Origin of the sequence: Nocardia harenae NBRC 108248 (assembly GCF_001612885.1) — a bacterium.
GTDB lineage: Bacteria > Actinomycetota > Actinomycetes > Mycobacteriales > Mycobacteriaceae > Nocardia > Nocardia harenae.
Genome location: NZ_BDBH01000013.1, coordinates 1 through 57,671, shown reverse-complemented (window position 1 = coordinate 57,671; position 57,671 = coordinate 1). Strand labels below are relative to the sequence as shown.

The 57,671-nt window shown below is 74.3% G+C and carries 47 protein-coding genes and 1 riboswitch (1 of these 48 running past the window's edge); of the genes, 27 read left to right on the top strand and 20 right to left on the bottom strand.

The annotated features are described in order from the left end of the window. From NH2_RS24620 to NH2_RS24600, 5 genes are all read left to right on the top strand, one after another. Nucleotides 1-414, top strand: the 3' portion of a protein-coding gene (locus NH2_RS24620; protein WP_067659097.1) for a helix-turn-helix transcriptional regulator. The gene continues 567 nt to the left of window position 1, outside the view; 414 of the gene's 981 nt are visible here — the last part of the coding sequence; its start codon lies off the left edge, out of view; its stop codon occupies nt 412-414. Nucleotides 415-507: 93 nt separating this feature from the next. Next, nucleotides 508-777, top strand: coding sequence for a Sec-independent protein translocase subunit TatA (gene tatA, locus NH2_RS24615; protein ID WP_067659094.1), 270 nt, complete (start codon nt 508-510; stop codon nt 775-777). A gap of 212 nt (nt 778-989) precedes the next feature. Next, on the top strand, nt 990-1,943 hold the full coding sequence (tatC, locus tag NH2_RS24610) for a twin-arginine translocase subunit TatC (RefSeq protein WP_067659090.1): 954 nt from the start codon (nt 990-992) through the stop codon (nt 1,941-1,943). A 3-nt stretch (nt 1,944-1,946) separates the two neighbouring features. Continuing rightward, the gene (locus NH2_RS24605; RefSeq protein ID WP_067659088.1) at nt 1,947-4,652 is read left to right on the top strand and encodes a DEAD/DEAH box helicase; all 2,706 of its coding nucleotides are present in this window, start codon (nt 1,947-1,949) and stop codon (nt 4,650-4,652) included. A 117-nt stretch (nt 4,653-4,769) separates the two neighbouring features. Further along, nucleotides 4,770-5,444 carry a DUF4333 domain-containing protein gene (locus NH2_RS24600; RefSeq protein WP_067659086.1) on the top strand — a complete coding sequence of 225 codons (675 nt, stop codon included), beginning with the start codon at nt 4,770-4,772 and terminating at the stop codon, nt 5,442-5,444. A gap of 87 nt (nt 5,445-5,531) precedes the next feature. Here the strand turns inward: NH2_RS24600 and NH2_RS24595 are convergent, their stop codons facing one another. Then, a complete protein-coding gene (locus NH2_RS24595; RefSeq protein ID WP_067659083.1) occupies nt 5,532-6,491 on the bottom strand; it encodes a 5'-3' exonuclease in 960 nt (319 codons plus the stop codon). A 107-nt stretch (nt 6,492-6,598) separates the two neighbouring features. On the opposite strand from NH2_RS24595, the gene NH2_RS24590 reads away from it, so the two are divergent. Beyond that, entirely contained in the window at nt 6,599-7,720 is a 1,122-nt protein-coding gene (locus NH2_RS24590; protein WP_067659080.1) for a M24 family metallopeptidase, read from the top strand. 99 nt (nt 7,721-7,819) lie between these two features. On the opposite strand, the gene NH2_RS24585 is transcribed toward NH2_RS24590, so the two are convergent. Further along, nucleotides 7,820-8,221 carry a PPOX class F420-dependent oxidoreductase gene (locus NH2_RS24585; protein ID WP_067659073.1) on the bottom strand — a complete coding sequence of 134 codons (402 nt, stop codon included), beginning with the start codon at nt 8,219-8,221 and terminating at the stop codon, nt 7,820-7,822. Nucleotides 8,222-8,281: 60 nt separating this feature from the next. On the opposite strand from NH2_RS24585, the gene dprE2 reads away from it, so the two are divergent. From dprE2 to NH2_RS24565, 4 genes are all read left to right on the top strand, one after another. Continuing rightward, nucleotides 8,282-9,022, top strand: coding sequence for a decaprenylphospho-beta-D-erythro-pentofuranosid-2-ulose 2-reductase (gene dprE2, locus NH2_RS24580; protein WP_067659070.1), 741 nt, complete (start codon nt 8,282-8,284; stop codon nt 9,020-9,022). 207 nt (nt 9,023-9,229) lie between these two features. After that, entirely contained in the window at nt 9,230-10,480 is a 1,251-nt protein-coding gene (gene cbiE, locus NH2_RS24575; RefSeq protein ID WP_174552872.1) for a precorrin-6y C5,15-methyltransferase (decarboxylating) subunit CbiE, read from the top strand. Nucleotides 10,481-10,557: 77 nt separating this feature from the next. Beyond that, entirely contained in the window at nt 10,558-11,163 is a 606-nt protein-coding gene (locus NH2_RS24570) for a DUF8020 domain-containing protein (protein WP_067659067.1), read from the top strand. Next, complete coding sequence (locus tag NH2_RS24565; RefSeq protein ID WP_067659270.1) at nt 11,160-11,891, top strand: cobalt-precorrin-6A reductase; 732 nt, start codon at nt 11,160-11,162, stop codon at nt 11,889-11,891. Before NH2_RS24570 ends, NH2_RS24565 begins: the two co-directional genes overlap by 4 nt. Before the next feature lie 28 nt (nt 11,892-11,919). Here NH2_RS24565 and NH2_RS24560 read toward each other — a convergent pair whose 3' ends face one another. The 4 genes from NH2_RS24560 to cobG are packed head-to-tail and all read right to left on the bottom strand — an operon-like array spanning nt 11,920 to nt 15,970. Beyond that, nucleotides 11,920-12,456 carry a PadR family transcriptional regulator gene (locus NH2_RS24560; protein ID WP_067659065.1) on the bottom strand — a complete coding sequence of 179 codons (537 nt, stop codon included), beginning with the start codon at nt 12,454-12,456 and terminating at the stop codon, nt 11,920-11,922. A gap of 25 nt (nt 12,457-12,481) precedes the next feature. Continuing rightward, entirely contained in the window at nt 12,482-14,128 is a 1,647-nt protein-coding gene (locus tag NH2_RS24555; protein WP_067659062.1) for a precorrin-2 C(20)-methyltransferase, read from the bottom strand. Further along, complete coding sequence (locus tag NH2_RS24550; RefSeq protein ID WP_067659060.1) at nt 14,125-14,760, bottom strand: precorrin-8X methylmutase; 636 nt, start codon at nt 14,758-14,760, stop codon at nt 14,125-14,127. Before NH2_RS24550 ends, NH2_RS24555 begins: the two co-directional genes overlap by 4 nt. A gap of 25 nt (nt 14,761-14,785) precedes the next feature. Beyond that, nucleotides 14,786-15,970, bottom strand: coding sequence for a precorrin-3B synthase (gene cobG, locus NH2_RS24545; RefSeq protein WP_067659058.1), 1,185 nt, complete (start codon nt 15,968-15,970; stop codon nt 14,786-14,788). Between the two features lie 85 nt (nt 15,971-16,055). Beyond that, nucleotides 16,056-16,157: riboswitch (cobalamin riboswitch) on the top strand. Nucleotides 16,158-16,187: 30 nt separating this feature from the next. Between cobG and cobN the strand changes: the two genes are divergently transcribed. After that, nucleotides 16,188-19,790, top strand: a complete 3,603-nt coding sequence (gene cobN / locus NH2_RS24540) for a cobaltochelatase subunit CobN (RefSeq protein ID WP_067659056.1) — start codon at nt 16,188-16,190, stop codon at nt 19,788-19,790. A gap of 23 nt (nt 19,791-19,813) precedes the next feature. On the opposite strand, the gene NH2_RS24535 is transcribed toward cobN, so the two are convergent. Beyond that, nucleotides 19,814-20,077, bottom strand: coding sequence for a helix-turn-helix domain-containing protein (locus tag NH2_RS24535; protein ID WP_067659052.1), 264 nt, complete (start codon nt 20,075-20,077; stop codon nt 19,814-19,816). Nucleotides 20,078-20,175: 98 nt separating this feature from the next. Here NH2_RS24535 and map point away from each other — a divergent pair, with 98 nt between their 5' ends. Beyond that, nucleotides 20,176-20,940 (top strand): type I methionyl aminopeptidase, encoded by a 765-nt coding sequence (map, locus tag NH2_RS24530; protein ID WP_067659049.1) that lies wholly within the window; start codon nt 20,176-20,178, stop codon nt 20,938-20,940. A gap of 3 nt (nt 20,941-20,943) precedes the next feature. On the opposite strand, the gene NH2_RS24525 is transcribed toward map, so the two are convergent. Together NH2_RS24525 and NH2_RS24520 are read right to left on the bottom strand one after the other, a co-directional pair. After that, nucleotides 20,944-21,588: a dihydrofolate reductase family protein gene (locus NH2_RS24525; protein WP_067659047.1), complete on the bottom strand. Its 645-nt coding sequence runs from the start codon at nt 21,586-21,588 to the stop codon at nt 20,944-20,946. A 177-nt stretch (nt 21,589-21,765) separates the two neighbouring features. Continuing rightward, nucleotides 21,766-22,479 carry a DUF8817 family protein gene (locus tag NH2_RS24520; protein ID WP_174552871.1) on the bottom strand — a complete coding sequence of 238 codons (714 nt, stop codon included), beginning with the start codon at nt 22,477-22,479 and terminating at the stop codon, nt 21,766-21,768. Nucleotides 22,480-22,554: 75 nt separating this feature from the next. Here NH2_RS24520 and NH2_RS24515 point away from each other — a divergent pair, with 75 nt between their 5' ends. Further along, a complete protein-coding gene (locus tag NH2_RS24515) occupies nt 22,555-23,109 on the top strand; it encodes a PadR family transcriptional regulator (protein ID WP_067659044.1) in 555 nt (184 codons plus the stop codon). Nucleotides 23,110-23,132: 23 nt separating this feature from the next. Then, nucleotides 23,133-23,528: a PPOX class F420-dependent oxidoreductase gene (locus tag NH2_RS24510; protein ID WP_067659041.1), complete on the top strand. Its 396-nt coding sequence runs from the start codon at nt 23,133-23,135 to the stop codon at nt 23,526-23,528. 72 nt (nt 23,529-23,600) lie between these two features. On the opposite strand, the gene NH2_RS24505 is transcribed toward NH2_RS24510, so the two are convergent. Together NH2_RS24505 and NH2_RS24500 are read right to left on the bottom strand one after the other, a co-directional pair. Then, on the bottom strand, nt 23,601-25,004 hold the full coding sequence (locus tag NH2_RS24505) for a metallopeptidase TldD-related protein (RefSeq protein ID WP_067659038.1): 1,404 nt from the start codon (nt 25,002-25,004) through the stop codon (nt 23,601-23,603). Continuing rightward, a complete protein-coding gene (locus NH2_RS24500) occupies nt 25,001-26,542 on the bottom strand; it encodes a TldD/PmbA family protein (RefSeq protein ID WP_067659036.1) in 1,542 nt (513 codons plus the stop codon). Before NH2_RS24500 ends, NH2_RS24505 begins: the two co-directional genes overlap by 4 nt. Nucleotides 26,543-26,650: 108 nt before the next feature. Between NH2_RS24500 and NH2_RS24495 the strand changes: the two genes are divergently transcribed. Further along, a complete protein-coding gene (locus NH2_RS24495; protein WP_169811531.1) occupies nt 26,651-27,277 on the top strand; it encodes a TetR/AcrR family transcriptional regulator in 627 nt (208 codons plus the stop codon). A gap of 1 nt (nt 27,278) precedes the next feature. On the opposite strand, the gene NH2_RS24490 is transcribed toward NH2_RS24495, so the two are convergent. Beyond that, a complete protein-coding gene (locus NH2_RS24490; RefSeq protein ID WP_067659033.1) occupies nt 27,279-28,046 on the bottom strand; it encodes a TSUP family transporter in 768 nt (255 codons plus the stop codon). Nucleotides 28,047-28,089: 43 nt separating this feature from the next. On the opposite strand from NH2_RS24490, the gene NH2_RS24485 reads away from it, so the two are divergent. The 8 genes from NH2_RS24485 (at nt 28,090) to NH2_RS24450 (ending at nt 49,593) form a co-directional block, all read left to right on the top strand. Further along, nucleotides 28,090-29,250 carry a sensor histidine kinase gene (locus NH2_RS24485; RefSeq protein ID WP_067659261.1) on the top strand — a complete coding sequence of 387 codons (1,161 nt, stop codon included), beginning with the start codon at nt 28,090-28,092 and terminating at the stop codon, nt 29,248-29,250. Between the two features lie 21 nt (nt 29,251-29,271). Further along, nucleotides 29,272-29,931 (top strand): response regulator, encoded by a 660-nt coding sequence (locus tag NH2_RS24480; protein WP_067659030.1) that lies wholly within the window; start codon nt 29,272-29,274, stop codon nt 29,929-29,931. Nucleotides 29,932-29,993: 62 nt separating this feature from the next. Continuing rightward, on the top strand, nt 29,994-30,482 hold the full coding sequence (locus tag NH2_RS24475) for an FxsA family protein (protein ID WP_067659028.1): 489 nt from the start codon (nt 29,994-29,996) through the stop codon (nt 30,480-30,482). Between the two features lie 39 nt (nt 30,483-30,521). Continuing rightward, on the top strand, nt 30,522-32,120 hold the full coding sequence (locus tag NH2_RS24470) for an amidohydrolase (RefSeq protein WP_067659024.1): 1,599 nt from the start codon (nt 30,522-30,524) through the stop codon (nt 32,118-32,120). Further along, nucleotides 32,110-33,774, top strand: coding sequence for an apolipoprotein N-acyltransferase (gene lnt / locus NH2_RS24465; RefSeq protein WP_084505853.1), 1,665 nt, complete (start codon nt 32,110-32,112; stop codon nt 33,772-33,774). The genes NH2_RS24470 and lnt overlap by 11 nt, the downstream gene beginning before the upstream one ends. A gap of 371 nt (nt 33,775-34,145) precedes the next feature. Continuing rightward, nucleotides 34,146-47,726: a non-ribosomal peptide synthetase gene (locus NH2_RS24460; RefSeq protein ID WP_084505852.1), complete on the top strand. Its 13,581-nt coding sequence runs from the start codon at nt 34,146-34,148 to the stop codon at nt 47,724-47,726. Then, nucleotides 47,723-48,718, top strand: a complete 996-nt coding sequence (locus NH2_RS24455; protein WP_067659018.1) for an ATP-binding cassette domain-containing protein — start codon at nt 47,723-47,725, stop codon at nt 48,716-48,718. Before NH2_RS24460 ends, NH2_RS24455 begins: the two co-directional genes overlap by 4 nt. A gap of 92 nt (nt 48,719-48,810) precedes the next feature. Continuing rightward, nucleotides 48,811-49,593, top strand: coding sequence for an ABC transporter permease (locus NH2_RS24450; protein WP_067659251.1), 783 nt, complete (start codon nt 48,811-48,813; stop codon nt 49,591-49,593). Here the strand turns inward: NH2_RS24450 and NH2_RS24445 are convergent. Both NH2_RS24445 and NH2_RS24440 read right to left on the bottom strand, forming a co-directional pair. After that, entirely contained in the window at nt 49,590-50,015 is a 426-nt protein-coding gene (locus NH2_RS24445; RefSeq protein ID WP_067659015.1) for a DMP19 family protein, read from the bottom strand. The two genes, NH2_RS24450 and NH2_RS24445, sit on opposite strands and share 4 nt — an antisense overlap. 66 nt (nt 50,016-50,081) lie before the next feature. Then, nucleotides 50,082-50,417 carry an RNA polymerase-binding protein RbpA gene (locus NH2_RS24440; protein WP_067659014.1) on the bottom strand — a complete coding sequence of 112 codons (336 nt, stop codon included), beginning with the start codon at nt 50,415-50,417 and terminating at the stop codon, nt 50,082-50,084. 208 nt (nt 50,418-50,625) lie between these two features. On the opposite strand from NH2_RS24440, the gene NH2_RS24435 reads away from it, so the two are divergent. Next, nucleotides 50,626-50,946 carry a hypothetical protein gene (locus tag NH2_RS24435; protein WP_067659248.1) on the top strand — a complete coding sequence of 107 codons (321 nt, stop codon included), beginning with the start codon at nt 50,626-50,628 and terminating at the stop codon, nt 50,944-50,946. A gap of 138 nt (nt 50,947-51,084) precedes the next feature. Here the strand turns inward: NH2_RS24435 and NH2_RS24430 are convergent, their stop codons facing one another. Further along, nucleotides 51,085-51,723: a M23 family metallopeptidase gene (locus NH2_RS24430; RefSeq protein ID WP_067659013.1), complete on the bottom strand. Its 639-nt coding sequence runs from the start codon at nt 51,721-51,723 to the stop codon at nt 51,085-51,087. 208 nt (nt 51,724-51,931) lie between these two features. Between NH2_RS24430 and NH2_RS24425 the strand changes: the two genes are divergently transcribed. Further along, the gene (locus tag NH2_RS24425; protein WP_067659245.1) at nt 51,932-52,228 is read left to right on the top strand and encodes an ArsR/SmtB family transcription factor; all 297 of its coding nucleotides are present in this window, start codon (nt 51,932-51,934) and stop codon (nt 52,226-52,228) included. 3 nt (nt 52,229-52,231) lie between these two features. Here the strand turns inward: NH2_RS24425 and NH2_RS24420 are convergent, their stop codons facing one another. After that, nucleotides 52,232-53,218, bottom strand: a complete 987-nt coding sequence (locus NH2_RS24420) for a glycosyltransferase family 9 protein (RefSeq protein WP_067659012.1) — start codon at nt 53,216-53,218, stop codon at nt 52,232-52,234. 199 nt (nt 53,219-53,417) lie between these two features. Between NH2_RS24420 and NH2_RS24415 the strand changes: the two genes are divergently transcribed. Together NH2_RS24415 and NH2_RS24410 are read left to right on the top strand one after the other, a co-directional pair. Then, nucleotides 53,418-54,008 (top strand): HdeD family acid-resistance protein, encoded by a 591-nt coding sequence (locus tag NH2_RS24415; protein ID WP_067659010.1) that lies wholly within the window; start codon nt 53,418-53,420, stop codon nt 54,006-54,008. Between the two features lie 34 nt (nt 54,009-54,042). Beyond that, nucleotides 54,043-54,393, top strand: coding sequence for a hypothetical protein (locus tag NH2_RS24410; protein WP_067659008.1), 351 nt, complete (start codon nt 54,043-54,045; stop codon nt 54,391-54,393). 43 nt (nt 54,394-54,436) lie between these two features. Here the strand turns inward: NH2_RS24410 and NH2_RS24405 are convergent, their stop codons facing one another. The 4 genes from NH2_RS24405 to NH2_RS24390 are packed head-to-tail and all read right to left on the bottom strand — an operon-like array spanning nt 54,437 to nt 57,542. Next, nucleotides 54,437-55,612, bottom strand: coding sequence for a Dyp-type peroxidase (locus tag NH2_RS24405; RefSeq protein WP_067659005.1), 1,176 nt, complete (start codon nt 55,610-55,612; stop codon nt 54,437-54,439). Next, nucleotides 55,605-56,111: a copper chaperone PCu(A)C gene (locus tag NH2_RS24400; protein WP_067659002.1), complete on the bottom strand. Its 507-nt coding sequence runs from the start codon at nt 56,109-56,111 to the stop codon at nt 55,605-55,607. The genes NH2_RS24405 and NH2_RS24400 overlap by 8 nt, the downstream gene beginning before the upstream one ends. A gap of 46 nt (nt 56,112-56,157) precedes the next feature. Further along, entirely contained in the window at nt 56,158-56,712 is a 555-nt protein-coding gene (locus NH2_RS24395; protein ID WP_067658999.1) for a hypothetical protein, read from the bottom strand. A gap of 29 nt (nt 56,713-56,741) precedes the next feature. Then, nucleotides 56,742-57,542 carry an SGNH/GDSL hydrolase family protein gene (locus NH2_RS24390; RefSeq protein ID WP_067658996.1) on the bottom strand — a complete coding sequence of 267 codons (801 nt, stop codon included), beginning with the start codon at nt 57,540-57,542 and terminating at the stop codon, nt 56,742-56,744. Between the last annotated feature and the right edge of the window lie 129 nt (nt 57,543-57,671).

Below are 57,671 nucleotides of genomic sequence, written 5' to 3'. Positions count from 1 at the left end.
CAGGCCTGGTGCAGGCAGGCCGAGGGGGTGCGGCTGTTCCGGTTCGACCGGATCGAGGGCGCCACCGAGCTGGACGAGCCCGCCGCGCCGCCACGGGACGCCACCGACCGGGCCGCCGGGCTCGACCTCTTCCAGGACGACCCCTCGGTCCCGCTGGCCCGGCTGCTGGTCCGCGCCGACCACGCCTGGGTGCTCGACCAGTACCCGATGCACCGGGTGCGCTCGAACGCCGACGGCGGGCTGGAGGCCACCATGCGCTTCGCCACCCTGGACTGGATGGCGCGGCTGCTGCTCGGCTTCGGCGCCGGGGTCACCGCGCTCGGGCCGCCGGAGCTGGTCGCCGCCGTGCGCGAGCGCTCGGCCACCGCGCTGGCCGCGTACGCGGAGGCCGGGCCGGCCGACTCCGGCATCTGATGGCGGTCGCCTTCATTTGCCGACCGCAACTCGCGGTCGGCGTAGTCCGGGTCCGGTAGCATCGGACCTACCACAGCTTCGGGAGGTAGAACAATGGGCAGTCTGAGCATTTGGCACTGGCTGATCATCGCCGCGCTCTTCGTGATGTTCTTCGGTGCGAAGCGCTTGCCGGATGCCGCCCGCGGGCTCGGCCGCTCGCTGCGCATCTTCAAGAGCGAGGTGAGCCAGATGCAGAACGAGAGCGGGAGCCAGCAGGCCGCGCCGCAGCAGCAGGCCGCCGAGCCGGCCCAGCAGCTGCCCGCGGCAGCGCCGCAGCCCGCGCCGGGCAGCACCGAGCCGAAGACGCAGTCCAAGTCGCTCTGAGCTGAGGCGGCCCTGCCGCTGCGCCGGGCGCGCTCGGGGCCGCGGCTGCTGATCGCGCGCCGCGGCGCCGGGCCGGGCAGTACGCAGCCGTCGCATCGCGGGCGACCGGGCGCGCTGCCCGAGCGGTCCGCACCGTCAGTTCGCACCACTCCGCATCCACGACGCAGCCGGCAGGTGCCGCGCCGCACGGTCAGCCAGGGGCCTCACCGATCATGCGAATCCCGTTCGATCCGCGGCGCAGCCGACGCCGGACGAACCCCGACGGCACCATGTCGTTGGTCGAGCACCTCCACGAACTGCGCAGCCGCATGCTCAAGGCCATCGCGGCCATCGCGCTCGGCACCGTCATCGGCTTCCTGTGGTACTCGCACTCCGTGTTCGGGCTGGAGAGCCTGGGCGAGCTGCTGCGCGGCCCCTACTGCTCGCTGCCGCCGGAGGCGCGCGCCGCGCTGACCACGGACGGCGCCTGCCGGTTGCTCGCCACCGGGCCGTTCGAGCAGTTCATGCTGCGGCTCAAGGTCGGCATGACCGCGGGCATCGTGCTCTCCGCGCCGTTCTGGCTCTACCAGATCTGGGCGTTCATCACCCCGGGGCTGTACGCCAAGGAGCGGCGCTACGCGGTCGGCTTCGTCGCGACCGGCACCGTGCTCTTCGCGGCGGGCGCGGTGCTGGCCTACGTGATCGTCGCGCACGCCCTCGGCTTCCTGCTCACCATCGGCGACAATGTGCAGATCACCGCGCTGAGCGGTACGCAGTACTTCGGCTTCATCATCCAGCTGCTGGTGATCTTCGGCGTGAGCTTCGAGTTCCCGCTGCTGATCATCGGGCTGAACCTGGTCGGCGTGCTCAGCTACGTCAAGCTCAAGGCCTGGCGCCGCGGCATCGTCTTCGCGCTCTTCGTCTTCGCCGCCATCGTCACCCCGCAGGACCCGTTCTCCATGCTGGCGCTCGCGCTCGCGCTGACGGTGCTCTTCGAGGTCGCGGTGCAGCTCTCCCGCTTCAACGACGGCCGCAGGGCCAGGCGCGAGTCCGAGGAGGGGCTGGCCGGGCTGGACGACGAGGAGGCCTCGGCCATCGACGGCCCCTCCGGCGTGGACGCTTCGGCCCCGGTCGCACAGCCCGCGAAAACTCCGCGCTCGGTGTCGGACTACTCCGATACGCTCTGAGGAGTGACACACGACCGGTCGCTGACGGGCGAATTGGCACGCTTCGCCGCTCACCTCTCCTTCGCGCTCGACCCCTTCCAGCGGGATGCCTGCGCCGCCCTCGAGGCGGGGCACGGCGTGCTGGTCTGCGCGCCCACCGGCGCGGGTAAGACGGTGGTCGGCGAGTTCGCCGTGCACCTCGCGCTCGCCTCCGGCGGCAAGTGCTTCTACACCACGCCGATCAAGGCGCTCTCCAACCAGAAGTTCGCCGACCTGGTCGAGCGGCACGGGCGGGAGAGCGTCGGGCTGCTCACCGGCGACCAGTCGGTGAACCCGGGCGCCCCGGTGGTGGTGATGACCACCGAGGTGCTGCGCAATATGCTCTACGCCTCGTCCGACACACTCCGCGCGCTGTCCTACGTCGTCATGGACGAGGTGCACTATTTGGCCGACCGGTTCCGCGGCGCGGTGTGGGAGGAGGTCATCCTGCACCTGCCCGCCGAGGTCAGGCTGGTCAGCCTCTCGGCGACGGTGAGCAATGCCGAGGAGTTCGGCGCCTGGATGGAGACGGTGCGCGGCGACACCGCCGTTGTCGTCGACGAGAACCGGCCGGTGCCGCTCTGGCAGCACGTGATGGTCGGGCGCAAGCTGTTCGACCTGTTCGACACCTCGTCCAGCGACCAGAAGATCATCGTGGACGAGGATCTGGTGCGCTACATCCGGCAGCGGGAGAGCGCCGACCGGATGAACAACTGGGGCGCACCGCGCGGCCGCGGCGGCGGGCCGCGCCGCGACTTCCGCCCGCTGCCCCGCCCCGAGGTGCTGGCCCAGCTCGACGCGGAGGGGCTGCTCCCGGCGATCACCTTCATCTTCAGCCGGGCCGGCTGCGACGGCGCGCTGGCGCAGTGCGTGCGCTCCCGCCTCGACCTCGGCCGCCCCGACGAGCTCGAGGAGGTCGACCGGATCATCGAGAAGCACACCGGCGACCTGCCGCGCGGCGACCTCGAGGTGCTCGGCTACTGGGAGTGGCGCGAGGCGCTGCACCGCGGGCTCGCCGCGCACCACGCGGGCATGCTGCCCGCCTTCCGGCACACCGTGGAGGAGCTGTTCGTGCGCGGCCTCGTGCGCGCGGTCTTCGCCACCGAGACGCTGGCGCTCGGCATCAACATGCCCGCCCGCACCGTGGTGCTGGAGCGGCTGGTCAAGTTCAACGGCGAGGCGCACGCCGAGCTCACCCCCGGTGAGTACACCCAGCTCACCGGCCGGGCCGGGCGGCGCGGCATCGACGTCGAAGGGCACGCGGTGGTGCTCTGGCAGCCGCAGGTCGACGCCGGCGCGGTGGCCGGGCTCGCCTCCACCCGCACCTACCCGCTGCGCAGCTCCTTCCGCCCCGGCTACAACATGTCGATCAACCTCATCGACCGGATGGGCGCGGCGGAATCCCGCGAGCTGCTGGAGCGGTCGTTCGCGCAGTTCCAGGCCGACCGCTCGGTGGTCGGGCTGGTCCGCGGCATCGAGCGCAACCAGGGGCAGCTCGCCAAGCTGCGCGACCAGCTCGGCGGCGCGGGCGGCGGCATGCTGGAGTACATCGAGCTGCGCGAGCGGATCGCGCAGCGCGAGCGGCAGCTGGCCCAGCAGCGCAGGGCCGATCGCCGCGGCGCCGCCGCGGACGCGCTGGTCGCGCTGCGCCGGGGCGACGTGGTGGCGATCCCCACCGGGCGCAGGGCCGGGCTCGCGGTGATCCTGGAGCCGGACGCCACCCCCGGTGACCCGCGCCCGCTCGTGCTCACCGAGGACAAGTGGGCGGGCCGGGTCTCGGTCGCCGACTTCCCGGTCCCGGCCGAGGCGCTCGGTCACATGCGGCTGCCGCGCCGGGTCGACCACCGCACCGCGCGGGCCCGCCGCGACCTGGCCTCGGCGCTGCGCAGCACCGGCATCGCCGCGCCCGGCCGGGGCAGGCGCAACGGCAACCGGGCCGACGCCGCCGACGACCGCGAGCTCGCCACCCTGCGCCGCACGCTGCGCGCGCACCCGGCGCATCACCGCCCCGACCGCGAACAGCTGTGCCGGGTGGGCGAGCGGTACAGCAGGCTGGAGCGGGAGACCGAGGCCATGCGGCAGAAGGTCGCCGCCACCACGAACTCGCTGGCCCGCACCTTCGACCGGATCGTCGGTTTGCTGGCCGAACGCGGGTACGTCGCGGACGGCGAGGTCACCGCGGACGGCAGGCGGCTGGCGCGCATCTATACCGAGAGCGACCTGCTGGTCTCGGAGTGCCTGCGGCGGGGCAGCTGGCGCGGGCTCGGCCCGGCCGAGCTGGCCGCGGTGGTCTCCGCGCTGGTGTACGAATCGCGCCAGGAGGTCGGGCTGATCGGGGCGAGCGGCCCCACCCAGCCCATCCGGCGGGCGCTCAACGCCACGCTCGCGGTCTGGAGCGAGCTGCGCGCCGACGAGGCCGCGCACCGGCTCACCCCGACCCGCGAGCCGGACCCCGGTTTCGTCGGCACCGTCTACCTGTGGGCGCGCGGCGACGGGCTGGCCGACGCGTTGCTGGCCGGTGGCGAGCAGAGCTCGCCGCTCTCCGCCGGTGATTTCGTGCGCTGGTGCAGGCAGGTGATCGATCTGCTGGACCAGATCCACGGCACCGCCGACGATGTCGAGGTGGCGGCGACCGCGGCCAAGGCGGTGCGGGCCATCCGGCGGGGTGTCGTCGCCGTGGACGCCGCGTGACCGAACCGTGTGTGATTTGATTTCCTCGCGTACCGACCGTGTACGCAGCCGTCGCCACGCGACGGGTCGCGCACGGGGGGCTACCGTGTGTACAACGATGCGAGTGGAGGCAAACCGATGAGCGGCCCGTACGGACCGAGCGGCCCCGACCAGGGACGCAACGATCCCACCCAGCAGTGGGGTGGACAGCAGCCGGTGAGCGGCGCGCAGCCGACGCAGCAGTGGACCGGTCAGCCTCCCTCGCAGGCCCAGCCGACCCAGCAGTGGGGCGGGGGTGACCAGTCGCAGCAACCGCAGCAGCAGTGGGGGCAGTCGCAGCCGCAGTGGGGGCAGCAGCCGCAGCAGTCGCAGCCGCAGTGGGGGCAGCAGCCGCAGCAGTCGCAGCCGCAGTGGGGGCAGCAGCCGCCGCCGCAGCAACCTCCGCAGCAGTGGGGCCAGCCGCAGCAGCAGTGGGGGCAGCCCCAGCAGCCGCAGCAGGGCGGCAAGGGCAAGGGGCTGCTGATCGGGCTGATCCTCGGCGGGCTCGTCGTGGTCGGGCTGATCGCCGCGGTGGTGCTCGCCCTCACCGCGACCGACAAGCTCGACCAGGCGGCCGTGCAGGACGGCGTCAAGAAGGTGCTCGGCGATTCCTACGGCATCTCCGATGTCGGCTCGGTCTCCTGCCCCTCCGGGCAGAAGGTCGAGGTGGACGCCACCTTCTCGTGCACCGTCGATGTGAGCGGTGAGCAGAAGACGGTCCAGGTCAAGATCACCAGGGATGACGGGACCTACGAGGTCGGCCGCCCCAGCTGAGACCGGTCCCGGCGCGCGTGTCGCCGGGTGTCCGGTGAGTTCCGGGCGGCGCCGACGAGGGGCGTCGCCCGGTTTTCGATGTCCGGGTCAGCCCGCGTGCGCTGCGGCCAAAGCCTTGGTCAGGCGCTCGATGGGGCTCTCGGCGTTGTACTCGGTGGCGAGTTCGCGGAGCCGGTCGGGGTCGGCGGGGGTGGCGGGGAGGGCGTCGTCCCTGGAGAGAGCGACGTCGGCGTCGCGCACCACGCGGACGACCGGGGCCGCGGCGGTCAGGTAGTCGGCCGCGGCGCGGAGCTTCGCGCGGACCCCGGCGGCGAGCTCGGCCCCCGGATCCTCGACGGCGGCGCGCAGCGCCTCCAGCGAGCCGAAGCGCTGGATGAGCGTGGCCGCCGACTTGTCACCGATCCCGGCGACGCCGGGCAGGCCGTCCGAGGCATCGCCGCGCAGCGTCGCCATGTCCGCGTAGGCGGGGCCGGCGTTCGGCACCGGCACGCCGTACTTCGCCGCCACCTCGGCGGGGCCGAAGAGCTCCGCCTTGGCCAGCCCGCGGCCGGCGTAGAGCACCCGGACCCGCGGCTCCGGCTCGTCGCGCACCAGCTGCAGCAGGTCGCGGTCGCCGCTCACCACCACCACCGGGTCGGTGCGCTCCCGGTCGGCGAGGGTGCCGAGCACGTCGTCGGCCTCGAGGCCGTCGGCGCCGCCGGTGGCGATCCCGGCCGCGGCGAGTACCGCGAGGATCATCTCCACCTGCGGGGTCAGCCGGTCCGGCACCGCCTCGGTGCCGGGCGCGGCCGCGGTGTCCAGCCGGTGCGCCTTGTAGCTGGGCACCAGCTCCACCCGGTACGCCGGGCGCCAGTCCAGGTCGAGCGCGACCACCAGCCGCCGCGGGGTGTGCCTGGTGATCAGCGAGGCGACCATGTCGGTGAAGCCGCGCACCGCGTTCACCGAGCGGCCGTCCGGTGCGGTCAGCGTGTCCGGGATGGCGTGGAACGCGCGGAACCACAGGCTCGCGCCGTCGAGCAGCAGCAGGGGCCGGTCGGGATCGCTCACGCGCCGAAGGGTACCCGGCGGGGCCGACACCCGGTGTGCGGCGCGCGCCCCGGTCGGCGTTCCGGGCGTCGCACGCGGTGCGGCCGCGCGCCGGGTACGGTCGTCCCATGAGCGAGGACACGCGATTCGCGGCGGAGGTGTACGGCGACCGGCTGGAGCGGGCGGTCGCGGCCATGCGGGCCGCGCACCTGGACGCCCTGCTGGTCACCCCCGGCCCCGACCTGCGTTACCTGCTCGGGTCGGCGGCGCAGTCCTTCGAGCGGCTCACCTGCCTGGTGATCAATGCCGACGGCGCCACCCCCTCGGTGGTGGTGCCCAAGCTGGAGCTGGCCTCGCTGCACGGCTCCGCGGTGTCCGACCTCGGGCTGCGCGTGCTCGACTGGGTGGACGGCACCGACCCGTACAAGCTGGTCCGCTCCGCGCTGCACGCCGGATCGCGGGTCGCGGTGGCGGACGCCATGCCCGCACTGCACCTGATCCCGCTGGCCGAGTCGTTCTCCGGGCTGCCGGTCTCGGCCACCCCGGTGCTGCGCGAGCTGCGCATGATCAAGGACGAGGCGGAGATCGAGGCGCTGCGCCGGGCCGGCGCCGCCATCGACCGGGTGCACGCCAGGATGGGCGACTTCCTCCTGGCCGGGCGGACCGAGGCGCAGGTCGCCGCGGATATCGACCGGGCCATCCAGGAGGAGGGGCACACCGAGGCCGCCTTCATCATCGTGGGCAGCGGGCCGCACGGCGCCGATCCGCACCACGAGGTCTCGAACCGGGTGATCCAGCGCGGTGACGTGGTGGTCATCGATATCGGCGGGCCGGTGGAGCCCGGCTACTACTCCGACTGCACCCGCACCTACGTGCTCGGCGAGCCGCGGGCCGAGATCGCCGCGCGGATCGCCGAACTGGAGGCGGCCCAGGCGGCCGCGGTGGCCGCGGTGCGGCCGGGGGTGACCGCGGAATCGGTGGACGCCGCGGCGCGGAACCCGCTCACCGACGCCGGGTTCGGGGAGGCGTTCGTGCACCGCACCGGGCACGGGATCGGGCTCTCCGTGCACGAGGAGCCCTACATCGTGGCGGGGAACGAGCTCGAGCTGCGGGCGGGGATGGCGTTCAGCGTGGAGCCGGGGATCTACTTCCCCGGGGAGTGGGGTGCCCGCATCGAGGACATCGTCGTGGTGACCGCCGACGGGTGCGAAGCGGTGAATCAGCGGCCGCACGGGTTGACCGTCCTCTGAGCGCACTCGGTGGCCGACCGGTGGCGGCTCGGTGGTCGGCCGGTGACCGGTGGCGCGAGTGGCAGGTGACCGGCCGGGCGCTCCGCGGGGCGACCGGCGCTATTCGCGCAGGGTGCGGCTCGACAGCACCCGCGCCACTCGGATGACCACGACGACGCGGGTCGGGTTCTCCCGGGGAACCCGGTAGCGGGCCGCGTACCGCTGCTCCGCCTCGGTGACGCGCGCCGGATCGTCCCAGACCTCGGCCGGGCCCTCCAGGGTGAGCCAGCGCGGGCCGTCGACCTGGCTCACCGCGGCGTAGCCGGAACGGCGGGCATTGCGCGCCTTCACCGAGCCGCCGTCGGTGATCACCCGCACCAGCCCGGCCGCCGGATCCCAGGTGAAGCCGACCGCGGTCACCTGCGGGGTGCCGTCGGCGCGGAGCGTGGTGAGCGTGGCCAGGTGCCGCTCGGTGACGAAGTCGCTGGCGGCGGGGGAGAGCTGCGTGATGCCGGTCGTCATGGCACGACGGTAGCCGGGGCGCGCTCGGGCGCCGCGCCCGGTGCCTGACAGGATGGGCGCATGGGAGAAGGAACCGTGCTGGTGCTCGGGGGTCGCAGCGAGATCGGGCTCGAGGTCGCGGAGCGGCTCGCGCCCGGCCGTACCGTGCTGCTCGCCGCGCGGCGCAGCGCCGAGCTGGATGCCGAGGCCGCGCGGGTGACCGCGGCGGGCGCCACCGCCGTGCACCCGATCGAGTTCGACGCCGACGACATCGCGAGCCACCAGCCGCTGCTGGAGAAGGCCGCCGCCGCGCACGGGCCGATCGGCACCGCGGTGCTCGCTTTCGGCGTCCTCGGCGATCAGCCCCGCGCCGAGCGGGACGCCGCGCACGCGGTCGCCGTCGTGCACACCGACTTCGTGGCGCAGGTCTCGGTGCTCACCACGCTGGCGAACCTCATGCGGGCGCAGGGGTCGGGGGAGCTCGTGGTCTTCTCCTCCATCGCCGGGGCGCGGGTGCGGCGGGCCAACTACGTCTACGGCTCGGCCAAGGCGGGGCTGGACGGCTTCGCCTCCGGGCTCGCCGACGCGCTGCACGGCACCGGGGTGCGGTTGCTCCTGGTGCGGCCCGGTTTCGTCATCGGCCGGATGACCGAGGGGATGAGCCCCGCGCCGTTCTCCAGCACGCCCGACCAGGTCGCCGATGCCGTCGTGCGCGCGCTGCGGAAGGGGAGGGGGCGGGTCTGGGTGCCGTGGGTGCTGCGGCCGATCATCGTCGGGACCCGGTTCCTGCCGCAGGCGGTGTGGCGGCGGATGCCGCGGTGAGGGCCGGGCCGGGTGGCAGTTCGCCGGCTGCCGTCGGTGGTTCCGGCCGGCCGGGCGGGGTCGGCGCGGGACGATCGCAGCGGCACAGCTCTGCCTGGCGCGGCGGGTGGTCGCGCGTGGCGGGAGAGGCCGTGCGCCACCGGGTGGTCGCGCGCGGCAGGAAAGGCCACGGCGGCGGGATGGTCGAGGGTGGTCGGTGGGTGCGGCGTGATTGAACCGGCGTGGCGGGGTGCGCCGATCCTGGTCGCGGGCATCGGGGCGGACGGGTGGGGCGGGCTCGGGCCCGGCGTGCGGGCCGAGCTCGCGGCCTGCACGGTGCTGTTCGGGTCGGCCCGGCAGCTCGAGCTGGTGCCCGCCGGAGAGGTGCCCGCGCGGCGGGTCGCGTGGCCGTCGCCGCTGCTGCCCGCGTTGCCGGGGCTGCTCGCCGCGCATGCGGCGGCGCGGATCGGGGTGCTGGCCAGCGGCGACCCCATGTTCTTCGGGATCGGGAGCACGCTGGCCGGGCTGTTCGGGCCGGAGGCGCTCCTGGTGCGGCCGCAGCCGTCGTCGGTGGCGCTCGCGTGCGCCCGGCTCGGCTGGGCCGCGCAGGAGATTCCGGTGGTGAGCGCGGTCGGGCGGCCGGTGCAGACGGTGCTGCCCGAGCTCACCGACGGCCGCCGGATCCTCGTGCTGAGCGCCGACGGCGGCACCCCGGAATCGCTCGCGAAGCTACTGCGCGAGAATGGCTTCGGTGGATCCACGCTGACCGTGCTCGAGCAGCTCGGCGGCCCGGCCGAGGCCAGGCGCACCGGCACCGCCGCAGGCTGGCCGCACCCCGCCTGCGACCCGCTCAATATCGTGGCCGTCGAAGCCGTCGCCGATGCTGGCCACCTCCGCCTGACCAGGACCCCCGGCCTCCCGGACGCCGTCTTCGGCGGCGACGGGCAGTTCACCAAGGCCGAGATCCGCGCCCTCACCCTCGCCGCGCTCGCCCCGGCCCCCGGCGAGCTGCTCTGGGACGTCGGCGGCGGCTCCGGCACCATCGCCATCGAGTGGTGCCGCGCCCACCCGAGCTGCCGCGCGGTCACCTTCGAGCAGCGCGCCGACCGCCGCGCGCAGATCGCCGCCAACGCGGGCGCGCTCGGCGTCCCCGGCATCGCCGTGCGCGGCGCCGCACCGGATTTCCAGCCCGCCGACGGGACACCGGACGCCGTTTTCGTCGGTGGCGGAATCACTCAACCCGGATTGCTGGAGGCGTGCTGGGCCGCGCTGCCGCCCGGCGGCCGCCTGGTGGCGGCGGCGGTGACCGCGGAATCCGAATCCCTGCTCCTGGCGAACTCGCGCCGGTACGGCGGCACGCTGCGCCGCTACCAGGTGTATCGCGGTACGCCGCTCGGCGGATTCACCACGTGGTCGCCACAGCTGCCGGTGACGCACTGGGCGGTCCGGAAGTCCCGCGAATCACCGGCGGGGTCCTGAAACCCGGGAGCGCGAGGGGGTATGGTCGGCCCCGAGTTCCGGTCACCCGGAAACCGGATTTCCTAATGGGGAGACAGATGAAGTACAGCAAGTTCGCCGCCACCGCGCTGCTGGCCGCCGCCGCCACCGGCATCGCCTCCGGCACCGGCTACGCCGCCCCGGTCCCCGCCGCGCCCGCCGAGCAGCAGCAGGCCACCTCGCCCTCCGTGCAGGGCCAGGACCAAGGCGTCGACTACTCGGTCGCGCTCGCCGACGCGGGCAAGTCGATCGTCACGACGGTCACCGGCGGCGCGTTCAGCCTGGACGCCGACCAGGGCTCGGTCACCCTGACCAACGCGGCGGGCGAGGTCGTCACCACCATCCCGCTCAGCGGCACGGCGCAGGACCGGGAGGTGGCGATCGCCGCCGCCGTCACCGCCGACGGCAGCGCCCTCACCCTGACCCCGGCCGCCGGTTCGGTCGGCGGCATCAAGGACATCTCCGCGCAGGATTGGTTCTTCGCCGAGCTGCAGCGCGCCTCGCTCGGCGCCGCCGTCGGCGCCGTGATCGGGGCCCTGCTCGGCCTGGTCGGCATCGTCACCATCATCCCCGGCGCCGTGATCGGCGGCGTCATCGGCCTGCTCGTGGCCGGTGGGCCGTCCCTGCTGAACGCGGGCGCCGCCTACTTCAGCGGCCAGCCCTGACCCGGGTTCTGATCCTGGGCGGCACCGCCGAAGCGCGGAGCCTCGCCCGTCTCGCGGCCGGCGAGCGCGGACTCGATATCGTGTCCTCGCTCGCCGGCCGCGTTCGTGCGCCCGTGCTGCCGGAGGGGGAGGTGCGGGTCGGGGGGTTCGGTGGGGCCGAGGGGTTGCGGGAGTACCTGCGCGACAACGCGATCGATCTGCTCGTCGACGCCACGCACCCGTTCGCCGCGGTCATGAGCGCGCACGCCGCCGCGGCGGCCGCCGCGGCCGGGGTCGCGCTGCTGCACCTGCGTCGCCCCGGTTGGGTTGCCGCGCAGGGTGATTCATGGACCCGCGTGCCCTCGCTGCCTGCCGCCGCCGCCGGGCTGCGCGGTCGCGTCTTCCTGACCGTCGGCAGGCAGGGCGTCGCCGCCTTCGCCGGTGTCGCGGGCGCGTGGTTCCTGATCCGCGCCATCGACCCCCCGGACCCGCCGCTGCCCGCTGCCCGCGAAATCCTGCTCGCTCGCGGGCCTTTCGCCCTCGCCGACGAGATCTCGCTGCTGCGCGAGCATCGGATCGATGTGCTGGTGACCAAGGACAGTGGCGGGCCGGACACCGAGGCCAAGCTGATCGCCGCCCGGGAGCTGGGGGTGCCGGTGATCGTCGTCGACCGGCCCCCGCTGCCCGCCGGTGGCGCGCCGGTCGTCACGACGGTGGACGACGCGATGGCGTGGCTGCGGGGGCGGTGAGGTGTTCGGAGATTCTCGAAACAGCTCCCTATCCCGGCGGGTGGCCGTCCAGGATCGCGGCGAGATCGTCGAACCAGCCGAGTACCGCGCGCTCGTAGCGGATCCCGAACTCCAGGGTGGCGCGCTGGTAGCGGGCCTGCGGGGAACACTCCTGGGTGAGGTAGCCGTCCAGGCGCCGCTGGTGCACGGCGCGGTTGGCGGCGGCGATGCGATCCACGTGCGCGCGGTCCAGATGCTCGCCGAAGTTCAGCGTGAGGAGCAGCGGGACGCGGATGGTCTCGGCGCCGGGGTCGCGGGCGATCCACTCGCCGAAGGCGGCCTTGCCCGCCTCGGTGATCCGGTACGGGGTGCGCTCGCGGGCGCCCGCCTCGCCCTTCTCCACCAGGCCCGCGGTGTCCATGGCGGCGAGTTCGCGGTAGACCTGGCTCTGGGTGACGGTCCAGAAGTCGCCGATCCGCCGCTGGGCCTCGGTCACCAGGTCCCAGCCGGAGCGCGGGCCCTCGTGCAGGAATCCGAGCAGCGAGGCCGCGGTCGCGTTCAGCGGTTTGGGCTTCGGTTCACTCATGCTGCGCACCTTCCTTTGTGGAATATTAGCGCGGGAGGGCGGCGTAGCGGCGCGAGGTGAAGACCCGGGGGCCGTGCACCGCCGTCGTGGAGGCGCCGACGATCAGCAGGGTGCGCATGTCCACCTCGGCCGGGTCGAGGTCGGCGAGGCGCACGATGCGGACCGTCTCCGCCGGGCCGCCGACATCGCGGCCGAGGATCACCGGGGTGTCCGGGGCGCGGTGCGCGAGCAGCAGGTCGCGCATGGCGGCGACCTGCCAGGTGCGCTGCGAGGAGGCCGGGTTGTAGACGGCGATGGCCATGTCGGCGGCGGCCACCGCCGCCAGGCGCTCGGCGACGACCTCCCACGGCTTGAGGCGGTCGGAGAGCGAGATGGTCGCGTAGTCGTGGCCGAGCGGGGCGCCCGCTCGCGACGCCACCGCGTGCGCGGCGGTGACGCCGGGGAGGACCCGGACCGGCACGCCCGCCCAGCGCGGGTCGGCGGCCTCCTCCAGGACGGCGGCCGCCATGGCGAAGACGCCGGGGTCGCCCGAGGAGACGACGGCGACGCGGGCGCCGCGCCGGGCCAGGTCCAGCGCCATGGCGGCGCGCTCGGACTCCACGCGGTTGTCGCTGGCGTGCCTGCGCTGGCCCGGCCGGGCCGGGACCCGGTCGATGTACGTGGTGTAGCCGACGAGGTCGGTGGCTTCGGCGAGGGCGGCGGTGACCTCGGGGGTGGTCCAGTTCGGGTCGCCCGGGCCGAGCCCGACGACGACCACCTCGCCCGTCGAGGTGCCCGCGGTCACCGCCGCAGAATGCCCGGCGCTCGGTACCGCCGCGAGCGCACCGCCGGTGGCCGGTGCGGCGCCGGTGCGCGCCGGGGCCGCCTGCCCGGACCGGTTGTCGCGCACGCCGTTCGACGCCGGGCTCGGCGGCTCCGCGCCTGCCCCCTCCGCGGTGAGCGGAATGCGCGTCTCCGGCTTCGGCCCCGGCACCACGGCGATGGCGAAGTACGGAACCGAGCCCTCGTCGACGTCGGCGGCGCGCAGCACCCGCTGCCGCCCGGTACTGGCCCGCTCGACGTAGTAGGCGTCGTCGAGCCGCCCGGCGTCGGCGAGCGCCCGCCGGACGGCGGGGTACGTGCGGCCGAGCTTGAGGACGGCCGCCGCCTCGGTGCCGCGCAGCCGCTCGGCGAGCTCTGCGGCGGGCAGGGTGCCCGGCAGCACAGTGAGCACCTGCTCGCCCTCGACCAGGGGGGTGCCGAGCGCGGCGGAGGCGGCGCTCACCGAGGTCACGCCGGGAATGATCTCGGCGTCGAAGCGGTGGGCCAGCCGCCGGTGCATGTGCATGTACGAGCTGTAGAAGAGCGGGTCGCCCGCGGCGAGCAGCGCCACCGAGCGCCCGGCGGCGAGGTGCGCGGCGAGGCGCTCGGCGGCGTCGGCGTAGAACTCGTCGATGGCGCCCTGGTACCCGCCGGGGTGGTCGGTGGTCTCGGTGGTCACCGGATAGACGAGGTGCTCCTCGAGCTGCCCGGCCCGCATGTAGGGCGCCGCGATCGCGCGCGAGATGCTGCGCCCGTGCCTGGCGCTGTGGAAGGCGATCACGTCGGCCGCGCCGATGATCCGCGCCGCCTTCACGGTGACGAGTTCCGGGTCGCCGGGGCCGAGCCCGATGCCCCACAGCTTGCCGCTCACTCCGCCTCGCTCGCGATCGCATTGAGCGCCGACGCGGTGACGGCGCTGCCGCCGCGCCTGCCGCGCACGGTCAGGTACTCGACCCCGCCGTACTCGACGAGCGCCTCCTTGGACTCCACCGCGCCGATGAAGCCGACCGGGATGCCGAGGACGGCGGCGGGGCGCGGGGCCCCGGCGTCGAGCAGGTCGAGCAGGTGGAAGAGCGCGGTGGGGGCATTGCCGATGGCGACGACGGCGCCGGCGAGCCGGTCTCCCCACAGCTCCAGCGCGGCGGCCGAGCGGGTGGTGCCGAGTTCGGCGGCGAGCGCGGGGGTGCGCGGGTCGGCGAGGGTGCAGAGCACCTCGTTCTCCGCGGGGAGGCGCTTGCGGGTGACGCCGGCGGCGACCATGGTGGCGTCGCAGAGGATGGGGGCGCCCGCCCGGAGCGCGGTGCGGGCCGCGGTGACGACGCCGGGGGAGAAGGCGATGTCGTCGGCGAGATCGACCTGGCCGGTGCCGTGGATCATCCGCACCGCCACCTGCGCGACGTCGGCGGGGAAGCGCTCCAGGTCGGCCTCCGCCCTGATGGTGGCGAAGGACCGCCGGTAGATCTCGGCGCCATCGGTGAGGTAGCCGGCACGGGTTACGGACATGGGGTCAACAGTAGGACGTGGCCGGTCACGGCTCGGTCACCCGGTAGCCGTCCGGGCCCGCGACGATATCGGTGGCCGGGCCGCGCGGGTGCCCGCACCGGCGCTCGCAGCCGGACCAGTGCTGGCGCCCGGAAGCCCGAACCTCCGCGGCCGGTACCGGCCCGGGCGCCACGTCACCGTCCTCGGCGCCGAGCACCCGACCCGACTCGACGGCGGCGGTGGCGTCCGCCCGCACGTCCGTGTGTGACTTCGCGCACCCCGGCGCTCCGGCGCAGGAGCTGACCCGGACCCACGGCGACTCCGCGTCGAAGACCAGCCCCATGGGGGCGAGCACCCGCACCACCTGCTCGGCGGTCCCCTCGTCCAGGCTCGGAATCACCAGCCCGCGCCACGGCGTGACGAGAACGGCCCGCTCCACCGCCGCCACGAAGAGCGCGGTGCGCGCGGGCAGCACCCCGAGCCGGACCCCGGCGCCCAGCGCGACCAGCCCGTCGTCCTGCGGCAGCCAGCCGATCGGCGGCTGCTCGGCGGGCCCTGGGAGCACCGGCCCCGCGGCGGTGCCCGCGAACCCGAGCAGCTCGCGCACCCGCGCGGCCCCCTCCGGCACCTCGGTGAGCCGCCATCCACCCCCGCGGATCTCCGCGAAGGCGCGCGCCGCGGCGAGCACCAGCCCGACCGCGTCGCCCGCCGGCACCCGGATCCCGCTGTCCGCCCCGGCGAGCAGCAGAGCGAAGACCCCTGGCTCGACCGCGTGCAGCCCGAAATCGGCCCCGAACCCGCTGACATCGCCGCGCCCGTCGTCCAGCGTGAAGAGCACCCGGCCGGGCAGCTCGGCCAGCTCCGGCGCCCCGCGCAGCCCGGCGTCGAGCGCCGGGACCAGCTCGCGCACATCGGCCACCCCACCGGCCAGCCCGGAGAGCGGCGAGGCGACGATATTGCGCACCCGCTCGTGGGTGGCGCTCGGCAGCAGCCCGGCGGCGCCGAGCCGCGCGGTGAGCGCGCCGGCGTCCCGGATGCCGCGCAGCTGGATATTGCCGCGCGAGGTCAGCTCCAGCGCGCCGTCGCCGAGCTCGTCGGCCGCCTCGGCCAGCGCCTGCAACCCGGCGGCGCCGAGCTGCCCGCCCGGCACCCGCACCCGGGCGAGCGGGCCGTCGGCGGCCTCGTGCAGCCGCAGCACCCCGGGGCAGGAATCTGCATTCGATCGCGTCATGACTCGTTCCAGCCTACGGACCGCGGGCGCCCGGCGGCGCGACAGGTGCGGGGCTCGCGTCGGGCGCCACCCGGCGCCCCCGGTAGCATCCCGGGTGCTCGCGGGAAGCGCAGAGGAAACCGGTGCAACTCCGGTGCGGTCGCGCCACTGTTCACAGCCAGACCCTCTCCGGCGAGCACCACATCCCGCTGGGCGCGTCTCCCGAGGAAGGTCGTTCGTGATCCTGCTGCTCTCCACCTCCGACACCGATCTGCTGAGCGCCCGCGCCAGCGGCGCGGACTACCGGTGGGCCAACCCCGCCCGGCTGCTCGTCGACGACCTGCCCGGGCTGCTCGACGGCGCCGACCTGGTGATCGTCCGCATTCTCGGCGGCAAGCGGGCCTGGGAGGAGGGGCTGGCCGCGCTGGTCGCCGCCGGCGTGCCGCTGGTCGCGCTCGGCGGCGAGATCGCCCCGGACGCCGAGCTCATGGAGCTCTCCACGGTACCGGGCGGCGTCGCCGCCGACGCGCACAACTACCTCGCCGCGGGCGGCCGGGACAACCTGCGCGAGCTGCACCACTTCCTCTCCGACACGGTGCTGCTCACCGGCAACGGCTTCGGCCCGCCGGTGCAGCTGCCCTCCTGGGGCGTGCTGGAGCGCGACCCCGCCGCCGTCGACGGCCCGACCGTCGCGGTGGTCTACTACCGCGCCCAGCACCTGGCCGGGAACACCGGCTACATCTCCGCGCTCTGCGCCGCGCTCGAGGCCGCGGGCGCCAGGCCGCTGCCGGTGTACTGCGCCTCGCTGCGCACCGCCGAACCCGAGCTGCTCGACACCCTGCGCGCCGCCGACGCGCTGATCGTCACCGTGCTCGCGGCGGGCGGCAGCACCCCGGCCACCGCCGCGGCCGGCGGCGACGACGAGGCATGGGACGTCGCCGCGCTGGCCGCGCTCGACGTCCCGATCCTGCAGGGGCTCTGCCTGACCTCCGGCCGCGCGCAGTGGGCGGCGAACGACGACGGCCTCTCGCCGCTCGATGTCGCGACCCAGGTGGCGGTGCCCGAGTTCGACGGCCGGATCATCACGGTTCCGTTCTCCTTCAAGGAGTTCGACGCCGACGGGCTCGCCACCTACGTGCCCGACCCGGAGCGCGCCGCCCGCGTCGCCGGGATCGCCACCAGGCACGCCCGGCTCCGGCACATCCCGGCCGCCGAGAAGAAGCTGGCGCTCGTGCTCTCCGCGTATCCGACCAAGCACGCCAGGATCGGCAATGCCGTCGGGCTGGACACCCCCGCCAGCGCCATCCGGCTGCTCACCGAGCTGCGCGCCGCCGGGTACGACATCGGCGCGCCCGGCGAGGTTCCCGGATTGGCGGAGCAGGACGGCGACGCGCTCATCCACGCCCTCATCGCGGCGGGCGGGCAGGACCCGGACTGGCTCTCCGCCGAGCAGCTGGCGGGCAACCCGGTGCGGATCGGCGCCGCCGCCTACACCGCCTGGTTCGAGACGCTCCCCGGCGAGCTGCGCGAGGCCGTGATCGAGGCGTGGGGCCCGCCGCCGGGCGAGCTCTACGTGGACCGCTCGGCCGATCCGGCGGGCGAGATCGTCATCGCCGCACTGCGCTTCGGCAATGTGGTGCTGATCGTGCAGCCGCCGCGCGGGTTCGGCGAGAATCCGGTCGCCATCTATCACGACCCGGATCTCGCGCCGAGCCACCACTACCTGGCGGTGTACCGGTGGCTGGCGGACGGGTTCGGCGCGGACGCCGTGGTGCACCTCGGCAAGCACGGCAACCTGGAGTGGCTCCCCGGCAAGACGCTGGGCATGTCCGCGGCCTGCGGCACCGACGCCGCGCTCGGCGACCTGCCGCTCGTCTACCCGTTCCTGGTGAACGACCCGGGCGAGGGCACCCAGGCCAAGCGCAGGGCGCACGCCACCCTGGTCGACCACCTCATTCCGCCGATGGCGCGCGCCGAGACCTACGGCGACATCTCCCGGCTGGAGCAGCTGCTCGACGAGCACGCCAATATCTCCGCGCTGGACCCGGCCAAGCTGCCCGCCATCCGGCAGCAGATCTGGACGCTCATGCGCGCCGCCAAGATGGACCACGACCTCGGCCTGGCCGAGCGCCCGGAAGAAGACGTCTTCGACGACATGCTGCTGCACGTCGACGGGTGGCTCTGCGAGATCAAGGACGTGCAGATCCGGGACGGGCTGCACATCCTCGGGCAGGCGCCCGCCGGGGAGACCGAGCTGGACCTGGTGCTCGCCATGCTGCGCGCCCGCCAGCTCTGGGGCGGGGAGCAGTCCGTGCCCGGGCTGCGCGAGGCGCTCGGGCTGGACGAGTCCGGGAGCGAATCGCGCTCCCGGGTCGACGAGGTCGAGGAGCGGTCGCGCGCACTCGTCGCCGCGCTGCAGGCCGCGAACTGGTCCGTCGACGCGGTCGACGCCATCGTCGACGCCGCCGTAGGCGCCGCGCCGGCGGGCGTCACCGACACCGAACCGGTGCGGAAGGTGCTCCGCTTCGCGGCGAGCGAAGTCGTCCCCCGGCTGCGCGGCACCGGCATCGAACTGGACCGCGTCCTGCACGCCCTGAACGGCGGCTTCGTCCCGGCCGGTCCGAGCGGCTCGCCGCTGCGCGGCCTGATCAACGTCCTGCCCACCGGCCGCAACTTCTACTCGGTCGACCCCAAGGCGGTCCCGTCCCGCCTGGCCTGGGAGACCGGCCAGGCCATGGCCGACTCGCTGCTGGAGCGGTACCTGGCCGACCACGGCGCGTACCCGCGCTCGGTGGGCATCTCGGTGTGGGGCACCGCCGCCATGCGCACCTCCGGCGACGACATCGCCGAGGTGCTCGCGCTGCTCGGCGTGCGCCCGGTGTGGGACGAGGCGAGCCGCCGCGTCACCACGCTCGAGGTGCTCGACCTCGCCGAGCTGGGCCGCCCTCGCATCGACGTCACGGTCCGGATCAGCGGCTTCTTCCGGGACGCCTTCCCGCACGTGCTCGCCCTGCTGGACGACGCGGTGCGGCTGGTGGCCGGGCTGGACGAGCCCGCCGAGCAGAACTACGTGCGTGCGCACGCGGCGGCCGACCTGGCCGAGCACGGCGACGAGCGCCGCGCCACCACCCGCATCTTCGGCTCCAAGCCGGGCACCTACGGCGCCGGGCTGCTCCAGCTCATCGACTCCAGGAGCTGGCGCACCGACGACGACCTGGCGCAGGTCTACACCGCCTGGGGCGGCTTCGCCTACGGCCGTGACCTGGACGGCGCCCCGGCCGCCGACGACATGCGCACCGCCTACCGGCGGATCGCGGTGGCGGCCAAGAACACCGACACCCGCGAGCACGACATCGCCGACTCCGACGACTACTTCCAGTACCACGGCGGCATGGTCGCCACCGTGCGGGCGCTCACCGGACGGAACCCGGAGGCCTATATCGGCGACAGCACCCGCCCGGACGCGGTGCGCACCCGCAGCCTCTCCGAGGAGACCACCCGGGTCTTCCGCGCCCGCGTGGTGAATCCGCGCTGGCTGGAGGCCATGCGCAGGCACGGTTACAAGGGCGCCTTCGAGATGGCGGCGACCGTCGACTACCTCTTCGGCTACGACGCCACCACCGACGTCGTCGCCGACTGGATGTACGAGAAGCTCAGCGAGAGCTACGTCTTCGACGACGTGAACCGCAAGTTCATGACGCAGTCGAATCCGTGGGCGCTGCACGGCATCGCGGAACGCCTGCTCGAGGCGGCCGAGCGCGGCATGTGGGCGCAGCCCGAGCGGGAGACGCTCGACCGCCTGCGGGAGGTCTACCTGGAGACCGAGGGCGAACTGGAGTAGCGCGGCGGCGCCAGGGGCCTGCTTCAGGCGGTTTCCGCGAGCCCGGCCGAGCGCCAGACCTCGGCCAGCTCCTGCACCGGCAACTCCAGCGCGTGGCAGAGCGCGACGACGGTGCCGAAGCCGGGGGAGGGCAGCCGCCCGGTCTCGATCTTGCGCAGCGTCTCCGGTGAGATCCCGGCGGCGTGCGCGATCGCGGCCGGGTCGCGCTCGGCCCTGGCCGCGCGCAGCCGGGCGCCGAGCCTGCGCCCCGCTTCGAGCTGGGCCGGGGTCAGGGGGAGGCGAACCATGCGGCCACCCTAGAGCCGGTATTGAAATACCGCAAGAATTGGTATTCAAATACCGGCTGGGCTACCGTTGGTCCGGTATTCCTATACCGGAGGTGTCCATGGTCGAGTTGAAATCCCCCGCGGAGATCGCGCGCATGCGGGTCACCGGCGCGTTCGTCGCCGATGTGCTGGCCGGGGTCCGCGACCGCGCCCGGATCGGGGTGAACCTGCTCGACCTGGAGCGGTACGTGCGCGATCGGATCGCCGAGCGCGGCGCCGTCTCCTGCTACTGGGACTACGCGCCGTCCTTCGGCCGCGGCCCGTTCCGCAATACCGTCTGCCTGTCGGTGAACGACGCCGTGCTGCACGGCCTCCCGTTCGACTACGTGCTACGCGACGGCGACGTGCTCACCGCCGATCTCGCCGTCACCATCGACGGCTGGGCCGCCGACGCCGCCGTCAGCACCGTGGTCGGCACCGCGGACGCCGAGGACCTGCGGCTGATCCGCGCCACCGAGGAGGCGCTCGCCGCCGCCATCGCGGTCGCCAGGCCCGGCAATCGGATCGGCGACGTCTCCGCCGCCATCGAGGCCGTGGCGCGGGCCAACGGCTACCCGGTGAACACCGAGTACGGCGGCCACGGCATCGGCCGCACCATGCACGAGGACCTGCACATCCCCAACGCGGGGCGCGCGGGCCGCGGCTACACCCTGCGCCCCGGCCTGACCATCGCCATCGAGCCCTGGTTCGCCCGCGGCACCGCCCGCATCGTCACCGACCCGGACGGCTGGACCATCCGCTCCGCGGACGGCTCGCGCACCGCGCACACCGAGCACACCGTTGCCATCACCGCGGACGGCCCGCTGATCCTCACCGCCGCCTGAGCGCTACCGCCGCCAGAACAGGTGGTGCTCGATACCGCTCGCGCTCGGCACCTTCTCCAGGTGGAACCGGTCGGTGAGCTCCTCGGGGCCGCTCCACAGCCGCTCGCCGCGGCCGAGCTCGATCGGCGCCACGGCGACGTGCATGGTGTCGATGAGATCGGCGTCCAGGAATTCGCGCACGGTGTGCACGCCGCCGCCGATCCGCACGTCCTTCCCGGCCGCGGCCTCGAGCGCGCGCTCCAGCGCCTCCTCCGGCGTGGCGTCCAGGAAGTGGAAGGTGGTCTCGCCGAGCGTGATGGACGGCCGGACGTGGTGGGTGAGCACGAAGACCGGGGTGCGGAACGGCGGCTCGGCGCCCCACCAGCCCTGCCACGCGTAATCCTGCCACGGCCCGCGCTGCGGCCCGAACTTGTTGCGCCCCATGATCTCCGCGCCGATATTGCGGGCGAAGTCGCGGGTGAAGTAATCGTCGAGCCCGTAGCTGCCGCCTGGGTCGGTGCGGTTGACCCAGTGCGCGGTGGCGCCTGCCCAGCCGAGGAGCTTTCCGGGGTCGGCGTGGCCGAAGGGCCGATCCCGGCTCTGCCCCTCGCCCGCGCCGAAACCATCGGCGGAGACGGCGAAGTTCTGGACACGCACGATGGGCGCCACGGTGGCTCCTCCCGGTCGGGGACGCTGATTGCCGGGCACGCTACCGCGACCCGGTGACACCTCCGGTGCGGCCGGGCGCCACTCGCCGTCGGCGGCCGAGCCCGAGCGGCTCCGCGACGAACTGTCGCACCGTCCCCCAGCTGTGGCCATGGCCGCGATCCTCCCCGCGCGGGAACATCAGTCGGCGTCCAGCCACTCCGCCAGGTCGGTGGCGATCCGCAGGTGCTCGGCGATCACCGTCCGCTCCTCGGCGGTCAGCGTGAGCTCGGCGATCTTGCCGCGCAGCTCGGCGGCGCGCGCCGAATCCTGCTCGGCCACCGCTATTTCCACCAGGTCGGCGAGGGCGTGCGCGCGCTCCAGCGCGGTCGCGGTGGCGCCGTGCTTGCGCAGCCCGGACTCCAGCGCGCGCCGCGCGGCCCTGTCGTCCTGCTTGGAGAAGCGCAGGATCCGGGCATTGTCGATGACCTTCGCGAGCCCGGTGAGCCTCGACGAGCCGCCGTACTCCATCGCGGGCTCGTCGTGCCGGATGTAGGTGACGCCGTTGCCCGCCGGGTCGTAGACGGTGAAGCGGGTCTGGCCCGGCCGCATCCGGGTGATCCGCGGGATGCCGCGCGCGGGCACCTTCCCGTACTTCGCGCGCAGCGCGGCGCTGAAACCGGCGTGCAACTGCTCCACCTCGCCGACCATCACCAGGCAGCCGAGATCCGCGGCCGGCGTGGAATCGCCGTCCTTGGCGGCGTAGAAGTGCAGGTCGTAGCCGGGCCGCTGGACAGCGCCGTAGCAGTAGGGCCGGGTCTGCTCGTACGTCACCGCGTACCCCAGCGTCTTGTAGAAATCCAGCGTCTCGCCCAGCTCCCCCGCCCACATGACCGGTACGGCGAAATCCGCCACAACCCCTCCTAGGTAGTCAAATTTGATTACCAGGCTAGGGTGAGCCCACTCGGCTCGTCAAGGAAGGGGCCGCCGATGGCCGCGGTACGCCTGCTCGTCCTCGGGGTGATCCGCGCGCGCGGCTCCGCGCACGGGTACGCGGTGCGCCGCGAGCTGCTCGACTGGCGCGCCGAGACCTGGACCAATGTCCGCCCCGGCTCGATCCACCACGCGCTCAAGCAGCTCACCGGCGAGGGCAAGCTGCGCGAGCTCGGCACCGAGCCGGGCGACCGCGGCCCCGGCCGCACGCTCTACGCGCTGACCAAGGCCGGGGAGCGCGAGTTCCGCGCGCTCATGGACGAGGCGCTGGTCAGCATCGACATGGAGGAGCTCGGCGCCGCCATCGCGTTCATGGACGCGCTGCCCCGCGCGCACGTGCTCGCGCGATTACGCGAGCAGCGAACACGCAGCGCCGAGGTGCGGCGCGAACTGCTCGCCATGGTGCCGGATTTCCCCGGCCGCTACGAGACCCCGCACACCACCGACCTGCTGGAACTCTGGAGCGGTGTCTTCGGCAACCTGACCGGCTGGACCGACGGGGTGATCGCGCGGCTCGAAGCGGGGGAGTACCGGATGGCGGACGATCGCTGAGATTCCCGGCTACGCTGCCTGGCATGAGCACAAGCTTCGGCGCCGTCGCCACCGCGAACTACGTTCTGCTGACCACGTTCCGCAAGGACGGCACGCCGGTGGCGACGCCGGTCTGGGCGGTCTCCGAGGGCGACACCCTCTACGTGTGGACCGAGGCCAACGCGGGCAAGGTCAAGCGGGTCCGCCGGGACGGCACCGTCACCCTGCAGCCCTGCTCGGCCACGGGCAAGCCGAGCGGCGGCGCGATCGAGCACGGCACCGCCAGGGTGCTGGACGCGGCGGGCACCGACAAGGTGCGTTCGCTGCTGCGCCGCAAGTACTGGCTCACCGCGCCGCTGGTCATCCTCGGCAGCAATATCCGGCGCGGGAAGGACGGCACCGTCGGCCTCGCCATCACCCCGTCGGCCGCCCCGGCCTGATCGGCGTTGCCCGCCCCGGCCTGATCGGTGCTGCCCGCCCCGGCCTGATCGGTGCTGCTCGCGCCGGCCTGATCAGGTGGCCCGGCTCACCGAGGACATGTGGAAGTCCGGGATGCGCAGCGGCGGCATGGCCGTGCGGGTGAACCAGTCCTTCCACTCGCGCGGCAGCGTGATCTCGGTGGCACCGGCCTCGGCGGTGCGGCGCAGCAGGTCCAGCGGGCTCTCGTTGAACCGGAAGTTGTTCACGGCCGCGGTGACCGCGCCGTCCTCCACCAGGTAGACCCCGTCGCGGGTGAGCCCGGTCAGCAGCAGCGTGGCCGGGTCCACCTCGCGGATGTACCAGAGCGTGGTGAGCAGCAGGCCGCGCTCGGTGCGGGCCACCATCTCGTCCAGCGTGGCCGCCGAGCCGCCGGTGAGCAGCAGGTTGTCGCCGGGCACGGTGGGCGCGGCGCCGAACTCGGCGGCGGTGGCGCGCGGGTAGACCAGCGACCGCACGGCGCCCTCGCGCACCCAGTCCACCCGCTCGGCGGGCAGCCCGTTGTCGAAGACCGAGAGCAGCTCCGAGGAAGCGGGCGTCGCCACGAACGGCCGGTACTCCAGCCCGGCGGCGTGCGGGTCGGAGTACAGCGTGAGCGGCAGCCTCGTGAGCTGCTCGCCGATCCGGGTTCCGCCCGCCCTGGAGAAGGCGGTGTGCCCCTCGTGCGCGGCCCTGCCCTCCATGGACCAGGCCAGGTAGATCATGAGGTCGGCGACGGCCGAGGGCGGCAGCAGCGTCTCGTAGCGCCCGGCGGGCAGCTCGACCCGGCGGCCCGCCCAGTCCAGCCTGCGGCCCAGGTCGGCGAGGAGCCCCGGGGTGTCCACGTCGGTGAAGTCGGTGGTGCCGACCCCCACCCAGGCGCTGGCCACGGCCTCCCCCGCGCCGCGCTTGCCGTTGATCTCCACCGAGCCGGTGGGCTGGGTGAAGCGGCGGCGCACGCCGGTGGAGGTGCCGAGCCAGGTGGTGTGCACCTGGTGGTGCGCGAAGCCGTAGAGCCGGTCGGCGCCGTCGAAGCCGGTGGCCAGGTCGCCGGCGAGCCCGGTGAAGACCTCGATATCGGTGCCGGCCGGGGCGGCCGCCCAGCCGTCGTCGCCGGTGCCGCGGGTGGCGGCCGCCTCGAGCAGCGGCACCGCGTCACCGGCGGGGGTGGCGCCGCGCGCGGCGGCCTCGGCGGCGCGCACCACCGGGGCGATCTCGGCCGGGTCCATGCTGGTGGAGCCGACCACGCCGACCCGGGCCGCGTTCGGCCCCTCGCGCACGATCGCCACCACCGACCAGCTCCGGGAGACCGACGAGCCGTTGGTGGTCATGGAGTTGCCCGCCCAGCGCAGCGAGGCCTCGTGCGCGTCGGTGACCAGCACGATGGTCTCGTCCGCGGTGGAGTGCGCGAGCGCGCGCTCCACCAGTTCGCCGCCGGGGACGGTCTCGTTCGCGGTCACTGCCCCGCCTCCGCTCGGGTATTCAGAACATTGATGCCGCGCACCAGGATCGACGGGCAGCCGTGGCTCACCGCCGCGACCTGGCCCGGCTGCGCCTTGCCACAGTTGAAGGCACCGCCGAGCCGCACCGTGGACGGCCCGCCCACCGCCTCCATGGCGCCCCAGAAGTCGGTGGTGGTGGCCTGGTAGGCGACGTCGCGCAGCTGCCCGGCCAGCTCGCCGTTCCGGATCCGGAAGAAGCGCTGCCCGGTGAACTGGAAGTTGTAGCGCTGCATGTCGATCGACCAGGAGCGGTCGCCGACGATGTAGATGCCGTCGGAGACCCGGGAGATCAGCTCGGCGGTGCTGGTGTCGCGCGCCGGATCCGGCTGCAGCGAGACGTTCGCCATGCGCTGGATCGGCACGTGGTGCGGGGAGTCGGCGTAGGAGCAGCCGTTCGAGCGCGGCAGCCCGAGCCGCGGCGCGAAGACCCGGTCCAGCTGGTAGCCGACCAGCACGCCGTCGCGCACCAGGTCCCAGCGCTGCCCCGCCACGCCGTCGTCGTCCCAGCCGGTGCTGGCCAGCCCGAAGCGCTCGGTGCGATCGCCGGTGACGTGCATGACCTCGGTGCCGTACCGCAGGGTGCCGAGCTTGTCGGGGGTGGCGAAGGAGGTTCCGGCGTAGGCGGACTCGTAGCCGATGGCGCGGTCGTACTCGGTGGCGTGGCCGATGGATTCGTGGATCGTGAGCCACAGGTTGGTGGGGTCGATCACCAGGTCGGTGGGGCCGGCGACCACGCTCGGGGCCTTCACCTTCTCGGCGAGCCAGCCGGGGATCCGGGCCAGCTCGTCGTCCCAGTCCCAGACTCCGTCCGCGCCGGTGACGTACTCCCAGCCGCGCCCGGCCGGGGCGGCCAGCGTGCGCATGGACTCGAAGACCCCCGAGCCCGCGTCCACCGTGACCGCCTCCAGCTGCGGATGCAGCCGCACCCGCTGCTGGGTGATCGCCGAGCCCGCGGTGTCGGCGTAGAAGGTCTGCTCCTTGACCTGCAGCACCGAGGCGGTCACGTGGTCGACGCCGTCGGCGGCGGCGAGCCGGTCGGAGTACTCCTGCAGCAGCGCGACCTTGTCGCCGGTCGGCACCGCGAACGGGTCGACGGCGTAGTCGGAGACGTAGCGCGCGTCGGCGTACACCGGCTCGTCCGCGAGCTCCACCCGCTCGCGGTTCAGCGCCCGCAGCGCCGTCGCCACGGTCACCGCGCGCCGGGCGACCTCGGCCGCGGTCTCCGGGGTCAGCACGGCGTGCGAGGCGAAGCCCCAGGTGCCGTCGACGATCACCCGCACCGCGAAGCCGAGCTCGGTGCCGTCGGTGATCGCCTCGACCCGGCCGTCGCGCAGCCGGATGGACTGCGTGACCAGCCGGTGCACGCGCAGGTCGGCGTGCGTGGCGCCGGCGTCGCGGGCCGCGCCGAGCGCGGCGTCGGCCAGCGGGCGCAGCGGCAGCGCCAGGAATTCGGCGTCCACCTCGTGCGGTGCGCCGGGGGATGGCGAAATGCTCACGCGCCCACGCTAGCCGGTAGCGCGCGCGCCCGGCGATCCGGCCACGCCGCGTTTCCACCGCCGTCGCGCCTCCCGCGTCCGGACCGGGCGGTGTCGTACGGTTCCGGCGTGCCGCCCTCCGCCCTCCGTGACCGCAAACGCGAACGCACCCGCCGTGCGCTGCTCGCCGCCGCCGCGGAGCTCTTCGAGCAGCGCGGCTACGAGGAGACGACGGTGGCCGATATCGCGGCCGCCGCCGAGGTCGGGACCAGGACCTTCTTCAACTACTTCGGCTCCAAGGAGGAGCTGCTCTTCCCCGACCCGGAGGAGCGGGTGCGCGCCGCCGTCGCCGCGGTGGCCGCGCGCCGCCCCGGCGAGCAGCCGGTGGAGGTGGTGCTGCGGGCGCTGCGCGCCGTCGGCGACACCCCAGGCGAGCACCTCATCGACGACCTCGCGGCCCGCCTCGCGCTGCTCCGCGCCCGGATCTCGCGCACCGTCCCCGCGGTGAGCGGCCGCGCCGCGCACGCCCAGCTGGTGGCGCAGCGCGAGATCGCCAGGCACCTGCACCGCGCCTTCCCGGGCGAGCTGGACGAGGTGGGCGCCGCCGCGCTGGTCGGCGGCGTGGTCGGGGCGGTCTCCGGCGCGCTCACCGTGGTCTTCCAGGAGGGCAACCCGGCCGACGGCGAGCGGCTGCAGCGCCGGATCGACGAGACCACCACCCGGGTGCTCCGCCCGTGGCTGGCCGGGCACCGCTGACTCAGCCGAACTGCTGCCACCCCAGCCGCAGCACCATCCCGATCACCACCACCAGCAGCACGATCCGCACGAAACCGGCACCGCGGGCGAGCGCCATCCGCGACCCCGCCACCGCGCCCGCGATATTCGCGACCGCCATCGCCGCGCCCAGCGCCACCAGGACGTGCCCGGTGAGCGTGAAGTAGAGCAGCGCGCCCACATTGGAGCCGCAGTTGATCACCTTGGCCATGGCCGCCGCGCGCACGAACTCGGTGCCGAGCAGGGTGGCGAAGGTGATGATCAGGAAGGTGCCGGTGCCGGGCCCGAGAATGCCGTCGTAGAAGCCGATCAGCCCGGCCGCCAGCCCGATCACCAGCAGGGTGCGCCGCCGGGTCGGCGGGTCGGTCGCCATGGTGATACCGATGGCGGGCCGCAGCGTCACGAAGATCGCCACTCCGACCAGCACGACGAGCACGATCGGGATGAAGAGCTCGCGGTCGATGAGCGAGACCGCCGCGGCGCCCGCCGCCGCCGCGACCGCGGCCAGCAGCGCCGCCGGAATCAGCACCGGCCAGCGCAGCGGGACCCGGCGGGCGAAGGTGAGCACCGAGGCGAAGGTGCCCGCGACCGCCGCCATCTTGTTGGTGGCGAGCGCGGTCTGCGGCGTGATCCCCGGCGACACCAGGAAGAGCGTCGGCAGGATGATCAGCCCGCCGCCGCCGACCACCGCGTCCACCCAGCCCGCCGCCGCGGCCGCGGTCAGCAGCACCACCCAGTCCGTCGCCTGCACGTGCACCAGCCAAGCAGACGCCGCCCGGCCTAGGGTGGGCGGCGTGCGCCGGTTCAGCCTGTGGGTCCGAGACAACCCGGTGGTCGCCGACTCGGTGCTGGCCCTCGCGCTCTTCCTGCTCGACCTGACCGCGCTGCAGAACAGCACGCAGAAGCCGGTCTTCCTGGTCTTCGCGCTGCTGCTGCCGCTGCCGGTGGTGGTGCGGCGGGTCTACCCGCGCACCGCCGCGCTCGCGCTCTTCGTGCTCGCCCAGCTGAGCATCGGGGTCTCCGGCGCGCTCGGCGACCACACCCTGCACCCGAGCTCGCTCGGGCTCGGGCTCGCCCTGTACACGCTGGTCGCCTACGTGGGCAGGCAGCAGGGGCTCTTCTACCTGGCGCTGCTGCTCGCCCACGGCGTGGCAACCACGCTGGTGCTGCACCAGGACCCGCTCTCGGTGGTCGCCTTCACGCTCACCTTCTACGCGCTCTGCTGGACGCTGGCCGAGTTCACCGGCGCCAGGCACGCCTACGACACCGAGGTGCAGGCCAGGCTCGCGGTCGCCGACTACGACCGGGAGCGCCGCGCGCACGACGCCGTCGCCGCCGAGCGCACCCGGATCGCCAGGGAGCTGCACGACGTGGTGGCGCACGCGGTGAGCGTGATGATCGTGCAGGCCGACGGCGCCCGCTACACCCTGCGCCGCGACCCCGACGCCGCCGAGCGCGCGCTCGCCACCATCGCGGGCACCGGCCGGGAGGCCCTGCGCGAGCTGCGCCGCACCGTCGCGCTGCTGCGCACCGAGCACGCCCCCGACGACCTGCCGCAGCACGGCACCGCCGGAATCGCCCGGGTGGTGGCGATGATGCGGGACACCGGGCTCGCGGTCGACCTGGAGCTCAGCGGCGAGCTCGACGACGTCCCGCCCGAGGTCAGCCTCGGCGTGCACCGGGTGGTGCAGGAGGCGCTGACCAATACCCTGCGGCACGCGGGCGCGCACCCCAAGGCCTGGGTCACCGTGCGCCGCACCGGCGACCGGGTGCACATCGAGGTGGTCGACACCGGCGGCGTCCCGGTGCGCACCGCCATCACCGGCAGCGGGCTCGGGCTGGTCGGCATGCGGGAGCGGATCGCCGTGCTGGGCGGGGTGCTCGAGGCCGGGCGCGAGCCGTCGGGGCGCTGGCGGGTGGTGGCGGAGCTCCCGGTGGCACGGGAAACCCCGTGACACCGCCGATACAGTGGGATCGTGCCGATCACCGTGCTCGTCGTGGACGACCAGGAACTCATGCGCATGGGACTCGAGATGGTGCTCGGCGCGCACGACGACCTCGAGGTGGTCGGGCAGGCGGAGAACGGTGCCGCCGCCATCGGCAAGGCCGCGGAGCTGCGCCCGGATGTGGTGCTCATGGACGTCCGGATGCCGGTGGTGGACGGGGTCACCGCGACCGCCCGCATCCTGGAGGCGGGGGCGGGCTGCAAGGTGCTGGTCATGACCACCTTCGACCTGGACGAGCACGCGCTCGGCGCGCTGCGCGCCGGGGCCAGCGGCTTCCTGCTCAAGGACACCCCGCCGGAGGACCTGGTCTCCGCCATCCGCAGCGTCGCCGCCGGGGACGCCGTCGTCTCGCCCAAGGTCACCAAGCGGCTGCTCGACCGGCTGATCGCCGAGGATCCGGTGCCCTCCCGCGATCCGGCGCTGCTCGACGCGCTCACCGCCCGCGAGCGCGAGGTGCTGGAGCAGATCGCGGCCGGCCGCTCCAATGCCGAGATCGCCGGCGCGCTCTTCCTCTCCGAGGCGACGGTGAAGACGCACGTGGGCCGGGTGCTCACCAAGCTCGGGCTGCGCGACCGGGTGCAGGCCGTCGTCCTCGCCTACGAGACCGGATTGGTACGTCCGGGCGGGTAGCGCCGGGAGAAAAATCGGGCGTTCGCGCGTTGGTACTCCTAGATCGTCCCGGAAGGAACGCCATGCCAGCCGTACTCTTCGCCGTCTACCTCGTCGCCGAGATCGCCACCTTCGTCGCCGTCGCGCACGTCGCCGGTGTGGTGGCCGCCATCCTGCTGCTCATCGCCTGCTCCGCCGCCGGGGTGCTGCTCGTCGCCGGGCAGGGGAGGCGGGTGCTGGACGGGTTCCGCCGGGTCGGCCGCGGTGAACTGACCGCGGGCACCGCCGTCGCGGACGGCGCGCTCGTCGCCTCCGGCGCGCTGCTCGTGCTGGTGCCGGGGCTGCTGACGTCGGTGCTCGGGCTGCTGATGCTGCTGCCCCCGACCCGCGCGCTGCTGCGCCCGGTGCTCACCGCCTTCGCCGCGCGCCGGGGTGCCGAGGTGCTCGGCAGCGTGCGGGCGAATCGGGTGATCATCGACGCCGACGGCACCGTGGTCGACGGCGCGGTGGTGCACACGGTGTGGGATCCGGCGCCCGGCGATTCCGGCGGCCGCGCGCTCACCAAGGGCTGATCCCGCCCGCTGTCGCGGGGTACGGCAGACTGGTGCTCCGTGGCTACGCAGTTGCTGATCGGCGGTCGGTTCTACAGCGCGAGTTCGCCCGATGCCACCGCCATGGCGGTCACCGACGGCACCGTGGTCTGGCTCGGGGCCGAGCAGCCAGGGCGGGCGCTGCACCCGGGTGCGGAGATCATCGATGTGGCAGGCGCCTTCGTCGCCCCCGCCTTCGTCGACCCGCATGTGCACGTCACCGCGCTCGGGCTCAAGCTGATCGGGCTCGACCTCTCGGCCGCCCGCTCGCTGGCGCACTGCCTGGAGCTGCTCACCGCCTTCGCCGCCGCGCACCCGTCCGGGGTGCTGCTCGGCGACGGGTGGGACGACACCGGGTGGCCGGAGCGGCGGCCGCCGAGCACCGCCGAGATCGATGAAGCGGCCGGGCCGGGGCGGCTGGTCTACCTCTCCCGGGTGGATGTGCACTCCGCCGCCGTCTCCACCGCGCTGCTGGACGCGGTGCCGGGGGTGCGCGAGGCCGATGGCTGCACCAGGGGCGAGCCGCTCCGCGGCGCCGCGCACCACCTGGTGCGCGCCGCCGCGCTGGAGCGCGCCGACCGCGGACTGCGCGACCGCGCCCGCGCCGCGGCGCTGGATTCGGCCGCCGCGCACGGGGTCGCCGAGGTGCACGAGTGCGGCGGGCCGGAGATCGCGGGCCGCACCGACCTGGCCGAGCTGCTCGCCTTCGAGCACGGCGTCTCGGTGCGCGCCTACTGGGGCGAGGCGGTGCACGACGAGGACGAGGCGCGGGCGCTGGTCGCCGAGCTCGGAGTGCACGCGCTCGGCGGCGACCTCTTCGTGGACGGCTCGCTCGGGTCGCGCACCGCTCTGCTGCGCGCGCCGTACGCCGACGGCGGCGGGCACGGCGTCGGGTACCTGGACGCCGCCGGGGTCACCGCGCACGTGCGCGCCTGCACGGTCGCCGGGGTGCAGGCCGGGTTCCACGTGATCGGGGATGCCGGGATGGACGCGGTGGTCGAGGGGTTCGGGCGGGTGGCCGCCGAGTTCGGCGCGCCCGCCGTCGCCGCCCGCGGGCACCGGGTGGAGCACGCCGAGATGATCTCGCCCGAGCAGATCGCCGCGCTCGCGAGCTGGGGGGTGATCGCCAGCGTGCAGCCCGGTTTCGACGCCGCCTGGGGCGGGCCGGACGGCATGTACGCCACCCGGCTCGGCGCCGAGCGGGCCGCCGCGCTCAACCCCTTCGCCGCCATGGCCGCGGCAGGCGTCGCGCTGGCCATCGGCTCGGACGCGCCCGTCACGCCACTCGACCCCTGGGCCGCGGTGCGCGCCGCGGTGCACCACCGGACGGCCGGGCACGGGCTCTCGCCGCGCGCCGCCTTCGCCGCCGCCACCCGAGGGGCGTGGCGGGCCGGTGGGGTGCGCGACGGGGTCGCGGGCACGCTGGTCCCCGGCGCGCCCGCCTCCTACGCCGTCTGGGAAGCGGACGAGCTCGTCGTGGCCGCAGCCGCCGACACCGTGCAGCGCTGGTCCACCGACCCGCGCTCCCGGGTGCCCGGGTTGCCACCCCTCGACCCGGGCGCGAGGCTTCCGCGCTGCCTGCGGACCGTGCACCGGGGCGTGACGATCCATGAAGCCTGAGGACGTCCGGGTCGATGACCCGGAAACCACTGCTCCGCAGGGTGATTCGGCACCCGGCCGCGGGCTCCGCTTTCCCGGCGCATTCTGGCTGCGCGCCGCCGCGGCGTTACTCGCCGGACTGCTCCTGTTCGGCTCCTTCCCCCCGCGCCCGCTGTGGTTCCTCGCCCCGCTCGGCATCGCCCTGCTCACGCTGGTGCTCGAGCGCGCGAGGACGGCGCGGGGGGCGGCGGGGTACGGCCTGCTGGCCGGGCTCGGCTTCTTCGTTCCGCTGCTGCCGTGGACCGGCATCTACGTCGGCCCGGTGCCGTGGCTCGCGCTCTCGACGGCGTGCGCCGCCTTCCTCGCGCTCTTCGGCGCGCTCACCTTCTGGACGGCGCCGCTCCCGGCCCGCCCGCTCTGGATCGCCCTGGCCTGGACGGCCTGCGAGTGGGCCCGCTCCAGTTTTCCGTTCGGCGGTTTCCCCTGGGGGCGCCTCGCCTTCGGCCAGGCCGACGGCTGGTACCTCCCGCTGGCGGCCCTCGGCGGGGCGCCGCTCATCGGCTTCGCCGTCGCCCTCACCGGCACCTGCCTCGCCTACCTGCTCACCGCGCTCGCCCGACGCCGCGCGGTGCGCGAGTCCGTCGCCGAGCAGACGCCGGGCCCCGGCTCACCCCGCCGGCCGACCGCCCTCGCGGCCGCGGCAACCGCCGTGATCCTCCTCCCGCTCACCGGCCTCGCGCTCGGCGCGACCCTGCCAACCCCGGAATCCGGCGACCGCACCATCACCGTCGCCGCGGTACAGGGCAGCGTCCCCCGCCTCGGCCTCGACTTCAATGCCCAGCGCCGCGCCGTCCTCGACAACCACGTGCGCCGCACCGAGCAGCTCGCCGCCGAGATCGCCGCGGGCCGCGCCCCGAAACCGGACGTCGTGATCTGGCCGGAGAACGCCTCCGACATCGACCCACTGCGCAACCCCGACGCCGCCGCCGCGATCACCGCCGCGGCCCGCGCGGTCGGCGCCCCCATCCTGGTCGGCGCGGTGCTCATCAACGCCGACCGCAGCTCCACCACCAACTCGGTGATCGTCTGGGACCCCGCCACCGGCCCGGGGGAGCGGCACGACAAGAAGATCATCCAGCCCTTCGGCGAGTACCTCCCGCTGCGCGGCTTCTTCCGCCTCTTCTCCGGCTACGCCGACCGCGCAGGCTACTTCGTCCCGGGCGACGGCACCGGCGTCGTGCACGCCGCCGGCCTCCCGATCGGCGTCGCCACCTGCTACGAGGTCGCCTTCGACCGCGCCTTCCGCGATTCCATGGACGCAGGAGCCCAGCTGCTCACCGTACCGACCAACAACGCCACCTTCGGCGACAGCGAGATGACCTACCAGCAGCTCGCCATGTCCAGGGTGCGCGCGGTGGAGCACGGCCGCGCCCTGGTGGTGGCGGCGACCTCGGGCGTCAGCGCCATCGTCGCCGCCGACGGCGCGGTGACCGAGCGGAGCGAGCTCTTCGTGCCCGCCGCGCTCACCGCCCGGCTCCCGCTGCGCACCGACCGCACCCTCGCCACCCGGCTCGGCCCGGCCCCCGAGTACCTGGCGGTGGCGCTGTGCGGGCTCGGCGTGGCCGCCGCCGCGGTGCTCCGGCGCCGGGAGCACCCCGCTCCGGGATCGGTGTGACGAGTCCCACATAGGCGGCATCGTAGGTATAGATCGGTGCGGCACGCCCACATTCCGGGGGCTGGGAGACTTCCAGCAAACCGATTCACCCGCTATTAGCCTCAGTACGGCCCTTTTGTGTCGGCAATTCTGAACTGCCGGTCTTTTTCCGATAAAAAGCTGCACTTATTTGACGTTTGCGGAAACATTGCTGAGCACTTCGACGACAGTTCGAATGACTCGGTAGTGCGACGTATCCATCCGGTCGGCAATCCGCCGGATGTGATGCACCGAATCAAGGGGCGGGCGAGGCGGCCTCGGGAACCGTCTCGATGCAACCGCTGAAGGTCTGCTCGGGGAGATGCGACGTGTGCGGCAGAACGGAGTGATTGATGAGTTCATTGGCCACCGACCGGGTCGACCAATGTGCCTCCCCCTGTGCTATCCGGGACGGCGTCGAGCCGTTCCCCCTCTCGCCCGCGCAGAGCGCGCTCTACTACGCGCAGCGGCTGCGCCCGGACGTGCCGCTGATCATCGCGCAGTACGTCGAGCTCCGGGGTGAGCTGGACACCGGCAGGCTGCACTACGCCATCGAGCGGTGCGGCGCCGAGGCCGAGGTCGGCCAGGTCCGGCTGGTGGAGGAGGACGGCGTCCCCTACCAGGTGGTCGACCCCGAGGTCGGCTCGGAGTGGCTGCGGCTCGACCTGCGCGGCGAGCCCGATCCGCGCGCCGCCGCCTTCCGCTGGATGACCGAGCACGCCGCCTCGCCGGTGGATATCGAACGGGATCCGCTCTCCACCAACGCCGTGCTGCGCATCGGCGACGCCCACCACCTCTGGTACGTCCGCGCGCACCACATCCTGGTCGACGGCTACGGCGCGATGAACGTGCTGACCAGGGCCGCCGAGATCTACACCGCCGCCACCGACGGCACCGAGCCCACCGTCTCGCGTGCGGCCCCGCTCACCGAGATCTACGAGAACCAGTCCCGCTACCGCGATTCCGCGCGCTTCCTCGCCGACCGCGAGCACTGGCGTGCGCAGTTGGCGGGCGCGGGGGAGCCGGTGAGCCTGGACGGCAGCCCGCTCGCCGAGGTGCCGGACGCCCCGGGCAGGCACCTGACCGCCGCCGTGCTTGACGAGCCCACCGCCGCCGCGCTGGCCGCCGCGGGCAGCGCGCACGACGCGAAGAACGCCGTGCTCTTCGTGGCGGCCGCCGCCTGCTACGCGCACGCCGTCACCGGCCGCTCCGATGTGCTGCTCAGCCTGCCGGTCTCCGGCCGCACCACGATGGCGCTGCGCCGCTCGGCGGGCGTGGTGTCGAACGTGGTGCCGCTGCGCATCGAGTTCACGCCGGAGACCACGCTCGCCGACGTGGTGCGGGCGACCGAGCTGCAGGTCACCGCTGCGCTCCGGCACCAGCTGTACCGGCACGACGACATCCGCCGCGACGGCGGCTACTCGCGCGCCGCGCGCGGCTTCTTCGGGCCGATGGTCAACATCATGCTGTTCAAGAACGAGCTGCGCCTCGGCGACATGCTCGGCTCCATGCACGTGCTGGCCACCGGGCCGGTCGAGGACCTGTCGATCAACGTCTACAACGGCATCGACGGTCAGATCCACCTGGATTTCGAGGCCAACCCGGCGCGCTACCGCGCCGCCGAGGTCGCCGCCCAGCACGCCCGCTTCCGCGACTTCCTCGGCCGCTTCCTCGCCGCCCGCCCGGAGACCGGGGCCGACGTGCTCTCCGCGCTCACCGCGGACGAGCGGCACCGGGTGCTGCACGGCTGGAACGACACCGCGATGCCGCTGCGGCCGGGCACGCTCGCCGAGCTCTTCGCCGGCGCGGTGGCCGCGAACCCGGCGGCGCCCGCGCTGGAGTGCGGCGACGAGCTGCTGAGCTACGCCGAGCTGGACCGCAGGGCGAATCGGCTGGCCCGCTTCCTGATCGCGCGCGGCGCGGGCCCGGAGCGGGTGGTCGCGCTCGCCATCCGGCGCAGCGTGGAGCTGGTGGTCGGGATGTACGCGGCGATGCAGGCGGGCGCCGCCTACCTGCCGCTCGACCCCGACCACCCGGCCGAGCGGCTGGCGGGCATCCTGGAGCAGGCCGCGCCGGTCGCGGTGCTCACCACCGAGCGGGACGCGGTGCCGCTGCCCGCCGACGTCGCCCGCTTCGCGCTGGACACCATCGACCTCGGTGCCGAATCGCCCGCCCCGGTCACCGACCGGGACCGCCGCTCGCCGCTGCGCCCGGACAACCCGGCCTACCTGCTCTTCACCTCGGGCTCGACCGGGCGGCCCAAGGGCGTGACGGTGACGCACGCGGCCATCGTGAACCGGCTGCGCTGGATGCAGCACGAGTACCCGATGGACCACACCGACGCGGTGCTGCAGAAGACCCCGGCCACCTTCGACGTCTCGGTCTGGGAGTTCTTCTGGCCACTGCAGGTGGGCGCGCGGCTGGTGATCGCCGCGCCGGACGGCCACCGCGACCCGGACTACCTGGCCAGGACCATTGCCGAGCGCTCGGTGACGACCGCGCACTTCGTGCCGTCCATGCTCTCGGTCTTCGTCACCGACACCGACGTGCGCGGCTGCGCCGGGCTGCGCCGGGTGTTCTGCAGCGGCGAGGCGCTGCCCGCCGCCACCGTGCGCGCCTTCGCCGCGGCGCTGCCCCGGGTACGGCTGCACAATCTCTACGGCCCGACCGAGGCCGCGGTGGACGTCACCGCGTGGGACTGCCCGCCGGACCCGGCGAGCGTGCCGATCGGCTCGCCGGTGTGGAACACCCGCACCTACGTGCTCGACGGCCGGCTGCGGCCGGTGCCGCCCGGCGTCTCGGGGGAGCTGTACCTGGCCGGGGTGCAGCTGGCCCGCGGCTACCTGGGCCGCCCGCAGCTCACCGCGGACCGCTTCGTGGCCGACCCGTTCACCGCGGGGCAGCGGCTCTACCGCACCGGCGACCTGGCCCGCTGGCGCGCCGACGGCGCGCTGGAGTACCTGGGGCGCAGCGACTTCCAGGTGAAGATCCGCGGCCAGCGCATCGAGCTGGGTGAGATCGAGGCCGCGCTGCTCGCCGACGCGGCGGTCGCGCGCGCGGTCTGCGTGGCGCACACCGGGCGGGTGGGGGCCGAGCTGGTGGGCTACGTGGTGGCCGCGCCCGGCGCGCACCGCCCGCTCGACCGGGACGCCCTGCTGGCCGGGGTGCGCGCGCTGCTGCCCGCCTACATGGTGCCCGCGCAGCTGGTCGAGCTGGACGAGCTGCCGCTCAGCGCCAACGGCAAGATCGACCGCAAGGCGCTGCCCGCGCCCGCCGCCCCCGAGCGCCCGGCCGGCGGCACCCGTCCGCGCACCGAGGTCGAGCGTGCGGTGGCGGGCATCGTGGCCGAGCTGCTGGAGCTCGACGAGGTCGGCGTCACCGAGAGCTTCTTCGCGCTCGGCGGCAACTCGCTCATCGCCGCCCGCGCCATCGCCAGGATCAACGCGCTGCTCGGCACCGGGCTCACCATCCGCGACCTCTTCGAGGCAGATACCGTCGCCGCGCTGGCCGAGCGCTGCACCGGGCACACCGACGAGCGCGCCGCACCGGTGCTCGCCGCCGGACCGCGCCCGGAGCACGTGCCGCTCTCCCCGGCCCAGCAGCGGCTCTGGATCCTGAACCGGATCGACGAGCAGGCCGCCGCCTACAACATGCCGCTCGCCCTGCGCATCGACGGCCCGCTCGACGTCACCGCGCTGCGCGCCGGGCTGCGCGACGTGCTGGAGCGGCACGAGAGCCTGCGCACCACCTTCCCGGAGACCCCCGCTGGCCCGGCGCAGCGGGTGCACCCCGCCGCCGACATCCCGCTCACCCTCGACCCGGTGCCCGCCCCGCCCGAGCAGGTGGCGGCGCTGGTCGCCGAGTTCACCGGCTACGGCTTCGACCTGCGCGAGCAGGCCCCGATCCGGGTCGCGCTCTGGCGCACCGGGCCGGCCGCGCACGTCTTCGTCGCGGTGCTGCACCACATCTGCGGCGACGGCTGGTCGCTCGCGCCGCTGGTCCGCGACCTCACCGCCGCGGTCGCCGCGCGGGCCGATGGCCGGGCGCCCGCCTGGCCCCCGCTGCCGGTGCAGTACGCCGATTTCGCGCTCTGGCAGCGCGCCCTGCTCGGCGACGAATCCGACTCCGGCAGCGCGCTGAGCAGGCAGCTCACGCACTGGCGCGGCGCACTCGACGGGCTGCCTGACCAGCTCGACCTCCCGCTGGACCGCCCGCGCCCGCGCAGGCGGAGCACCGAGGGCGGCCGGGTGCCCTTCACCGTCCCGGCGGAGACCAGGGCCGCCGCGGCCGCGCTCGCCGCCGAGCGCGGGGTCAGCATGTTCATGGTGCTGCACGCGGCGCTCGCCACCCTGCTCGCCCGGATCTGCGCCACCCGCGACATCGCCGTCGGCACCCCGATCGCGGGCCGCTCCGACCCGCAGCTGGACGAGCTGGTCGGCATGTTCGTCAATACCCTCGTGCTGCGCACCGCGGTCGACCCGGCGGCCGGTTTCACCCGGGTGCTCGACCACGCCCGCGACACCGACCTCAATGCCTTCGCCAATGCCGACGTCCCGTTCGAGCGGCTGGTGGAGCTGGTCAACCCGGAGCGCAGCACCGCGCGGCACCCGCTCTTCCAGGTCATGCTGGCCTACGACAACGGCCCCGAGCTCGCCGTCGAGCTGCCGGGGGTGCGCACCGAGCGCATCGACCTGGATGCCGACGTGGCCAAGTTCGACCTCCGGCTCGAGGTGCACGACGCGGGGGAGGACACCCCGCTCACCGGCGAATTCGGCTACGCCGCCGACGTTTTCGAGCATGCCACCGTCGCCGCCGTCGCGCGCCGCTTCGTCGCCGTGCTGACCGCGGTGGTGGCCGACCCCGCGCGCCCGGTCGGCGATATCGACCTGCTCGACCTCAGGGAGACCGGCCGCTTCCTGCCGCTGGCGGGCGGCCCGGCCGAGCCGGTGGTCACCCTGGCCGGGCTCTTCGGCGCGGTCGCCGAGCGCGCACCGGAGGTCACCGCGCTGCGATACCGCGGCACGAGCCTGAGCTACGGCGAGCTGGAGGCCCGCGCCAACCGGCTGGCCCGGGTGCTGGCCGGGCACGGCGCGGGCCCGGAGATGGTGGTCGCGGTCGCCATCCCGCGCAGCCCGGAGGCGATCGTGGCGATCTGGGCGGTGGCCAAGACCGGCGCCGCCTACGTCCCGGTCGACCCGCGCTACCCCGCCGACCGGATCGAGCACATGCTCATCGACTCCGCCGCCGCGCTCGGGCTCACCGTCGCGCGCAGCGCCGACGGGCTGCCGCGCCGCACCCTCGCGGTGCAGGGCAGGCACCACAGGGCCGAGCTGGAGTGGCTGGTCCTCGACTCCGCGGAGCTGGAGCAGGCCTGCGCCGCGACCTCGCCGCGCCCGCTCACCGACGCCGACCGGGAGCGCCCGCTGCGCGGCGCGCACCCCGCCTACCTGATCTACACCTCCGGCTCCACCGGCAAGCCCAAGGCCGTGGTCGTCACGCACGCCGGGATCGCCTCGCTCGCCGCCGAGCAGCGCTACCTCTTCGGCGTCACCGACCGCTCCCGCACGCTGCACTTCTCCTCGCCCAGCTTCGACGCCTCGGTGCTGGAGCTGCTGCTCGGCTTCGCGGCGGGCGCCACCGTCGTGGTCGCCCCCGACGACATCTACGGCGGCGCCGAGCTGGCGCGGCTGTTGCGCGATGAGCGGGTCACGCACGCCTTCGTCACCCCGGCCGCGCTGGCCACCGTGCCGTCCGCCGAGCCCTTCGCCGAGCTCGGCACCGTGATCGTCGGCGGCGAGGCGGTCTCCGCCGACCTGGTGCGCACCTGGGGCGCGCGATACCGCATGCACAACATGTACGGCCCGTCCGAGGCCACCGTGGCCGCCACCGCCTCGGCGCCCATGGTGCCCGGCGCGCCGGTGCCGCTCGGCATGCCGGTGCGCGGCATGCGGCTGTTCGTGCTGGACGGGCGGCTGCGCCCGGTGCCGCCGGGCACGCCGGGCGAGCTCTACCTCTCCGGCCCCGGCGTCGCCCGCGGCTACCTGGGCAAGCACGGCCTCACCGCGGCCCGCTTCCCGGCCAACCCGTACGGGCGGCGCGGCGAGCGGATGTACCGCACCGGCGACCTGGTGGTCGCCGACCGCACCGGCGCGCTGCGCTTCCTCGGCCGCGCCGACGACCAGATCAAGATCCGCGGCTTCCGGGTCGAGCTCAGCGAGATCGACCACGCGCTGCGCGCCCAGCCCGGCGTCACCGGCGCGGTCACCGTGCCGCACACCGACTCCGCCGGCCACACCAGGCTCGCCGCCTACGTCACCGGGGCCGAGCACCTGACCCCCGCCGACGTGCTCGCCGGGGTGCGCGGCAGACTGCCCGGCTACATGGTCCCCGCCTCGCTGCTGGTCCTGGACCGGATGCCGGTGACCGGCGCGGGCAAGCTGGACCGGCGCGCGCTGCCCAACCCGGTCTTCGACGCCACCGCGGGCTCGCGCGCCCCCCGCACCGAGACCGAGCGCCGGGTCGCGGCGCTCTTCGGCGCGGTGCTCGGGCAGCCGGTGACCGGCGCCGAGGACGGCTTCTTCGAGATCGGCGGCACCTCGCTGCTCGCCACCAGGCTGGTGGCCGCGCTGCACGACGAGTTCGGCGTCGAACTCCCGGTGCGGGCCGTCTTCGAGGCGCCGACCGTCGCGGATATCGCTGCCGCGCTCGCGGTCTCGCCGCGCAGCGAGCGGGTCCGGGTGACCGCGGGCCCGCGCCCGGAGCGGATCCCGCTCGCACTGCCGCAGCAGCGGCTCTGGTTCCTGAACCGGTACGACCCGGCGAACAGCGCCTACAACATCGCGGTGGCGCTGCGCATCACCGGCGAGCTCGACGTCGCCGCGCTGCGCTCCGCGCTCGGCGACCTGGTGGAGCGGCACGAGGTGCTGCGCACCGTCTTCCCGGAGGACGAGCACGGCCCGGTGCAGCGCATCCTGCCGACGGTCGCGGCCACCCCGGCGCTGCCGGTGGAGGACGCGGTCGACGCCGAACAGGCCACCCAGGCGCTGACCGCGCTCGCGCAGCGCGGCTTCGAGCTCGGCACCGAGCCGCCGCTGCGGGTCGCGCTCGTGCGCACCGCCCCGGACGAGCACGTGCTCGCCGTGGTGCTGCACCACATCGCCGCCGACGGCGCCTCGCTCGCCCCGCTGACCCGCGATCTCGGCGCCGCCTACCTGGCCCGCGCGGCCGGGAACGCGCCGAGCTGGGCGCCGCTCCCGGTGCAGTACGCGGACTTCGGGCTGTGGCAGCGCGCCCGCTTCGGCGCCACCGACGACCCGGAGAGCCCGGCCGCCGCCCAGCTCGCGCACTGGCGCGCGGCGCTGGCCGACCTGCCGGAGGAGCTCCCGCTGCCCTACGACCGGCCGCGCCCGGCCGAGCCCACCCGGCGGGCGGGCACCGTGCGGGTGCCGCTGCCCGCCGGGCTGCGCGCCGCGCTGCGGCGGCTGGCCGGGGAGCGCGGCGTCAGCCCGTTCATGGTGCTGCGCTCGGCCCTGGCGGTGCTGCTGCGCGGGCTCACCGGCGGCCGCGACGTGGTGATCGGCACCCCGGTCGCGGGTCGCTCCGCGCCGGAGCTGCACGAGCTGGTCGGCATGTTCGTCAATACCGTCGTGCTGCGCTCGGACGTCGACCCGGACGCCGCCTTCAGCGCGCTGCTCGCCGCCGACCTGGAGTCCGAGCTGGCCGCCATGGAGCACGCCGAGCTGCCCTTCGACCTGCTGGTCGCCGCGCTCGGCGCCGAGGTGCGCGGCAGCGGGCGGCACCCGCTCTTCCAGGTCGCGCTGACCGTGCAGGACGAGCCGCACCCCGATCTCGCGCTGCCGGGGCTCACCGTCACCGCGCGGGCGCTCGATATCGCCCGTGCCAAGTTCGACCTGGAGCTGCGGGCCCCGGCCGGCCTCGGCGACGAGCTCGAATTCGTCTACGCCACCGAGCTCTTCGACGCCACCACGGTCGAGACGATCGGGGAGCGGCTGCGCACCGTGCTCGCCGCGGTCGCCGCCGACCCGGATCGCCCGGTGCACCGCATCGACCTGCGCACCGACTGGGAGCGGAGCGCGCTGAGCCCGGCGCACGGCGGCCCCGCCGCCGCCCCGGTCACCCTGGCCGAGTACTTCGAGCGCACCGCCTACGACCACCCGCACCGCATCGCCGTGCGCTCCGGTGACACCGTCCTCGACTACTTCGAGCTCGCCGAGCGGGTCAACAGGCTGGCCCGCATGCTGCGCGCCCGCGGCATCGGCTCCGGCCACCGGATCGCGCTCGGGCTCACCCGTTCCATCGACTCGGTGGCCGCCGCGCTGGCCGTGGTCACCGCGGGCGCGGCCTACGTCCCGCTCGACCCCGCCTACCCGGCGCACCGGCTGCGGCACATGCTCGCAGACTCCGGCTGCCTGGTCGGGCTCACCCGCTCCGCGCACGCGGCCGCGCTGGCCGCCGCGGACGGCGGCGGCACCTCCTGGCTGCTGCTCGACGACCCGGAGCTCGTCAGCGAGCTCGCCGCGCACTCCGGCCGCCCGCTCACCGGCGCCGAGCGCGACCGCCCGGCCCGCGCGGACGACCTCGCCTACGTCATCTACACGTCGGGCTCCACCGGCACTCCCAAGGGCGTGGCGGTCACGCACACCGGCCTGGCCGGGCTGGCTGCGGAGTTCGGCGCCCGCGCCGAGGTCACCCCGGACTCGCGCACCCTGCACTTCTCCACCCCCAGCTTCGACGCCGCCATGCTCGACCTGCTGCTCACCATCAACGCGGGCGCGGCCATGGTGCTCTGCCCGACCGACGTCTTCGGCGGCGACGAGCTCGGCGCGCTGCTCGCCCGCGAGCGGGTGACGCACCTCTTCCTCACCCCGGCCGCGCTGGCCACCGTCGACCACGAGCGCTGGCCGCTGCCCGAGCTGCGCTCGCTCCTGGTCGGTGGCGAGGCGGTCGGCGCCGAGCTGGTCGCCCGCTGGGCCCCCGGCCGCCGCATGTTCGACGTCTACGGCCCCACCGAGACCACCGTGGTGGCGACCATCTCGCGCCCGCTCACCGTCGGCGGCCCGATCGATATCGGCACCCCGGTCCGCGGCGCCCGCGCGCTGGTGCTCGACGACCGGCTGCGGCCGGTGCCGGTCGGCGTCCCCGGCGAGCTGTACCTGGGCGGCTACGGCGTGGCCCGCGGCTACCTGGACCGCTTCGGGCTGACCGCGGCGCGCTTCGTCGCCGACCCCACCGAGCCCGGCGCCCGGCTCTACCGCACCGGCGACGTGGTGCGCTGGACCCCCGACGGCGCGCTGCGCTACCTGGGCCGCAGCGACCACCAGGTGAAGATGCGCGGCTTCCGGATCGAGCTCGGCGAGATCACCGGCGCGCTTACCGCGCACCCATCGGTGCGGTTCGCGCACACCGAGGTGCGCACGATCGCGGGCGCCGACCGGATCGCCGCCTTCGTGCACCCCGCCGACCGGGCGGCCGGGATCGGCGTGGAGGCGCTGCGCGCCCACGTGGCCCGCAGCCTGCCCGCGCACATGGTGCCCTCCGCGCTCACCGTGCTCGACGAGATCCCGCTGACCCCGGTCGGCAAGCTCGACATCGCGAGACTGCCGGAGCCGCAACCGCTTCCGGGCACCGGCGGTGGTCGCGCCGCGGAGACCCCGGCCGAGCGGCTGGTCGCCGCCACCATGGCCGAGCTGCTCGGCCAGGACACCGTGCGCGCCGACGACGGCTTCTTCGACATCGGCGGCAACTCCCTGCTCGCCACCAGGCTGGTCGCCCGGCTGGCCGAGCAGACCGGGGTCCGGCTGGAGGTGCGCACGGTCTTCGCCGAGCCCACCGTCGCCGCGCTCGCCGCCCGCATCGACCGCGCCGAACCGGCCACCCGGGTCGCGCGCCCGGTCGCGGTTGCGCGCCCGGAGCACATTCCGCTCTCCGCCGCCCAGCGCAGGCTGTGGTTCCTCGACCGGTTCGAGGAGAGCGGCGCGCGCGGCGCCTACAACGTCCCGCTGGTCCTCCGGCTGCGCGGCAGCCTGGATCTGGAGGCGCTCGCCTCCGCGCTGGTCGCGGTGCAGGAGCGGCACGAGACGCTGCGCACGGTCTTCCCGGAGCACGAGGGCGAGCCGGTGCAGCGCATCCTCGACGCCGCCGCCGCCACCGTCCCGGTCGCCTTCGACTCGGTGCGGCCGTCCGAGGTGGTCACGGCGATATCCGAGTTCACCGCGCCCGGTTTCGATCTCGCCACCGAGGTCCCGGTGCGCGCCGCGCTGCTGCACGTCGCCTCCGGCGGGCCGATCGACGACTACGTGCTCGCCGTGGTGGTGCACCACATCGCGGTGGACGGCTGGTCGCTGGGTCCGCTGGCCGCCGATATCGCGATCGCCTACCGGGCGGCCCGGCTCGACACCGCGCCGGAGTGGGAGCCGCTGCCGCTGCAGTACGCCGACTACACGCTGTGGCAGCTCGACGCGCTCGGCGCCGAGGACGACCCGGCCGCGCCCGCGCACCGCCAGCTCGCCTACTGGCGGGAGGCCCTGGCCGAGCTGCCCGAACTGCTCGCGCTCCCCGCCGACCGCCCGCGCCCGCCGGTGCCGAGCCACCGCGGCGGCACCGCCGAGACCGAGGTGGACGCCTTCACCCACCGCGAGCTGCGGCGCATCGCCGAGCGCGCGGGCGTCAGCATGTTCATGCTGCTGCACGCCGCGCTGGCGGTGCTGCTGCACCGGATGGCAGGCACCGGCGACGTCACCGTCGGCACCCCGCACGCGGGCCGCGGCGACCGCGAGCTCGACGGGCTGATCGGCATGTTCGTCAATACCCTTGTCCTGCGCACGAAGGTGGAGCCGGGGCAGCGCTTCGACGACCTGCTGGCCCGGGTCAGGGAGTCCGACCTGGACGCCTTCGACCACGCCGACCTGCCCTTCGAGCGGCTGGTCGAGGTGCTCAACCCGGTCCGCTCGCGCTCCCACCACCCGCTCTTCCAGGTCATGCTCTCGGTGCGGAACGAGCCGGTGGGACCGCTGGAGCTGCCCGGGCTGCAGATCGAGCCGGTCGACCTGGACGCCGGCATCGCCAAGTTCGACCTGCAGTTCACCCTCACCGAGCACGGCGCCGCCGAGCCCGGCGGCATCACCGTCGGCGTGAACTACGCCGCCGACCTGTTCGACCACAACAGCGCGCTCGGCCTCGGCGAGCGGCTGGTCCGGCTGCTCACCGCGGTGGCGGGCAACCCGGCCGCCGCCGTCGGCGACCTGGACCTGCTGCACCCGGCGGAGTGGTCCGGGCTGGCCCCGGTGCACGGCGCCGAACCCGCCCGCCCGCTCACCTTCCCCGAGGTCTTCGCCACCGCGGTCGCCGCCGAGCCGGACGCCGTCGCGCTGCGCGCCGACGGCACCGACGTCACCTACGAGGCGCTCGACCGCTGGAGCAGCAGGCTGGCCCGGCTGCTCATCCGCCGCGGCGTCGGCCCGGAGACGCTGATCGCGCTCGGCATCGCGCGCTCGGTGGAGTCGGTGGCGACGGTGCTCGCGGTGGTCAAGACCGGCGCCGCCTTCGTCCCGGTGGACCCGCGCTACCCGGCCGCCCGGATCGCGCACATGCTCGCCGACTCCGGCGCCGCGCTCGGCCTCACCCTGGCCGCGCACCGCGACACCCTGCCGAACACCGTGGACTGGCTGGTCCTCGACGACCCCGACACCAGGGCCGCGGTGCTCGCCTCCGAGGACAGCCCGCTGGCCGAGGCCGAGCGCCCCGCGCCGCTGCGGCTGGAGAACCCGGCCTACGTCATCTACACCTCGGGCTCCACCGGCACCCCCAAGGGGGTCGTGGTGACGCACGGCGGGCTCTCCAACTTCGCCGCCGAGCTGGCCGAGCGCTTCGACGTCCGGCCCGGCTCCCGGGTACTGCACTTCGCCACCCCGAGCTTCGACGCCGCCATGCTCGACCTGCTCTTCGCGCTCGGCGGCGGCGCCACCCTGGTCATCGCGGCACCGGACGTGGTCGGCGGCGACGGGCTGCGCGAGGTCTTCGTCGGCGAGCGGATCACGCACGCCTTCATCACCACCGCCGCGCTCGGCACCGTCGACCCCGGCGGCGTCGTCGACCTGGCGCACATCCTGGTCGGCGGCGAGGCGCTGCCGCCGGACCTGGTCAGCCGCTGGGCGCCGGGCCGCAACCTCTACAACGTCTACGGCCCCACCGAGACCACCATCGTCACGGTGATCTCCCAGCCCATGGCGCCCGGTGCGCCGATCACCATCGGCGGCCCGATCCGCGGCGTCGCGGCCACCATCCTGGATTCCCGGCTGCACCCGGCGCCGGTCGGGGTCACCGGCGAGCTGCAGCTGGCCGGTGACGCGCTGGCCCGCGGCTACCTGAACCGGCCGGGGCTCACCGCGCAGCGCTTCGTCGCCAACCCGTACGGCAAGCCCGGCGAGCGCATGTACCGCACCGGCGACCTGGTGCGCTGGCGCGAGACCGGCGCCCCCGAGCTGCCCGGCCGCCGCTCCGGCAAGGAGATCGAGTACGTCGGCCGCTCCGACCACCAGGTCAAGATCCGCGGTTTCCGGATCGAGCTCGGCGAGATCGACGCCGCGCTGGCGAGCCAGGGCGAGGTCGAGTACTCGCTCACCGTCGGGCACGTCACCGAGGCGGGCGCCACCGCGCTGGTCTCGTACGTCAAGCCGCGGGCAGGCACCGCGCCGACGGCGGCGCAGCTCACCGCGCACGTGGCCGGGCAGGTGCCGAACTACATGGTGCCGCAGGCGATCATGCTGCTCGACGAGCTGCCGCTGACCCCGGTCGGCAAGCTGGATCGCGCCCGGCTGCCCGCGCCGGTCTTCGGCGGCGCGCACGGCTACCGCGCCCCGCTCGGCCCGCTGGAGACGGCGATCGCCGCCGCCTTCGCCGAGGTGCTCGGGATCGAGCGGGTCGGCGCCGACGACGGCTTCTTCGAGCTCGGCGGCAACTCGCTGCTCGCCACCAGGGTGGTCGGGCTGCTGCGCGACGCCGGGATCGAGGTGGCGGTGCAGCAGATGTTCGGCGCGGCCACCCCGGCCGCCATCGCGGCGGGCCTCTCCGGCGGCGCGAGCATCGACCCGCTGGCCCCGCTGCTGCCCATCCGGAGCACCGGCGACGCCGAGCCGCTCTTCTGTGTGCACCCCGCGATCGGGCTCTCCTGGTGCTACTCCGGGCTGCTCGCGCACCTGGACAGCGACCGCCCGGTGTACGGGCTGCAAGCGCCGCACGTCACCGGCGACAAGCCGTTCGGCAGCATCTCCGAGGCCGCCAACCGCTACATCGAGCACATCCGCTCGGTGCAGCCGAGCGGCCCGTACCACCTGCTCGGCTGGTCGCTCGGCGGGCTCATCGCGCACGCGATCGCGACCCGGCTGCGGCAGCAGGGCGAGCAGGTGGCGCTGCTCGGGCTGCTGGACAGCTACCGGCTCTCCGACGACCTGCTCGACCTCGCCATGCCGAGCGTGGCGGAGATCGTCGCCGAGTTCGGCGGCATCGCCGCCGACGACCTGGACCCCGCGCTCGACCTGGCCGGGGCCGCCGCGCTGCTGCGCGAGGAGAACGGGCCGTTCGCGGCGCTCACCGGAGAGCACCTGGAACGGCTGTACGAGGGGTACCGCGCGGGAACCGTGATGGCGCACGGTTTCCGGCCGCGGGTCTTCGACGGCGACCTGCTCTTCTTCACCGCCGCCGAGGACGAGATCAACCGCGCCGACCCGGACCGGTGCGCGGCGGCCTGGCGGCCGTTCGTGGCCGGCGACATCCACGATCACGCGCTGCCCTGCAGGCACGCGGACATGACCACACCCGAAGCGCTCGCCGTGATCGGCCCGGTCCTGCGGGCCCGGCTCGGCGGTGGCGGGGGGACAGGAGAATCGATGAGTGCCCGAGCAGAGGTGAGCCGGTGAGCCTCGCCGTCGACGTCAGCGACCTGAGCATGAGCTACGGCAAGATTCGCGTGCTCGACGGGATCGATCTGGAGATCCCGGCCGGTACCGTGATGGGGCTGCTCGGCCCCAACGGCGCCGGGAAGACCACCACCGTCCGGATCGTCACCACCCTGCTCCGCCCCTCCGCGGGAACCGTGCGGGTGGCCGGGGTGGACGTGCTCGGCGACCCGGCCGCCGCCAGGAAGCTGATCGGGCTCTCCGGCCAGTACGCCGCGGTCGACGCCAACCTCACCGGCTTCGAGAACCTGCGCATGGTGGCCAGGCTCTACGGTATGTCCGGCAAGCGCGCGACCGCGCGTGCCGAGGAGCTGCTCGGCGCCTTCGGCCTCGAGCACGCCGCCGCGCGCCGCGCAGGCACCTACTCCGGCGGCATGGCCCGCCGCCTCGACCTGGCGGGCGCGCTGGTCGCGCGCCCCCCGGTGGTGGTGCTCGACGAGCCGACCACCGGCCTCGACCCGCGCGGCAGGCTCGACATGTGGCAGGTGATCGGCGACCTGGTCGACGACGGCACCACCGTGCTGCTCACCACCCAGTACCTGGAGGAGGCCGACCAGCTGGCCGACCGGATCACCGTGATCGACCGCGGCCGGGTGATCGCGCGCGGCTCCGCCGACGAGCTCAAGACCTCGATCGGCGGCGACCGGCTCACCGTCACGCTGGCCGCGGGCCAGGCCACCGCGCTGGCCAAGTCCGTGCTCGCCCAGATCGGGCTCGGCGAGCCGCAGCACGAATCCGGCACCGACCAGGTCTCGATCGTGGTGGGGGAGGGCTCGCGCACCATGGTCGAGGCGCTGCGCCGGCTGGACGACGCCGGGGTCTGCGTGGTCGACGCCGAGGTGCACCGCCCCAGCCTCGACGACGTCTTCCTCTCCCTGACCGGCACCGCGCCCGCCGCGGAGCGCGAGCCGGAGCCCGAAACCGACGACGTTCCCGAGGAGATCCTGTCGTGACCAGCAGTACCCAGGTCCTGGAGAAGCGGGGCAAGCACGCCCGCCAGGAGCCCGCCGCCGCCTCGGCGCCCGAGCCGGAACCCCGCGGCCGGATCTTCCGGGACAGCGCCATCGTCGCCCACCGCAATCTGCTCACCATCCTGCGGGTGCCGACGCTGCTGGTCACCGCGACCATCCAGCCGCTGATGTTCGTCTTCGTCTTCGCCTACATCTTCGGCGCCTCGCTCGGCGGCGACCAGTACCGCGAGTTCCTGCTGGCGGGCATCTTCACCCAGACCGTCGCCTTCAATGCCGCCTTCACCACCGTCGGGCTCGCGGGCGATTTGCAGAAGGGCATCATCGACCGGATGCGGGCGCTGCCCATGTCCCGGCTCGCGGTGCTCATGGGCCGCACCCTCTCCGACCTCGTGGTGAACGTGCTGAGCCTGATCGTCATGGTGGTCTGCGGGCTGATCGTGGGCTGGCGGATCAACGGCTCGATCGGCGACGCGCTGCTCGCCTTCGGCGTGATCCTGCTCTTCGCCTTCGCCATGTCCTGGGTGGGCGCGCTCACCGGGCTGCTCTCGCCCACCGTCGAGGTGGCGCAGAGCGCCGGGCTGATCTGGCTCTTCCCGCTGACCTTCATCTCCTCGGCATTCATCTCCGGGGAGACGCTGCCCGGCCCGCTGAAGAACATCGCCGAGTGGAACCCGATCACCGCGGTCTCCACCGCGGGGCGGCAGCTCTTCGGCAACAGCTCGCCGCCGACCTTCATCCCGGCGACCGGCTGGGTCGCCGACAACGCCGTGCTCTACTCCATCGGCTGCTCGCTCGCCATCCTGGCGGTCGCCATGCCGCTGGCGCTGCTGCGCTACCGCAAGGTCGCGAGCCGCTAGAGGGCGTCCGCGACCTCGAGGAAGGGCGCGATCTCGGCGTCGAAGCCGACGTCGCCGCGCAGGTACTCGACGCTGATCCCGGTCAGCTCGACCGCCAGCTGCGTCGGCGCGGCGAAGTCGGCCAGCAGCTGGTGGTAGTCGTCGAGCCGCTCGGTGCAGCGGGTGACGGCGCGCACGTAGAAGTCGAGCGCGACCGGCGCGTCCACCGCCCGCAGCATGCCGTCCAGGTCCTCCAGCCGCTCGCTGCCCATGTTGTGGATCAGCTGTGCGAAGCCGCCGTTCTTCACCTGGTAGTCGAAGTGTGCCGCCAGCACGGTGAGGTAGGCCAGGTCACGCCGCCGCTCCTCGAGTTCGTCGGCATTCTCCAGCAGCTCGGCCGCGCGCTGTGCCAGCCGCTGGAGCCGTTCGTTGTACACGCTCACGAGCGCCGAGCCTAGGGCACGACGAAGGCTCCCACCCGTCGCGGTGGGAGCCTTCGTCGTGCGCGGTCAACCCCGGCGGCGCGTCTTCAGCAGCTCCAGCCGCTCCTTGAGCAGCTCCTCGAGCTCGTCCTTGGAGCGCCGCTCCAGCAGCATGTCCCAGTGCGTGCGCGGCGGCTTCACCTTCTTGGCCTCCTGCGCGGTGCCCTCGAGGAGCACCCCCTCCTGGCCGTTGCGGCAGAGCCAGGTGGGCGGGATCTCGGCGTCGTCGGCGAACGGGACGTCGAATTCCTCGTTGTTGTCGGTGCGGTAGCGGGCGATGCGGCGCGGCGCGAGGTCGTGGTCGCGATCGGTCTCGTAGCTCACCGCTCCGAGCCTGCTGCCCCGGAGTACGCGATCTGCCATGTGTCCCTCTCCCTCGAGTCCAGGTCGTGTCGAACGTGGCCGGTGCCGCACGGTACAACGCTCGATGACGAGCCGGTGTTCCCGGGGCAACCGGCTAACCCCTCCATGATAGTGCCTCGCCCGAGGTGCCCGCCCCGCCCGGTGCCCGCGGCACGCGCTCCGGCCGAGAGTTCTCGCCGGGGCCGCGGTACGGCTAGTGTTCTGCCCCATGCGCCGCTTGCTGTCCTGCCTGTGGTGCGGGCGGGAGATCGTCGAGTCGGAGGCCGGACGCAGGCGCCGGTACTGCCGTCAGTCGTGCCGTCAGCGCGCCTACGAACACCGGAACAGCCTCAAGGGCTCCGGGATCCCGGCCGACTCGGTGGTGCTCAGCGCCCAGGAGGCGGCCGCGCTCGCGGACCGCTGGTTCGCCGCCCGCTGCGCCGCCGAGGATGTCGCGACCGCCGTCGACGAGGGCGCGGGCGCCGTCGAATTGGCCGCGCTCAGCGCGAAACTCGTGTCGCTGGCCCGGGACGCCGAGCGGCTGCGCTGAGCACCGCCGCCACCCCGAGCGCCGCCGCGAGCAGCGCGGCACCGGCCCGTCCGGCGTGGCGGCCGGCACCCCGCGCAGCGCCTGCCACAGCGTCGGCGCGAGCAGCCCGGTCCAGGCCGCCGCCGTACTCCGGCAGGGTCAGCCCGCGGGGCGGTGCGCGTCCACGCCGCGCGCGGCCAGCCAGGGCAGCGGATCCAGCTTGGCGCCGTCCGGCGCGTGCACCTCGTAGTGCAGGTGCGGGCCGGTGGAGTAGCCGCGGTTGCCGACGGTGGCGATGACATCGCCCGCCCGCACCTGCTGCCCCACCTGCACCAGGATGTCGTTGACGTGGCCGTAGACGCCGACGGTCCCGTCGTCCTGCTGCACCCGGACCCACAGCCCGAAGCCGGAGGCAGGCCCCGCCTCCAGCACCGTGCCGTCGGTGACCGCGGCGATCGGCGCGCCGATCGGGTCGCCGAAGTCCAGCCCGGCGTGCAGCGCTCCCCAGCGCGCGCCGAAGAGCGAGGTCAGGGTGCCCGCCACCGGGCGCACCGTCTTGGGCCTGGCCGCCTCGGCCGCGAAGCGGTGCTGCTCCTCGACCACCGCCGCGGGCACGGTCTGCGGCCGCTGCGCCTCCCACGGGGTCACGGCGGCGGCGAGTTCGGGGCGGGCCGCGGCAGCGGGGGCCGGATCGTGACCGGCCACCGCGATCACCCCGAGCGCGGCGCTCACGGCGGCGGTAGCGGCGGCCGCCCGGGTCACGGTGCGGCGCGCGGATAACGAGAAGGTTACGGGCATGGCGTCGAACGTACGACAGCGCAAACCCCAGCCCGCAATTCTGTGGCAACCTTCACCGTGCGCGAAACCCCAGGTAGAAACGCTGCCCTCGATCTTGGTCGTCCGCAGCGCTCCCGGATGACCTGGCTTTTCGGTAACCCCGTTACGGTTGACGGAAACGGCCGCCGACGCGCACACTGGATTAGTGCCGACTAATGGAGTGCGCGCCATGGTCGCGCTCGCCGACCCGACCAGGCGGGCCATCTTCGAGGCGCTGCCCGCCGCCCCGCGCTCGGTCGGCGAGCTGGCCGAGCGGGTGGGCGTCACCAGCTCGGCGGTCTCCCAGCACCTGCGGGTGCTGCGCGAGGCCAGGCTGGTGCGGATGCGGCCGGAGGGCAACCGCCGCCTCTACCACCTCGACCCGCGCGGCCTCGCCGACGTCAGGGACTACGTGGAGCGGTACTGGCCGAGCGCGCTCGCCGCCTACGCGGCCGCGATCGACGAGGCGTGGAGCGCCGAGCCCTGACGCTCAGCCGACCCGGCGGTAGGGCGTCCGCCTGCGCTCCGGCCCGACCCCGGGCCAGCGCCGCTTGCCGAGCTGCTTGTCCACCGCCTCGATGACCACGGTGCTGCCGAGCCGGAGCAGCCCGGGGTCCGGCTCCGGCGCCTCCGGGTCGCCGCTGTCGCCCGCCCACAGCACGGAGTGCCTGCCGAGCAGGTGCGGCGGCGGGCCCTCGGTGCGCGGCGAGGTCGGGCCGAAGAGCAGCACCGTCCTGGTCCCGAAGGCGGTGGCCAGGTGCGCCGCTCCGGTCTCCCCGCAGACCAGCAGCGCCGCCTCGGCCACCGTCGCCGCGAACTCCAGCAGGGTCTGCTCGCCCGCGAGCACCTGCCCGATCGGCAGCCCGGCGCGGGCCGCGATCTGCAGCGCGAGCTCGCGCTCGTGCTCGTCGCCGGTGAGCACCACCTCCCGATCCAGCACCAGCAGGTGCCGGACCACGGCGGCGAATCGGTCCGCGGGCCAGCGCCGGGCCGGGGCGCCCGCGCCGACGTGCACCACCACGCAGTCCCGCCTGCTGACCGTCGAGACCGGCGGCACCAGCCCCAGATTGCGTGGATCGGCGGTGATCCCGCTCCACTCCAACAGCGCGCACCAGCGATTCACCCGGTGTGCCAGCGGATCCCACTCCGGGCCGTCCCACTGCGGCAGCGCGGCGCTGCGGTAGGTGAGCATCCGGGCGGGCTCGGTCCCGGCCAGCGCCAGGATGCTCGCCGGGTCCGGGCCGTGCAGGTTCACCGCGAGGTCGGGGCAGGGGCCGTCCCAGCGCAGCTCGCCGCCGGGGCCGGTGGGGGCGATGGCGTCGACGGAGGCGATCAGGTCGACGACCGGCTTCAGCCTGCGCGGCGCGGCCAGCACGAGGTGATCACCCGGCCGGGCCCGGCGCAGCGCCCGCAGCGCGGGGACCGCGGTGAGCAGGTCACCGAGGCCGCGTGCCTGCAACGCGAGTACAACCGCCACCTGAGAAGTCTCCTCGTTCCACCATGCTCACCGGACGGCTCCGACGCGGGAAGGCGGTCCGCCGGGCCGAAAGTCACTCGCAACCGAATACCCGGCGCCACCACCGGGTAAACGCCGCGGCCAGTGCCGCGGGTCACGGAACGAGAAACTCCCGGCAAATCAGCGCGGCTGCTTGCGACAACGGGCATAGCATCTCGTCATGACGACTACCGAAGCGGCCGAGGGCCCGGTACAAGCTCTCGCGCGCGCCGCCTGGCAAACGATTCTCGTCACCGGAATCCTCTCGGTGATCCTCGGTGTGCTGATCCTGGTCTGGCCGGGTGCCACGCTCGCCGTCGCCGGCGTGCTCTTCGGCATCTACCTGGTGGTCAGCGGGGTGCTGCAGCTGCTCGCGGCGTTCGGCGCGCCCGCGAGCACCGGGCTGCGCGTGCTCGCCTTCATCAGCGGCGTGCTCTCGATCGTGCTCGGCGTCTTCTGCTTCCGCGACGAGATCGCCTCGCTGCTGCTGCTCGGCATCTTCATCGGCATCGGCTGGCTCTTCCGCGGGATCGGCGCGGTCATGGCCGCCGTCTCCGAGCCGAACCTGCCCGGCCGCGGCGTGCAGGGCTTCTTCGGCGTGGTCACCGCGATCGCCGGTGTGGTGCTGGTGATCTGGCCGGTCGGCTCGGTGGCCACGCTGGCCTGGGTGGCGGGCATCTGGCTGGTGGTGATCGGCATCATGGAGATCGCGACGGCTTGGGGCGTCAAGCGGGACAGCGAGCGGGCCGGCGCGGTGCACGACGCCGTGTAGTAGATATGCTCCGCATGAACTAGGCTGCGATTCCATGGATTTCGTCTACAACGTGCTGGTCGTGGCGCACCTGCTCGGGATGGCCGCGGTGGTCGGCGGCTGGGCGGCGGGCCGCCCCGCGGTGAACCCGGTGATGGTCTGGGGCGCTCGCGCCCAGGTGGTCACCGGGATCGTCCTGGTCGGGCTGGCCGAGTCGATCGACTCGCTCGGCAAGGACCCGAACATGGTCAAGATCGGGGTGAAGCTGGTGATCGCCGTCGCGGTGGCCGGGTTCGCCGAGGTGGCGCACGCCGATGCCAAGCGCGGCAAACAGGTCGCCTGGATGGCGGACGCGGCGGGCGGGCTCGCCGTGGTCAACGTCCTCGTCGCCACGCTCTGGACCTGAGCCGGATACCGCTCCCGCCGTCTAGGCGGGAGCGGCGCCCGTTTCAGCCCTCGAAGAGCGGCTGCCCCAGGTAGCCGCCGGGGGCGGGGACCCCGGGCAGGACGGCGAAGACCGCCGAGCCGATCGGCGCGGTCCACTGGTTGAGCGCGTCGAATTCGGCCAGCCGCCGCTGCACCGGCAGGAACTGCGCGGCGATGTCGCGCTGGTAGGCGGCGAACAGCAGCCCCGAGTTCGAGGTGGCCCCCGGCTCCGGCGGGTCGTCGTAGTTGTACGCCCGCCGCAGGAACCGCTCGCCGGCGTGCGCGTGCCGCGCCCGCGCCACGTGCGAGGAGGGCGGGATGAGCGGAATCCCGAGTGCGTCGGTGGCGGCGAGGTCCGGCTCGTCGGACTCGCGGTGGCCGGAGAGCGGAGCGCCGTCGGCGATACGCCTGCCCACCACGAGCTCCCTCGACACCGGGTCGAGCTCCTCCCAGGTGTCCAGCTGGGTCTCGATCCGGCGCAGCACCAGCGCGCTGCCACCCGCCAGCGGGCCGGAGTCCAGCCACACCAGCCCCGCCAGCTCCGCGCCCTCCGGATTGGCCGACCCGTCCAGCTGCCCCATGAGGTTGCGCGGAGTCTGCCCCGGCGCCGCGTCCAGGAAGCCGCGCTGCACCCAGCGCGGGGTGACCAGCGATCGCACGCTCCTGGCCAGCACCCTGGCCGCGTGCGCGACGGCGGTCGCCTCGTCGGCGGCGAGCTGCAGCAGCAGGTCGCCGCCGCACCAGCGCGGGTCGAGCCGGTCGATCGGGAAGGCGGGCAGCGGCGCCAGCCACTCGGGGCGGACCGCCTCCAGCCCCGCCGCCGCGAAGGCGCCGGGGCCGAGCCCGGCCGTCACCGTGAGCCGGGCCGGGCGCAGTGCCAGCTCCGGCTCGGTATCGGTCAGCGCCGGACGTCCCGCGGTGAGCCGCGCGCTGTCCTCGGTCCAGATCCGCAGCAGCCCGGCCAGGTCGTCCCGGCCGACGCCGGGCCGCAGGTCGAAGGCGAGGTAGCTGATCCGCGCCCGCGGCCGGGTGGCGATCCCGGCCTGGTGCACCCCGTGGAACGGTTCGGTCGCGAGCCCCGGGTCGCCCGGCTCGGCCCGGCCCGCCGCCAGCGCGGCGGTACCGAGGCCGGCGGCGCCGAGCGCGACGGCGCCGCCGCCGAGCAGCCGCCGCCGGCCGAACCGGCTCCGCTCAGGCACCGTGCCCCGGGGCGTACTCCTCCTGCGCCCCGGCGAAATCGCGCACCTGCGCGCTGAAGGTCGTGCTGGAGCCGTCCGCGAAGGTCAGCACCACCTCGGTCGTGGAGCCGGTGCGCAGCGGCGCGCCGAGCTCCATGAACATCAGGTGGTCGCCGCCCGGCCGCAGCGTGAGCGCGCCGCCCGCCGGAATCGTGAAGCCACCGTCCTTCGGGCGCATGATCATCGCGCCCTCGGCATCCGGCACCACCTCGTGCAGCTCCAACCGGCCCGCGGCCGGGCTGCTCGCCGCGACCACGGTGACCGCCTCGGCACCGGTATTGCGCAGCTCGCCGAAGCCCGCGGACATGCCGCTGTCCGCGGCCTTGACCCATTGGTCGCCGACGGTCACCGCGTCGGCCGAACGGCCGGGGGCGGCGGGGGTGGAGCAGCCCGCGAGTACCAGCGGGAGAAAGGCGCTCGCGGTGACGAGCCGCCGGGCGCGCGGGGAGAGTACAGCCATGGAGAAACTCCGAACCTGCGAAAAGGGAAGGGGGAATCGCCGCCGGTCACACGAACCGGCGGTACAGCGGGCGACCCGCCCCGCCCGGCGGCCCCCGCAGCCCACGCCCTGACACCAGCGTGCCCGGTCTCCCCGCGCGAAAACTGCTGCGACGCGGCCGGATTCGTATCGGCACGATCGCCGCGTGTGCACCACCGGGCACCGCGGCGAGCCGCGCCAGCGCCGCGATCCCCGCGCCCGCCGCTCGCTCGGCCGCGCCGATGAGCACCGCCCCGAGCGGAATCGCCACCAGGTGCGCGGCCAGCATGACCGCGCTCGAATGCGCCCCGTGGTGCTGCTCGGGCGCGTGCGTCAGCGCCGAGTGCCCGGCCGCCTGCCCCAGCGCGAGCACCAGCAGCAGCCGCCCGAACCCCGGCCGCTGCGGCACCGCCTCGACCAGCACCCCGACCAGGCAGCAGACCGCGAGCAGCGCCGCCGTCGCGGGCCCGCCGGGCGCCACCACCCCGCCGCCCATGGCGTGCGCGGCCGCCGCCACCGCCCCGGAGCCGGACCCGACGAAGGCCCCGCGCAAGGGCGCGACGGGCGTCATCCGGTCCGGCACGCGGCAATACTACTACCGCGCGTCGGAGATCAACCCGCTACGGAGCGCCGGAGCGGCTCTGTCTTCCCGCGCAGCGGAGCGAGCTGCGGCCGCTTCGCCGTCACCCGATCACCGGTCGAGATCCCGCGCGCCCGGCGCACCAGCCACGGCACCATGTGCACCGTCGCCCAGCGCAGCTCGTCGAAGACCTGCTCGCCCCGCCGCTGCCGCACCGGCGGCAGCGGCTGCCGCCACGACCCGTCCGCGCCGGGCACCCGCAGCGCCTCGGCCACCGCCCGCGCCACCATCTCGTGCCCCATCGGGCTCAGGTGCAGCCGGTCCTGCGCCCACAGCAGCCGGTGCGCGGCCACCGGCACCGGCTCGAAATCCACCAGCACCGCCTCGTAGCGCGCCGCCATCTCCCGGATATCGGCATTGAGCTGCCGGATCCGCCCCGCCAGCGGCCGCACCACCGGCGCGATCGCCCCGATATCGGGGAAGGTGAAGGTGACCACCGTGGAACCGGCCGCCCGGAACGGCTCGATCAGCGCGGCCAGATCGGCGAGCAGCGCCTCCCGGTCGAAGCGCGGCCGGATGAGGTCGTTCAGCCCCGCCAGCACCGCGGTCAGATCCGGCTGCATGGCCAGGGCCGGCTCCAGCTGCTCCGCGCGGATCTGCCCCGCCCGCCTGCCGCGGATCGCCAGATTGGCATAGCGGAACTCCGGGGCCTCGCCACCGAGCATGTCGGCGAAGCGGTCCGCCCAACCCCGCAACCCGCCGGAATCATCGGGGTCGCCGACCCCCTCGGTCTGGCTGTCCCCGATGGCGACGAAGCGCGTGTAGCACTGCACGTCCCGAGGCTAGGAGGGCCGGATGAACAGGCGGTTTACCCATAGGGACGGCCAGCCGTCGTGTGCTGGGTCACACGGCTGTGATTCGGCCTGGTTTGCACCGCCCTGACCTGGGCATTCTCTGTGTCC

Bases quoted from the DNA above. Each gene is read 5' to 3' on its own strand.
- tatA (WP_067659094.1), top strand. From the start codon at position 508: ATGGGCAGTCTGAGCATTTGGCACTGGCTGATCATCGCCGCGCTCTTC.
- tatC (WP_067659090.1), top strand. From the start codon at position 990: ATGCGAATCCCGTTCGATCCGCGGCGCAGCCGACGCCGGACGAACCCC.
- NH2_RS24600 (WP_067659086.1), top strand. From the start codon at position 4,770: ATGAGCGGCCCGTACGGACCGAGCGGCCCCGACCAGGGACGCAACGAT.
- NH2_RS24590 (WP_067659080.1), top strand. From the start codon at position 6,599: ATGAGCGAGGACACGCGATTCGCGGCGGAGGTGTACGGCGACCGGCTG.
- NH2_RS24585 (WP_067659073.1), bottom strand. From the start codon at position 8,221: ATGACGACCGGCATCACGCAGCTCTCCCCCGCCGCCAGCGACTTCGTC.
- dprE2 (WP_067659070.1), top strand. From the start codon at position 8,282: ATGGGAGAAGGAACCGTGCTGGTGCTCGGGGGTCGCAGCGAGATCGGG.
- NH2_RS24570 (WP_067659067.1), top strand. From the start codon at position 10,558: ATGAAGTACAGCAAGTTCGCCGCCACCGCGCTGCTGGCCGCCGCCGCC.
- NH2_RS24560 (WP_067659065.1), bottom strand. From the start codon at position 12,456: ATGAGTGAACCGAAGCCCAAACCGCTGAACGCGACCGCGGCCTCGCTG.
- NH2_RS24550 (WP_067659060.1), bottom strand. From the start codon at position 14,760: ATGTCCGTAACCCGTGCCGGCTACCTCACCGATGGCGCCGAGATCTAC.
- cobG (WP_067659058.1), bottom strand. From the start codon at position 15,970: ATGACGCGATCGAATGCAGATTCCTGCCCCGGGGTGCTGCGGCTGCAC.
- NH2_RS24535 (WP_067659052.1), bottom strand. From the start codon at position 20,077: ATGGTTCGCCTCCCCCTGACCCCGGCCCAGCTCGAAGCGGGGCGCAGG.
- map (WP_067659049.1), top strand. From the start codon at position 20,176: ATGGTCGAGTTGAAATCCCCCGCGGAGATCGCGCGCATGCGGGTCACC.
- NH2_RS24515 (WP_067659044.1), top strand. From the start codon at position 22,555: ATGGCCGCGGTACGCCTGCTCGTCCTCGGGGTGATCCGCGCGCGCGGC.
- NH2_RS24510 (WP_067659041.1), top strand. From the start codon at position 23,133: ATGAGCACAAGCTTCGGCGCCGTCGCCACCGCGAACTACGTTCTGCTG.
- NH2_RS24475 (WP_067659028.1), top strand. From the start codon at position 29,994: ATGCCAGCCGTACTCTTCGCCGTCTACCTCGTCGCCGAGATCGCCACC.
- lnt (WP_084505853.1), top strand. From the start codon at position 32,110: ATGAAGCCTGAGGACGTCCGGGTCGATGACCCGGAAACCACTGCTCCG.
- NH2_RS24460 (WP_084505852.1), top strand. From the start codon at position 34,146: ATGAGTTCATTGGCCACCGACCGGGTCGACCAATGTGCCTCCCCCTGT.
- NH2_RS24440 (WP_067659014.1), bottom strand. From the start codon at position 50,417: ATGGCAGATCGCGTACTCCGGGGCAGCAGGCTCGGAGCGGTGAGCTAC.
- NH2_RS24435 (WP_067659248.1), top strand. From the start codon at position 50,626: ATGCGCCGCTTGCTGTCCTGCCTGTGGTGCGGGCGGGAGATCGTCGAG.
- NH2_RS24430 (WP_067659013.1), bottom strand. From the start codon at position 51,723: ATGCCCGTAACCTTCTCGTTATCCGCGCGCCGCACCGTGACCCGGGCG.
- NH2_RS24425 (WP_067659245.1), top strand. From the start codon at position 51,932: ATGGTCGCGCTCGCCGACCCGACCAGGCGGGCCATCTTCGAGGCGCTG.
- NH2_RS24415 (WP_067659010.1), top strand. From the start codon at position 53,418: ATGACGACTACCGAAGCGGCCGAGGGCCCGGTACAAGCTCTCGCGCGC.
- NH2_RS24410 (WP_067659008.1), top strand. From the start codon at position 54,043: ATGGATTTCGTCTACAACGTGCTGGTCGTGGCGCACCTGCTCGGGATG.
- NH2_RS24400 (WP_067659002.1), bottom strand. From the start codon at position 56,111: ATGGCTGTACTCTCCCCGCGCGCCCGGCGGCTCGTCACCGCGAGCGCC.